The sequence below is a fragment of the Pseudoalteromonas thalassia genome, from assembly GCF_049257215.1.
Classification (GTDB): domain Bacteria; phylum Pseudomonadota; class Gammaproteobacteria; order Enterobacterales; family Alteromonadaceae; genus Pseudoalteromonas; species Pseudoalteromonas lipolytica_C.
Genome location: NZ_JBMMUE010000006.1, coordinates 115343 through 173013, shown reverse-complemented (window position 1 = coordinate 173013; position 57671 = coordinate 115343). Strand labels below are relative to the sequence as shown.

At 39.7% G+C, this 57671-nt stretch carries 42 protein-coding genes (2 of these 42 running past the window's edge); 27 read left to right on the top strand and 15 right to left on the bottom strand.

The genetic code is table 11. The annotated features are described in order from the left end of the window. Positions 1-810, bottom strand: the 5' portion of a protein-coding gene (locus AAEU31_RS09630; protein ID WP_235382469.1) for a DUF481 domain-containing protein. The gene continues 282 nt to the left of window position 1, outside the view; the window shows 810 of its 1092 coding nt (coding positions 1-810); its start codon is at positions 808-810; its stop codon lies beyond the left edge, outside the window. Positions 811-1036: 226 nt separating this feature from the next. Further along, positions 1037-2332 (bottom strand): anti-phage deoxyguanosine triphosphatase, encoded by a 1296-nt coding sequence (locus AAEU31_RS09625; RefSeq protein ID WP_421967095.1) that lies wholly within the window; start codon positions 2330-2332, stop codon positions 1037-1039. Positions 2333-2548: 216 nt separating this feature from the next. On the opposite strand from AAEU31_RS09625, the gene AAEU31_RS09620 reads away from it, so the two are divergent. The 4 genes from AAEU31_RS09620 to AAEU31_RS09605 all read left to right on the top strand — a co-directional run bounded on the left by AAEU31_RS09620 (position 2549) and on the right by AAEU31_RS09605 (position 5777). Continuing rightward, a complete protein-coding gene (locus AAEU31_RS09620) occupies positions 2549-3367 on the top strand; it encodes a glucosaminidase domain-containing protein (RefSeq protein WP_421967094.1) in 819 nt (272 codons plus the stop codon). Then, positions 3360-4028 (top strand): DUF2987 domain-containing protein, encoded by a 669-nt coding sequence (locus AAEU31_RS09615; RefSeq protein ID WP_138558903.1) that lies wholly within the window; start codon positions 3360-3362, stop codon positions 4026-4028. Before AAEU31_RS09620 ends, AAEU31_RS09615 begins: the two co-directional genes overlap by 8 nt. A 528-nt stretch (positions 4029-4556) precedes the next feature. Then, positions 4557-5447 carry a polyphosphate kinase 2 gene (ppk2, locus tag AAEU31_RS09610; protein WP_421967093.1) on the top strand — a complete coding sequence of 297 codons (891 nt, stop codon included), beginning with the start codon at positions 4557-4559 and terminating at the stop codon, positions 5445-5447. Between the two features lie 15 nt (positions 5448-5462). After that, positions 5463-5777 (top strand): hypothetical protein, encoded by a 315-nt coding sequence (locus tag AAEU31_RS09605; RefSeq protein WP_135924994.1) that lies wholly within the window; start codon positions 5463-5465, stop codon positions 5775-5777. A gap of 371 nt (positions 5778-6148) precedes the next feature. On the opposite strand, the gene AAEU31_RS09600 is transcribed toward AAEU31_RS09605, so the two are convergent. Then, positions 6149-8371, bottom strand: a complete 2223-nt coding sequence (locus AAEU31_RS09600; protein ID WP_421967092.1) for an NADP-dependent isocitrate dehydrogenase — start codon at positions 8369-8371, stop codon at positions 6149-6151. Positions 8372-8858: 487 nt separating this feature from the next. Beyond that, the gene (gene cspD, locus AAEU31_RS09595; RefSeq protein WP_036968098.1) at positions 8859-9074 is read right to left on the bottom strand and encodes a cold shock domain-containing protein CspD; all 216 of its coding nucleotides are present in this window, start codon (positions 9072-9074) and stop codon (positions 8859-8861) included. Between the two features lie 208 nt (positions 9075-9282). On the opposite strand from cspD, the gene clpS reads away from it, so the two are divergent. Continuing rightward, positions 9283-9591, top strand: a complete 309-nt coding sequence (clpS, locus tag AAEU31_RS09590) for an ATP-dependent Clp protease adapter ClpS (protein ID WP_171040478.1) — start codon at positions 9283-9285, stop codon at positions 9589-9591. Positions 9592-9663: 72 nt separating this feature from the next. Continuing rightward, positions 9664-11928, top strand: coding sequence for an ATP-dependent Clp protease ATP-binding subunit ClpA (gene clpA / locus AAEU31_RS09585; protein ID WP_421967091.1), 2265 nt, complete (start codon positions 9664-9666; stop codon positions 11926-11928). A gap of 175 nt (positions 11929-12103) precedes the next feature. On the opposite strand, the gene infA is transcribed toward clpA, so the two are convergent. From infA to trxB, 4 genes are all read right to left on the bottom strand, one after another. Continuing rightward, positions 12104-12322, bottom strand: a complete 219-nt coding sequence (gene infA / locus AAEU31_RS09580) for a translation initiation factor IF-1 (protein WP_002962494.1) — start codon at positions 12320-12322, stop codon at positions 12104-12106. A 90-nt stretch (positions 12323-12412) separates the two neighbouring features. Next, positions 12413-13117 carry an arginyltransferase gene (locus tag AAEU31_RS09575; protein ID WP_421967090.1) on the bottom strand — a complete coding sequence of 235 codons (705 nt, stop codon included), beginning with the start codon at positions 13115-13117 and terminating at the stop codon, positions 12413-12415. Beyond that, complete coding sequence (aat, locus tag AAEU31_RS09570; RefSeq protein WP_135924981.1) at positions 13110-13826, bottom strand: leucyl/phenylalanyl-tRNA--protein transferase; 717 nt, start codon at positions 13824-13826, stop codon at positions 13110-13112. Before aat ends, AAEU31_RS09575 begins: the two co-directional genes overlap by 8 nt. A 104-nt stretch (positions 13827-13930) precedes the next feature. Next, positions 13931-14881: a thioredoxin-disulfide reductase gene (trxB, locus tag AAEU31_RS09565; RefSeq protein WP_421967089.1), complete on the bottom strand. Its 951-nt coding sequence runs from the start codon at positions 14879-14881 to the stop codon at positions 13931-13933. Between the two features lie 288 nt (positions 14882-15169). Between trxB and pssA the strand changes: the two genes are divergently transcribed. Continuing rightward, entirely contained in the window at positions 15170-16495 is a 1326-nt protein-coding gene (pssA, locus tag AAEU31_RS09560; protein WP_421967088.1) for a CDP-diacylglycerol--serine O-phosphatidyltransferase, read from the top strand. Positions 16496-16553: 58 nt separating this feature from the next. On the opposite strand, the gene AAEU31_RS09555 is transcribed toward pssA, so the two are convergent. Beyond that, positions 16554-17297: a YciK family oxidoreductase gene (locus AAEU31_RS09555; RefSeq protein WP_135924973.1), complete on the bottom strand. Its 744-nt coding sequence runs from the start codon at positions 17295-17297 to the stop codon at positions 16554-16556. Positions 17298-17525: 228 nt separating this feature from the next. Between AAEU31_RS09555 and AAEU31_RS09550 the strand changes: the two genes are divergently transcribed. Beyond that, positions 17526-19958, top strand: coding sequence for a VolA/Pla-1 family phospholipase (locus AAEU31_RS09550; protein ID WP_135924971.1), 2433 nt, complete (start codon positions 17526-17528; stop codon positions 19956-19958). Between the two features lie 114 nt (positions 19959-20072). Then, the gene (gene sohB / locus AAEU31_RS09545; protein ID WP_235382463.1) at positions 20073-21089 is read left to right on the top strand and encodes a protease SohB; all 1017 of its coding nucleotides are present in this window, start codon (positions 20073-20075) and stop codon (positions 21087-21089) included. 81 nt (positions 21090-21170) lie between these two features. On the opposite strand, the gene AAEU31_RS09540 is transcribed toward sohB, so the two are convergent. Next, a complete protein-coding gene (locus AAEU31_RS09540) occupies positions 21171-22502 on the bottom strand; it encodes a dicarboxylate/amino acid:cation symporter (protein ID WP_135924966.1) in 1332 nt (443 codons plus the stop codon). Between the two features lie 193 nt (positions 22503-22695). Here AAEU31_RS09540 and AAEU31_RS09535 point away from each other — a divergent pair, with 193 nt between their 5' ends. Then, complete coding sequence (locus tag AAEU31_RS09535) at positions 22696-26022, top strand: hypothetical protein (RefSeq protein WP_421967087.1); 3327 nt, start codon at positions 22696-22698, stop codon at positions 26020-26022. 303 nt (positions 26023-26325) lie between these two features. Further along, positions 26326-28992, top strand: coding sequence for a type I DNA topoisomerase (topA, locus tag AAEU31_RS09530; RefSeq protein WP_421967086.1), 2667 nt, complete (start codon positions 26326-26328; stop codon positions 28990-28992). A gap of 84 nt (positions 28993-29076) precedes the next feature. On the opposite strand, the gene AAEU31_RS09525 is transcribed toward topA, so the two are convergent. Further along, positions 29077-29319: a hypothetical protein gene (locus AAEU31_RS09525; RefSeq protein ID WP_135924959.1), complete on the bottom strand. Its 243-nt coding sequence runs from the start codon at positions 29317-29319 to the stop codon at positions 29077-29079. 238 nt (positions 29320-29557) lie between these two features. Here AAEU31_RS09525 and AAEU31_RS09520 point away from each other — a divergent pair, with 238 nt between their 5' ends. Further along, a complete protein-coding gene (locus AAEU31_RS09520) occupies positions 29558-30106 on the top strand; it encodes a TIGR00645 family protein (protein WP_135924956.1) in 549 nt (182 codons plus the stop codon). Between the two features lie 60 nt (positions 30107-30166). On the opposite strand, the gene AAEU31_RS09515 is transcribed toward AAEU31_RS09520, so the two are convergent. After that, the gene (locus AAEU31_RS09515) at positions 30167-31792 is read right to left on the bottom strand and encodes an alpha-glucosidase family protein (protein WP_421967085.1); all 1626 of its coding nucleotides are present in this window, start codon (positions 31790-31792) and stop codon (positions 30167-30169) included. A gap of 675 nt (positions 31793-32467) precedes the next feature. On the opposite strand from AAEU31_RS09515, the gene AAEU31_RS09510 reads away from it, so the two are divergent. The 8 genes from AAEU31_RS09510 (at position 32468) to AAEU31_RS09475 (ending at position 45646) form a co-directional block, all read left to right on the top strand. Next, on the top strand, positions 32468-35257 hold the full coding sequence (locus tag AAEU31_RS09510; RefSeq protein ID WP_421967084.1) for a TonB-dependent receptor: 2790 nt from the start codon (positions 32468-32470) through the stop codon (positions 35255-35257). A gap of 104 nt (positions 35258-35361) precedes the next feature. Continuing rightward, complete coding sequence (locus tag AAEU31_RS09505; RefSeq protein WP_421967083.1) at positions 35362-36858, top strand: tryptophan halogenase family protein; 1497 nt, start codon at positions 35362-35364, stop codon at positions 36856-36858. Between the two features lie 2 nt (positions 36859-36860). Continuing rightward, positions 36861-38711, top strand: coding sequence for a glycoside hydrolase family 13 protein (locus AAEU31_RS09500; RefSeq protein ID WP_421967082.1), 1851 nt, complete (start codon positions 36861-36863; stop codon positions 38709-38711). Between the two features lie 94 nt (positions 38712-38805). After that, entirely contained in the window at positions 38806-40680 is a 1875-nt protein-coding gene (locus AAEU31_RS09495) for an alpha-amylase family glycosyl hydrolase (protein WP_421967126.1), read from the top strand. Further along, the gene (locus AAEU31_RS09490) at positions 40673-42157 is read left to right on the top strand and encodes an MFS transporter (RefSeq protein ID WP_421967081.1); all 1485 of its coding nucleotides are present in this window, start codon (positions 40673-40675) and stop codon (positions 42155-42157) included. The genes AAEU31_RS09495 and AAEU31_RS09490 overlap by 8 nt, the downstream gene beginning before the upstream one ends. Positions 42158-42169: 12 nt before the next feature. Next, complete coding sequence (locus tag AAEU31_RS09485; RefSeq protein WP_421967080.1) at positions 42170-44569, top strand: glucan 1,4-alpha-glucosidase; 2400 nt, start codon at positions 42170-42172, stop codon at positions 44567-44569. Positions 44570-44798: 229 nt separating this feature from the next. Beyond that, positions 44799-45200 (top strand): hypothetical protein, encoded by a 402-nt coding sequence (locus AAEU31_RS09480; protein WP_421967079.1) that lies wholly within the window; start codon positions 44799-44801, stop codon positions 45198-45200. A 17-nt stretch (positions 45201-45217) separates the two neighbouring features. Continuing rightward, entirely contained in the window at positions 45218-45646 is a 429-nt protein-coding gene (locus AAEU31_RS09475; protein WP_421967078.1) for a hypothetical protein, read from the top strand. Positions 45647-45654: 8 nt separating this feature from the next. Here AAEU31_RS09475 and AAEU31_RS09470 read toward each other — a convergent pair whose 3' ends face one another. Continuing rightward, on the bottom strand, positions 45655-46374 hold the full coding sequence (locus AAEU31_RS09470; RefSeq protein WP_421967077.1) for a transporter substrate-binding domain-containing protein: 720 nt from the start codon (positions 46372-46374) through the stop codon (positions 45655-45657). A gap of 245 nt (positions 46375-46619) precedes the next feature. Here AAEU31_RS09470 and AAEU31_RS09465 point away from each other — a divergent pair, with 245 nt between their 5' ends. Together AAEU31_RS09465 and AAEU31_RS09460 are read left to right on the top strand one after the other, a co-directional pair. Next, entirely contained in the window at positions 46620-47213 is a 594-nt protein-coding gene (locus tag AAEU31_RS09465) for a DUF1287 domain-containing protein (protein ID WP_421967076.1), read from the top strand. A 425-nt stretch (positions 47214-47638) separates the two neighbouring features. Beyond that, positions 47639-48565, top strand: coding sequence for a phytanoyl-CoA dioxygenase family protein (locus tag AAEU31_RS09460; RefSeq protein ID WP_421967075.1), 927 nt, complete (start codon positions 47639-47641; stop codon positions 48563-48565). Between the two features lie 44 nt (positions 48566-48609). On the opposite strand, the gene AAEU31_RS09455 is transcribed toward AAEU31_RS09460, so the two are convergent. Continuing rightward, a complete protein-coding gene (locus AAEU31_RS09455; RefSeq protein WP_421967074.1) occupies positions 48610-50796 on the bottom strand; it encodes an OsmC domain/YcaO domain-containing protein in 2187 nt (728 codons plus the stop codon). Between the two features lie 193 nt (positions 50797-50989). Beyond that, a complete protein-coding gene (locus tag AAEU31_RS09450; RefSeq protein ID WP_135924931.1) occupies positions 50990-52009 on the bottom strand; it encodes a LacI family DNA-binding transcriptional regulator in 1020 nt (339 codons plus the stop codon). A gap of 413 nt (positions 52010-52422) precedes the next feature. Between AAEU31_RS09450 and glk the strand changes: the two genes are divergently transcribed. The 5 genes from glk to gap all read left to right on the top strand — a co-directional run. Further along, the gene (gene glk / locus AAEU31_RS09445; RefSeq protein ID WP_421967073.1) at positions 52423-53421 is read left to right on the top strand and encodes a glucokinase; all 999 of its coding nucleotides are present in this window, start codon (positions 52423-52425) and stop codon (positions 53419-53421) included. Between the two features lie 22 nt (positions 53422-53443). Then, positions 53444-54457 (top strand): LacI family DNA-binding transcriptional regulator, encoded by a 1014-nt coding sequence (locus tag AAEU31_RS09440; RefSeq protein WP_135924926.1) that lies wholly within the window; start codon positions 53444-53446, stop codon positions 54455-54457. A 430-nt stretch (positions 54458-54887) separates the two neighbouring features. Further along, positions 54888-56738, top strand: coding sequence for a phosphogluconate dehydratase (gene edd, locus AAEU31_RS09435; protein WP_138557611.1), 1851 nt, complete (start codon positions 54888-54890; stop codon positions 56736-56738). A gap of 34 nt (positions 56739-56772) precedes the next feature. After that, the gene (locus AAEU31_RS09430; protein ID WP_063705675.1) at positions 56773-57393 is read left to right on the top strand and encodes a bifunctional 4-hydroxy-2-oxoglutarate aldolase/2-dehydro-3-deoxy-phosphogluconate aldolase; all 621 of its coding nucleotides are present in this window, start codon (positions 56773-56775) and stop codon (positions 57391-57393) included. 18 nt (positions 57394-57411) lie between these two features. After that, positions 57412-57671, top strand: partial view of a type I glyceraldehyde-3-phosphate dehydrogenase gene (gene gap, locus AAEU31_RS09425; RefSeq protein ID WP_135924922.1) — the beginning only. Its footprint extends 745 nt past the window's final position; only the first 260 of its 1005 coding nucleotides appear in the window; it begins with the start codon at positions 57412-57414; its stop codon lies off the right edge, out of view.

Here is a 57671-nt window from a genome sequence, read left to right as displayed (position 1 = left end):
TTTATCCTCACCATTTGCAACGGTATCAAACTCTGTTTTTTGATAAGCAGGACCTGTTGAAAAGTCCCACTCAATTTTGTCGGTATCCATTACGTAATAACCTACACCAGCACCTACAGTGTATTTATTGGCAATGTTTTGAAATGGGTCACGATAGTATTCAAAGAAAATAGGGCGAAAATACATTTTTTGCGTATAAAACCAGTCGAAGGTTCCATTTGCTCGTATGTTATTTTTAGTGACTTGCTCATCGCTGGTGGTGCGATACCCTAAAAATTCAGCTAAAAAGCGACTCGACGCTGTTCTGCGTTTGATATCAGCTCGGGCTGAATATTCAGTTTGATCAGTATTACCTCGAGATAGGTCGGCGCCTAATGATATTTTTACTGTCCAAGCACTAAGCTCACTATCAATTGACGGAGCGATAGAGACTAAATCACGATAACGATACTTAGCAGGAGCATCACCTACTTTTACATAACCACCCGATATATTTAGTGTGCCGCTGAGTTCTTCACCATCATTAAAACGAACTGTGTGATGACGTTCAGAAATAATCATGTAGATATCTTCGCGGTCGATCATCAGGGTATCGAGTACGTCGCTATCGAATTCGAGCTCCTTATCGTACATTGAAACGAGCTCACCTTTGAGCCATTCACCAGAGTTAAGTCGGATCCAATCAAAATGAGTGGCATCTTTTATGATTATGCCGCGTTCTTCAAGTAGTGGATCAGGAAGTGATTCTGCTGCATAGCCTGTAAATGGGCTAGCAACTAATAAACCAAGAAGCAGGTGTTTTTTGAGCATTATTTCAATCCATGTTTAATAAATCCAGCCCACGTTACTTTAGGCTCAAATTGAGCAGGAATACCTACAAAGCTCTGACAGGATGTACAAAGTTCATCAAAGTATTCGTGTCTCAAGCTGCCCATAAGGTAAGCAGATTGGCTAAAATCCATAAAGAATTAGTAGGTTATTTGCTAAAATAACCTACTTAATTTTAGAACATAATATTTAGCTGTTCAAAAAATAGTTAGGCTGATGGTAAAAATAATCGTTGATAGGTTTTATATGCATACTCGTCACTCATACCTGATAAGTAATCACAGATCACCCGCATTGCATTACCATTATTGTTGTGTGCGTTTAACCACATCTCTTGAGTTGTTTCTGGTAATAAACGCATCGGGTCGCTAGCAAAAGCGCTAAATAATTCTATAAGCAGGTTTTGCCCTTTAAATTCAACCTGTTGCATTTTAGGTTCACGAATTAAACGCTTGAATACAAATTGTTTGAGCACATTGAGTATTTTTGAAAACTCATCAGGCAGGCTAACGGTATATTGTAAAATCTCTGATTCGAATTCGTTATTTTGTACCTCTAAAGAGGCATGGATAATAAATGTATTTACTAACTCACCAATGGCGTCTTTGCGTTCATATTCATGATGTGAGAAAAGCCTTGCGGTAATTGCACTTAAATGAGTTGTTAACCAAGGTGAATTGAGTTCTTGTAATTGAATAAGTGCATGGTTTTGCCAATCAGCAAACGTTAGTACTTCAGTGGCAATCGCATCTTCTAGGTCATGAACTGCATAGGCAATATCATCTGCCAATTCCATTATTGCAGAGTCAATAGACTTATAATGAGTTTTAGACCTAAACTCATCCACCTTGTAGTGGCTAGTCAATAATGCTTTGTCGTTTTGTGAGAGCGGCGCAATAATCCAATTAAAAACATCGTTATCATCTTTGTAAAGCCCTTTAGCCGGTCGCCAGTGATCGGCTTTTATGAAACTTCGCGTATCAGATAATGGTGGGATGGTATGCCATACATCATCAATAAACGCAGGGTACTTGATAAATCCCAACAAAGTCCGGCGCGTTAGGTTCATACCATAACCGTTGCTGTAGGGTTCAAGTTTAGAAACAATGCGTAAAGTTTGCGCATTGCCTTCAAATCCACCATGCTCGCGCATCATGTAGTTTAAAGCTATTTCACCACCATGACCAAAAGGTGGATGGCCAATGTCGTGAGCAAGACATAAGGTTTCGAGCAAGCTGCCACTCGGGAAGTGTGCAAATTCAGGGTGCTGTTTTTTTAAATGGCGCAGCAAACCACTTCCGATTTGTGCAACTTCAAGAGAGTGGGTTAGGCGAGTGCGGTAAAAGTCGTTTAGGCCAATACCCATAATTTGAGTCTTTGCTTGTAAACGTCTGAAAGCAGCGGCATGGATTATTCGAGAGCGGTCAACTTGCCATGGTGAGCGGTTGTCATTGGGACGATATTTTTGTTGATCTATAATTCGTGCTTGCCAAGGTTGGCACATAATAAAAAAGCCTATGGTTTCGCGACTGAGTTAATGAAAGTATACGCAACCGCTTGAAAATTGCGAGTATATTGAATGTATTATGAGACTTTTTAAATACGATTGAGGTGAAAAAAATAGCACCGAATTCGCCAAAGATTGGCTTGTTTGATATACTCCGCCTTTGTATGTGTGTGATGTTACCGCACATGAGTAGTAGTTTACTTGAGAGAATACATGCTTAAATACGTTTTTCAAATTTTACTAGCTGCCTTTTTTACTTGGGCACTGTTGTCACCTTTTATAGATAATGAAAGTGATGTTGACGTATCTTCACAAGACCTTGCAACTAGCAAGGGCAGCCAGCAAACTATAAAAAAAGAGAAGCCATTACATAATGTTAAACTCCCTGATTTTGCTGCGTTCAGTGATGTAAAAGAGAAGAAACATGCATTTTTTGATTTTATACGCCCGCATGTTGAGGCTGAAAATAAGAAGATTTTGCAGCAAAGAGCAACATTAGAAATAGCTCGCATGATGCTGGAATATAATGAGCCTTTAACAGTTAAACAAAAATCAGACATAAAGAAAATCCTCACCAGTTATAAACTGCCGACGACGATTGATGTACTGTCACTATCTCAGGCATTACGCCGTGTTGATATTATTCCAAAAGAACTTGCTTTGATGCAGGCTGCGAATGAATCGGCTTGGGGAACATCGCGATTTGCGCGAATTGGCCTTAACTTTTTTGGTCAGTGGTGCTACAAAAAAGGTTGCGGTATGGTACCACGCCGTCGTGCTGATGAAGCTGCTCATGAAGTAACGGCTTTTAAGTCTGTAAGAGCTGCTGTAAGCTCTTACTTTAAAAACATTAATACTCATGCGGCATACAAAGATTTACGTTCAATCAGAGCAGATTTACGTCGTCAACAAAAGCCTATTGAAGCCACAGTTTTAACGCAGGGCTTGTTATCTTATTCTGAGCGACGAGAAGCTTACATTGAAGAGTTAAACACAATGATAAATCAAAACAGAGCATATTTTGATGAATAAAGTTATGTCATGTTTCAAGGCGGTAGTGTTAGCCGCTACCTTAGGTGCTTCTGTAGGAACAGCAACCGCAGGCGAGTTTGTTGTTGCATACGATGGCTTTTATGACCGCCTTAAAGTGGTTAACAAAGGTGACTTTCAGTACGCGCAAGTAAACTTTTATTTATCTGACATTGCTACAAATGATGTATGCAAAATTAAGTCAGGGAAAATAATAACAGAACAACAAGAATTTGATCTTACCTATACAGATCAAGCCCAGTTGTTGCTACCGTTTGATAAACAACTCGATACAGATAAGGCTGTAATTGTCGTACAACCTGAGAACCCACAGCATGATTGCCAATTAAAGCTACAAATTGAAGCAACCAACCTGAGTGACTTTGCACTGACAAAAGCAAACCTTTATGAGTTAAATGAAGAGTTTGATGAATTGCTATCTGATTTATCAGGATTCTTCGTCAGTAAATTAATGTGGTTTTTGTTGCCAGAGCAACAGGGAGTTGTGCTTAAATTTGCGGATGAAAATGTGGCAATATCAGAGGCAGATAATTGCAAGCAAAGCCGTTGCGCAATAATGGTGACTGATGATTGGCAAGACAATCAAACAAAACTGCAAACAAGTGCTCGGTTGATCAGCGCAACCCCATGGATTGTTAAATAACTGCATCAACAACACGCCCTGTGCGTATGTAAAGTGTGCTATATGAGGGAGCTTTTTATGCTCCCTCATTTATTTTAGCTTGCTTTTATATTTAATTAACCCTTTCATCAACAAGTATTGTTCTAATACTATCTTCCCTATTTTTATTTTCTTTACTACTCTTATTTTGTTGGTTTTAAGTTAGGTAAGATAAAAATAATGAGTAAAAAAATATAGTTTCAACTAATTTAGGTAGTCTTCTTACAATAAAAGATCTTAAGGTGTGAAATTTAATTATTATTTATTAATTACTTATGTTCTTGCCTGTTTAATGTTGGTAATTTTGTTTGCTAATTTAAAACTAACTAAAAATTATTAAATATACTCCTTGGTGTTGTTAGTAAAAAATAACTAAATTAAATATTTTTAAGAGTTTTCTATATCGATAAATAATAGATGTAGATCAATAAATAATGCTGCAACTGGCATAAAGTAAAAATATACAGTTCTTAATGAAGGTACGTAAATATTTACTAAAAAGGAGTTGCCATGCAGACAGTAAACGTCGAATCAGTATTAATTAAGCCTACAAAAGTAAGTAAGGGAAAAACTAAACAGGATGTTGTATTTGACTTAAATGTAAAGAACCCAAATTTAAAATGGAATGCTGATGGCCTATATCCATACAAGCGTAAAATGGACGTTGTAGAGTATGAGCGCCATAAACATGAACTTCAAATAGAGTTATTAAAAATGCAAGGTTGGGTGAAAGAGACTAACCAACAAATTGTTATTTTATTTGAAGGCCGTGACGCAGCAGGAAAGGGTGGAACAATAAAGCGCTTTATGGAGCACTTAAATCCGCGTGGGGCGCATGTTGTAGCGCTTGAGAAACCCACTGCCCGTGAACGTGATCAATGGTATTTTCAGCGTTATATCAATCATCTACCAGCAAAGGGAGAAATAATTCTGTTTGATCGTTCTTGGTATAATCGCGCTGGCGTAGAGAAGGTCATGGGGTTTTGTGAAGACCAAGAATACCTCGAATTTATGCGGCAAACACCCCAGCTTGAACGCATGTTGGTTAACAGTGGTATTAAATTATTTAAATATTGGTTTTCTGTGAGTAGAGAAGAGCAATTTAGACGCTTTAAATCACGCCAAAACGATCCTCTAAAGCAATGGAAACTGAGCCCGGTCGATATGGCATCATTAGCTAAATGGCATGACTACAGTGCAGCAAAAGACGCCATGATGTTTCATACCCATACTAAAGACGCACCGTGGACTCAAATTCGTTCTGATGACAAAAAACGTGGTCGTATTAACTGCATGCGTCACTTTTTAAGTTGTTTAGATTATCCAGGCAAAGACCATGAAATTGTTGATCAAGTTGACTCATTAATTGTTGGTGAACCAACAAAAATGTCTCAACGTTAAGATTAGGAGAGTGAAATGGAAATTACAGATCCAATGTATGACGAGCGCCTAGCAAAGTTAGAGAAGAGCCTCGCTAAAAGTAAAAAAGAAGTTCAAAGAACCGCTGCGATTGCAAAAGAGGCCGCTGAACAAGCCCAAGCAGCCGTTGATAAAGCAAACGAAGCTGAAAGTCTTGCTAAGAATGCTCAAAAACGTCTTAAAGCAGCTAAAAAGCAACTAAAAGAGGCCATAGTGCTCAAGATAGCGCAAAAGAAAGCATCAAAAAAATCTGCCATTAAACGCGCTAAACGTATGGCTAAAAACAAAAAGGCGAAAACAGCAAACGCTTAGTTATAAGTTAAAACTGAATCGTAGCTATTGTTATATGTTGTGGTTTATGAACAGCTGACTAGGTTGAAGGAATAATACCAGTTGGCAGTCATGCTTAATCATTTAAGAGATTAAAGCTTTTTAACAGCTTTAAAAATTACTTATTTATGACTGTATGGATATAGTAATTACAACAATGTTGAGGCAATTTTCGAGAACAAGTAGATAACGAAGTTTGTGTCTTGTTATCAGCCAGTTTATTGCATCAAAGTAGACGGTTTAATTAAGCGAATTGGTATAAAAAAGAGAGTTGCTCTTTTGCTAAGGCTCATAGAGCCTCAGCAATCGAGATAACTCTCTTATTTTTTAGAAGATTAGCGAGTTCTAACGAATTACACTAATTTTGCTAAAATATCGTTAAATGTTGTGCTTGGGCGCATTGCTTTGAATGCAAGCTCATCATTTGGTTGGAAATAACCACCCACATCCATTGCTGAACCTTGTGCATCGTTCAACTCAGTGATGATTTGCTCTTTTTGAGCTTCTAAATCAGTAGCGATTTGCGTGAATTGCGCTTTTAATTCCGCGTCATCATTTTGTGCAGCAAGTTCTTGTGCCCAGAATAATGAAAGGAAGAAGTGCGAACCACGGTTATCAATCTCTTTCACTTTACGTGAAGGTGATTTGTTTTCAGCTAAGAAAGTACCTGTAGCTTTGTCTAGTGTATCAGCAAGTACTTGAGCTTTCTTGTTACCTGTATTAACCGCTAGATGCTCTAAAGAAGCTGCAAGCGCTAAGAACTCACCTAAAGAATCCCAACGTAAGTGGTTTTCTTTTTCGAATTGTTGAACGTGCTTAGGCGCTGAACCACCTGCACCTGTTTCGAATAAACCACCACCATTCATAAGTGGTACGATTGAAAGCATTTTAGCACTTGTACCAAGCTCAAGAATCGGGAATAAATCAGTTAGGTAGTCACGTAAAACGTTACCAGTTACTGAAATTGTGTCTTTACCTTCTTTGATGCGCTCTAATGAGAATTTAGTCGCTTCAATCGGTGCTAAAATATGGATCTCAAGACCATCAGTATCATGTTGTGGCAGATACGCGTTTACTTTTTTGATTAATTCAGCATCGTGTGCACGGTTTTCGTCTAACCAGAAAACTGCCGGTGTGTTAGTTGCGCGAGCGCGGTTAACAGCAAGTTTAACCCAATCTTGAATTGGTGCGTCTTTTACCTGACACATACGCCAGATATCGCCTTGCTCAACAGCATGCTCAAGTAATGTTGTGCCAGCTGTGTCTACTACACGGATTTTACCAGCTGCTGTAACTTCAAACGTTTTGTCGTGTGAACCGTACTCTTCAGCTTTTTGCGCCATAAGACCAACGTTAGGTACGCTACCCATTGTTGTTGGATCGAATGCACCGTTTTCTTTACAGAAATCGATAGTTGCTTGGTAAACACCTGAGTAACAACGATCTGGAATTACAAAGCTTGTGTCTTGTAATTTGCCTTCGCTGTTCCACATTTGACCGCTAGAACGAATTGCAGCAGGCATTGATGCATCGATGATTACATCGCTTGGAACGTGAAGGTTTGTGATACCACGGTCAGAATCAACCATAGCAATAGCAGGGTTGTTGTCGTATACAGCTTGGATATCAGCTTCTATTTCAGCTTTTTTAGCTGCGTCTAGGCTTTCGATTTTTGAGAATACATCGCCAAAGCCGTTGTTTACGTCAACATCTAGTTCTTTGAAAAGATCAGCGTGTTTTGTAAATACGTCTTTGAAGAATACTTTTACAGCATGACCGAAGATGATTGGATCAGACACTTTCATCATGGTTGCTTTCATATGTAACGAGAACAACACGCCTTTGTCTTTCGCAGCTTGAATTTCTTTAGCAAGGAAAGCTTGAAGTTTAGTGGCACTCATACAAGAAGCATCAATAACTTCGCCAGCTAATAGTGGCGTGCTTGCTTTAAGAACCGTAATATCGCCGTTTTCAGCAACATGTTCGATACGCACGTCAGTTGCTTCAGCTACCGTTACTGATTGCTCAGAACCGAAGAAGTCACCTTCTTCCATGCTTGCAACGTAAGATTGAGAATCTTTGCTCCACGCACCCATTGAGTGAGGATTGTTGCGAGCGTATTCTTTAACTGAACCAGGTGCACGACGGTCAGAGTTACCTTCACGAAGAACCGGGTTTACAGCAGAACCTTTGATTTTGTCGTAAGTTGCTTTGATTTTCTTTTCTTCATCAGTTTTTGGCTCTGATGGATAATCAGGTAAAGCGTAGCCTTTCGCTTGCAACTCTTTGATTACAGCACGTAACTGAGGAATAGACGCACTGATGTTTGGTAGTTTGATAATGTTAGCTTCAGGTGTTTTAGCCATATCACCTAATTCAGCAAGTGCATCATCAATTCGTTGTTCTTCAGTTAAATACTCAGGGAAGTTGGCAATTACACGGCCCGCTAATGAAATATCGCGAGTTTCAACTTCAACACCTGCAGCGTTTGTGTACGCTTGGATGATTGGTAACAATGAATACGTAGCAAGAGCTGGCGCTTCATCTGTTTTAGTATAGATAATTTTTGATGTCATCATCATTCCTAGATAGTTGGCGTAATGTTTGATTGTAACTGCGCTAACAGTAACCCTTAATTAGCCATATTCAACAATGCAATTATACTGCTATGGTATATCAAGTCTTAAATATAAGTATTTCGATATAACGACAGCAAGCAGTCTGTTAGCTGTTGCAACTTAATACAGAGTATCAAAATAACCACAGCTGACAGACTGTAATACCAATTTGCAAAATAGATCTTTTAATTATGCAAAAAGGCATAAAATTCTTATAGCTCAAATAAGCTAGCTTTGAAATTAGCCAAAAGCCTTACGTCAAAATGACGAAAAAGCTAAATTTAAGCAACAAGAGTGTAACAAGCTTGGCTCTAAAGGGCTAATAACAATTAAACTATTGGGGTAAAGAAATGGAATTTCAAGTTGAAAATAAAAATCAATGGGAGATAGGGAAGTAAGCGAGGATCTTAACAAGGTCGCTCGCTTGGTACTCGAATAGGTTCACCTAAGAGATCTCATCGTTAGGCGCAATATTCGTTGCGTGTAACCCTTTAGGACCTTGTTGCAATTCGAATGTTACATCTTGACCAGCTTTAAGTGTTTTATAACCGTCCATTACAATCGTTGAGTAATGAGCGAATATATCAGTCTCGCTGCCGTCTTCTACGATAAAACCAAAACCTTTGGCATTGTTGAACCATTTGACTTTTCCACAAGCCATACTTCTACATCCTTCTATAAGTTGACTAATTTAGTTATTCTAAACCGTGTAATTTGCTAGACTGACTAATGATTAATCAATCTATCTTTGACTGTAGTTTATTTGGCCAATCAGTCAAGTGTTTTGGGCTATTTTTTAACAATTTATTTATTTTTTTATTCAAGTTTGCTTGAGTTCTAAAGACAAGACTATATTTATTATGAGTGGTATGAAAGATTCTGGTGTTATTGATACAGTTCGCGATAGTGAAAAGCAAAAATTGCAGCCGCCGCGAAAATATAAAGTCATTTTAAACAATGATGATTACACGCCTATGGACTTTGTGATAGAAGTACTTATGACGTTTTTTAATATGGATAGCGATAGAGCAACAGATGTGATGCTTCAAGTTCATCATAACGGTAAAGCAATATGCGGTGTTTACAGTGCCGATGTAGCCCATACCAAAGCTGAGCAAGTTAATCGTTACGCACGAGATAACGAGCATCCACTGCTTTGTAGTTGTGAGCAGGAATAAATACCAAGGTAGGGTGAACCGATTAACCCGTCACAACGGTATATAAAATATTATCTCAGTAAGGGGTTGCCAATGCTAAACAAAGACTTAGAACTAACTCTGAATGCGGCGTTTCGCGAAGCGAGAACGCGTCGGCATGAATTTATGACCGTCGAGCATCTTTTACTTGCGCTGCTCGATAACCCTTCTGCTGGAGAAGCGCTAAACGCCTGTGGTGTTGATATGGGCGCATTAAAAGTTGAATTATCAGAATTCATTGATGAAACCACGCCTGTGATTCCTGATCTTGAAGAAGACAGAGAAACACAGCCAACATTAGGTTTTCAGCGAGTATTACAGCGCGCTGTATTTCATGTGCAATCATCAGGCAAAAATGAAGTTACTGGCGTGAACGTGCTGGTTGCTATTTTTTCTGAGCAAGAAAGCCAAGCGGTTTATTTACTGAAAAAAGCCGACATTAACCGTTTGGATATTGTGAATTTCATTTCGCATGGTATTTCTAAAACTGATGACGATCTTGGTGGTGAAGACCATGATGATATCCATGAAGAAGTGCAAGAAGTGCAGGGTGAAGAGCCAACAAAACTCGAAAACTTTACAACGAACCTTAACCAACAAGCTATCGACGGTAACATTGACCCATTAGTAGGCCGCGATAACGAAGTTGAGAGAACGGTTCAGGTATTATGCCGTCGTAAGAAAAATAACCCACTACTGGTTGGTGAAGCAGGGGTTGGTAAAACAGCGATTGCCGAAGGCCTTGCTTATCGCATTGTCAATAAAGAAGTGCCGGAAGTTATCGCTGACGCGGTGGTTTATTCACTTGATATGGGGGCGTTGCTTGCCGGTACTAAATACCGAGGTGATTTTGAAAAACGTTTCAAATCACTATTGAAAGAGCTACAAGCAAAGCCTGGCTCAATTTTATTCATTGATGAAATCCACACTATCATTGGTGCAGGTGCTGCATCGGGTGGGGTAATGGATGCATCAAACCTTATTAAACCGCTGCTTTCAAGCGGTAAGCTTCGCTGTATGGGTTCTACAACCTATAACGAGTTTAAAAATATCTTTGAAAAAGACCGTGCTTTAGTACGTCGTTTTCAAAAGATTGATGTGCTTGAACCAAGCGTGGCTGATACCACAAAAATTCTTAACGGCTTAAAAGAACGTTACGAAGAGCATCATGGTATTCGTTACACGCAAAAAGCGCTTAAAGCGGCTGCTGAGTTAAGTGCAAAATACATTAATGAGCGTCATTTACCCGATAAGGCAATTGATGTCATCGATGAAGCTGGTGCAAATCAACGTTTGCAACCAGCATCGAAACGTAAAAAAACCATTGGTGTGGCAGATATTGAGCTGATTGTATCTAAAATGGCTCGTATTCCGCAGCAAAGTGTTTCGTCAAGTGATAAAGAAACGCTGAAAAATCTTGATCGCAACTTAAAGATGCTGGTGTTTGGTCAAGACCAATCTATCGATGCACTGACATCTGCTATTCGCCTATCTCGTTCTGGTCTGGCCAATGAAGATAAACCGATTGGCTCGTTCTTGTTTGCTGGCCCAACAGGGGTTGGTAAAACAGAGGTTACTAAGCAGCTTGCTAAGTGCATGGGCGTTGAGTTTATACGGTTTGATATGTCTGAGTATGTTGAGCGACATGCGGTGAGCCGTTTGATTGGTGCGCCTCCTGGCTATGTAGGTTTTGAACAAGGCGGCCTACTGACAGAAGCAGTGATTAAAAACCCGCATGCGGTTGTGCTTTTGGATGAAATTGAGAAAGGTCATTCCGATATTTACAACATTCTACTGCAGGTTATGGATCATGGCACATTAACCGATAACAATGGCCGTAAAGCAGACTTCAGAAATGTCGTACTAGTTATGACAACTAATGCTGGTGTGCAAGAGACTGTTCGTAAATCAATCGGGTTTACTGAGCAAGATCATTCTCATGATGCGATGAGTGAAATTAACAAGGTATTTTCGCCTGAGTTTAGAAACCGTTTAGATAATATCATTTGGTTTAACCACCTTGAGAAAGAGGTTATCTTGCAAGTGGTTGATAAATTCATTGTTGAATTACAAGCGCAACTTGATAAGAAGTCAGTTAATCTTGAGCTTACCTCCAAAGCTAGAGAGTGGTTGGCAGATAAAGGCTACGATAAGGCAATGGGGGCACGTCCGATGGCACGTGTTATCCAAGATGAGCTTAAAAAGCCCCTTGCAAATGCAATCTTATTTGGTGAATTAGCCGATGGTGGTTCGGTTAAGGTCTCGGTGAAGGATAAAAAGATTCACTTTGACTTTGAGACTAGCCTAGAAACAGCTTAAGTTGATTCTTAGCTGAAAACAAAAAGCCCAGCAATTGCTGGGCTTTTTGTTTATTAAATGGAATTAAAACTAAGTTAGTTTTAACACCATTTAACAAACGCTTTTAGCTCTTTGTAATAAACACACCTGCTCACTCAAAGCAGCAAAAAGCTAAATTTCTCGTTATCGCACTAACTTAGCGAGCACGGAATACGATGCGACCTTTCGATAAATCGTAAGGAGTCATTTCTACGGTTACTTTGTCGCCAGTTAAAATGCGGATGTAGTTTTTGCGCATTTTACCAGAGATATGAGCCACAACTACGTGACCGTTTTCTAGCTCAACTCGGAACATTGTATTTGGTAAAGTATCAAGGACCGTACCTTGCATTTCGATTACGTCTTCTTTCGCCATGTTTAGCGTAACACCTCTTTAATAGTTAAACGCTGCAGATTTTGCCGAAAATACGGCAATAAGTAAAGCTACAGGGCTCAAATTTGTCAATTAAATCGCCAACCACTGATCGCCAATATGCTTTTGTGCCGGCAAAAATTGAGTTTTATATTTCATTTTGTTGCATTCATCGATTTGATAACCCAAATAGACAAATTCTTTTGCTTGTTGTTTTGCAAACTCAATTTGTTCCATGATCATAATACTGCCGATACTGTATTGTTCATAATCTGGGTCAAAAAAAGTATAGATAGCTGAAAGTGAATTCTTCATACAATCGGTAACCGCGACTGCGACTAACCGATCTTCATCACGCAACTCAATAAAAGTCACAGGAAGCCATTTGCAAAATAAAAAGCTCGCGTATTGATTTTGCTCGGGGGGATACATAGAGCCATCTTGGTGTCTTTGCGTGATGTACTTACTGTACAGTGGGTAATACTCAGCACGTTCATGATCACTATAGCTAACAGTAAAGCGCTTGTTGGCTTTATTCATTTTACGCTTTTGCGATTTTGAAGGAGTAAATTGCTGTGCAAGTACCCGCACTGAGTTACAAGCATTACAACTTGGGCAGTGGGGACGATAAATCTGATCACCACTTCGTCTAAACCCTAAAGCAAGTAGTTCCTCAAACCTATCAGGGCCATAACAACTTGGATCAAGAATAACCAATAGTTGTTCTTGGCGATTTGGTAAATAACTACAATCAAATTGTTGGCTTAAACCTAGTCTTGCGGGTAAATGCTCAGTCATAAATATCAATCAACTCTTGCGGTTGCCACATACTTGCTGTGGGGATATAGCTATGGGCTAATTTAAGTCTAGTTAAAAATTCTCTACGTGGAATAACTTTTGCGCCTAAAGTGATCAAATAGGGGTTTTCTAATTGACAATCGATAAAATGGGCGTGGTGTTTTTTTAGCCAGTTAACTAATGCCCACATCGCAAGTTTAGAACCATTGCTGATGGTATGAAACATGGATTCACCACAAAATATACCGTTTTGCATGATGCCATACAAACCAGCAACTAGTTCGTTTTCTTGCCATATTTCTACACTGTGAGCAATATTTTGATGATGTGCTTCGATATAAGCATGCATCATTTGCTCTGTGATCCACGTTCCTTCGGCGTCGAGTCGTTGCTCACGGCAAGCATTGATAACGTGCGAAAAAGCGTGATTAACAGTGACTCGAACCGGAGCACGTTTTAAGTGCTTTTTTAAACTACGACTGACATGAAATTCATTTAACTCAATAATACCGCGCATGCTAGGTGACCACCACATAATTGGTTCGTAATCACTAAACCATGGGAAAATACCATTTTTATAAGCATGTTTAATGCGGTTAACTGATAAATCACCGCCAATAGCTAATAAACCATCTGGCTCATCGAGGGCATATTCAGGATTTGGGAAATCTACACTCTCGGGTGAGAGCTGATAAAGTTGCTTGATCATATCAGCATTATCGTTGTTATTTATTATGATTCTAGCAAAATTTTAGCCATAAAAAAGGGGCTGTTCTTCGACAACCCCTTACAAAGCTAGTATTTAGCAATAGATTATAGATTATCTAAAAAGCGCTCAGCATCTAGGGCAGCCATACAACCTGTACCTGCTGATGTGATTGCTTGACGATAAATGTGATCACACACGTCACCTGCAGCGAATACACCTGGTACGCTTGTTTGTGTCGCATTACCGTTTAAGCCTGATTCAACTACTAAGTAGCCATCTTTCATTTCTAGTTGACCTTCGAACATGTCAGTGTTTGGCTTATGGCCAATTGCGATGAATACACCTGCAAGGTCAAGGTTTTCAGTCTCTTCTGAGTCAGTTGCTTTAATGCGGATGCCAGTTACACCCATTTCATCACCAAGAACTTCATCTAAAGTACGATTGTAATGTAAAACAACATTACCGTTTGCCGCTTTTTCATTTAAACGATCAGCGAGAATCTTCTCACTACGGAAGCTATCGCGACGATGGATCACGTGTACTTCGTCGGCGATGTTAGATAAGTAAAGAGCTTCTTCTACTGCCGTATTACCACCACCAACAACAGCAACTTTTTGACCGCGATAGAAGAAACCATCACAGGTTGCACAAGCAGAGACACCACGACCTTGGAAGTTTGTTTCAGATTCTAAACCTAAGTACTTAGCAGACGCACCTGTTGCAATGATTAATGCATCACAAGTATATGTGCCTGAATCACCTGTTAAAGTGAAAGGGCGCCTAGTTACATCAACTTTGTTAATGTGATCGAAGATAATTTCAGTTTCGAAACGTTCAGCGTGCTCTTTCATACGTTCCATTAATGCAGGACCAGTTAAGCCATGCGCATCACCAGGCCAGTTTTCAACTTCGGTCGTTGTTGTTAATTGACCGCCTTGTTGAATTCCTGTGATTAGAACAGGGTTAAGGTTGGCACGTGCAGCATAAACTGCCGCCGTGTAGCCCGCAGGTCCAGAACCCAAAATTAATAGTTTACAGTGTTTAGCGTCACTCATGGTTTTTCCTAAAAACGTTTCAATACGATGTCTATGCGACCGATTCTAAGAAAAACAAGGCGGATGTAAACAAAAGGCTCGATTATTTTTTTTGGTAAATCGCAAAGCTGTCAAATAATCCTTACTCATTATGATTTAAGCTGCTCTTTTTGCTTGTTAAATGAACTATTTCTCAATTGTTATGCCTTCAAAGTACGTTTATTCATGACCAAGCAATATTTTTTTGGTATGTTTTAGCTAATTTTGATATTAGCTTTAGTTATGAGCTAAATAAATGAACAGGCAATTATGGTATTTTGGCAGGAAAAGCCCGCATTCGGGCTGACTACGGAAGACTTACAGGTCTTAACCAATGCAAAAGAGTATCGCATTGAACTATTGCGTTTAATTCGTTCAGCGACAAAAAGAATTTATATAACTGCTTTGTATCTTCAAGATGATGAAGCAGGTCGAGAAATTTTAACGACATTACACGAAGCCTCATTAGCTAATCCTGATCTAGAGGTAAAAGTACTGGTTGATTTTCATCGCGCTCAGCGAGGTTTAATTGGCGCTGCAAAATCTGATGGCAATGCAAGTATGTACTGTGACTTTCAGGAAAAGTACCAGTCTAATGTAAAGGTTTATGGTGTTCCTGTTAAAGCGAAAGAGCTTTTTGGCGTGTTACATTTAAAAGGCTTTGTGATTGACGATACTTTATTGTACAGCGGTGCAAGTCTTAACAATGTCTATTTGCAGCAGGACGATCGTTATCGTTTAGATCGCTACTTTTTAGTGCATCAAGCTGGTTTGTGTAACTCAGTGGTAGAGTTTATTGAATCACACTTATTAAGTTCTGAGGCTGTTCCTCGTATTGATAAGCGACCTCTAGTTAACTTCAACGATATTAAAAATGCGCAAAAGCAGTTAATGCGTGATCTTAAATCAGCAAGTTATGAAAGTGCAGCAGAGGCGAGTGCGGGTGAATTAGGGGTTCGGCTTTTCTTAGGCTTAGGTCGTCGTAGTAATAAACTAAATCGTTTGATTAAGTCATTATTTGATACCACGGAAGAAGAATTAGTACTTTATACGCCTTACTTTAATTTCCCAGCACCATTAATGCGCTCTTTACGTCGCTTACTAAAACAAGGTAAGCAAGTAACAATTGTAGTAGGTGATAAAACTGCGAACGATTTTTATCTGCCTCCTAGTGAGCCTTTTAGTAAGATTGGTGCACTCCCTTATTTATATGAAACAATCCTACTTAAATTTTTAAAGTCTCAGAAGCGTCACATCGCAAATGGCAATTTAAATGTTTATCTTTGGAAACATGAAAGCAACTCTTTCCATTTAAAAGGAATTTGTTCAGATAAGCGTTTACATTTGCTTAGTGGACATAATTTGAATCCGCGAGCATGGGGTTTAGATATCGAAAACGGGATTTTAATTGACGATCCGAAGCAAAATATTCTTGAGCAAATAGAAAACGAAAAACACGCTATTTTGCAGCACTGTCGTCGTTTAAATGGCCCGCAAGACTTAGAGACAATGGATGATTATCCTGCGCCTGTTAAGAAACTTTTGGGTCAGGCAAAGCGTGTGAAAGTAGATTTTATTATCAAACGCTTTATTTAGTGGGCTTAAAGATTAAAAAAAGCAGCGAAAGCTGCTTTTTTTGTGTCTAGCTATTAGCTTACTTCTGTTGAGCATCTAAAGATTGGCCGTTCACCTCTTTAGAGTCGTCGCTCATCAAGTATAAATAAGTTGGCATTAAATCTTCTGGCGTTGCTAATTTATCTCTATCTTCACCAGGGTATGCAGAAGCACGCATAGATGTGCGAGTTGCACCAGGGTTGATACAGTTCACGCGAATATTGGTTTTGCCCACTTCACAGGCCCAAGTTTGCATCATGCCTTCAACAGCAAATTTTGAGATTGCATATGCACCCCAATGCTCACGGCCTTTGCGACCAACACCAGAGGATGTAAAAATAACAGATGCACTTGGTGACTTTCGCAATAATGGAAACATAAATTTAGTGATCATGGCTTGCGCAGTCACATTCACTTTCATAATGTTTTCAAAGGTAGAAACACAGAAATGTTCAAGCGGCCCTAATGAACCCAAAATACCTGCATTGTTTAATAAACCATCTAACTTGCCAAACTGCATTTCTATAGTTGCGGCTAAATCGCGGTAGTTTTGTTTTGTTGCACCTTTTAAATCCATCGGCACGATAGCCGGCTGTGGGTAGCCTGCGTTCACGATTTCATCATAGACACATTCGAGTTTATTAGTTGTTTTACCAAGTAATATAACAGTGGCACCATGCTTGGCATAAGTTAATGCGGCTACGCGACCAATGCCATCACCCGCACCTGTTATTAGAATTACTTTGTCTTTTAGCGCATTCTCTGCGGCTTTATAAGTGTGCATAAAAGTACCATCAATTAGATTTTTTGCTATTTTAACATAGCAAAAAGCCAAGTTATCGAATTTATTGCAAATTAAGGTGGCGAAAATTGAAACTTTACGTTAACTTTAACTGGTCTAATGTCTTATTAATAATCTAATTACATTAATTTAACTTAGAATAAAGGTAGTAGAACAACTACGTTTAACTTTGAACACACAATAACAATAAGATTTGCGCGGAGCGAAATTATGAAAAAAATGCTACTCTCACTAGCCATTGCGTCAGTCATTACCGGCTGTGGTGGAGGAGAAACATTAGAAGATGTTAAAAATGACACCCCACCTGTCATCCCAACCGCGACCGTTAAATTTGACCCTGCAAATAGCGTTATCTCGGTACCTAATGACTTACTGATGAGTGGTACACTTGATGGCACTTTAAATATGCCGGGTGAATTAGACGACAACAATGTTAGTGTTGAACGCGCAGCCTATGCTGATCCTCAGCTTGCACTAGGTGCCCTTGATGGCTGGTCAACACAAACTCCGTTTAAAATCGATTTAGCATTCCCTGCGGGTATCTCACTTGATATGGCTTCTGCCGGTTCACCTGGTGCAGTTCGTATTTTTGAAGTAGTTATGGGCGCAAGTCAAACAGATGAAACCTGTTCGCAAGTACCTGCAGGCATTGCCTGTAAGTTGGTTTCTGAGCTTACCTTTGGTGTTGACTTCATTACACAAGGTTCTGGTGATGCGGTTGCTGTGATCCCACTTAAACCTTTTAAAGCGGGTAGCACTTACATAAACGTTTTAACAACGTCTTTAATGGACTCAGAAGGGCGTTCAATAGAACCATCTTCTACTTATGCACTTGTTAGTGAAGAAACACCGCTAATTACTGATTCACAAAAATCTCTGCAAGCGGTGATTAATAGCTACGAAAATGCAGTCACCTCAGGTGGCGCAATCACAAAAGATGAAATTATTTACTCTGCTGCGATGACAATGCAATCAGCAGGTCAAGTACTAGGTACTGTTAAGCAGCTTTTAGCAGCTAGCCTTTCGCAACCTGCCTTACCAACACCAATGGTTCAAATTCCAGAGCAACCCGTAATTACAGTTGAGCAAGTATTCGCATCACAAGGTATTACAGGTGTTTCACCAGTATTTGGTGGTGTGCAATATCAAAAGGGTAGCGTGATGTTACCTATGTATTTAGCAACACCTACAGGCAAAACGGTTGATGATTTATCAGCAACTTATTGGCAAGGGCTATGCGACAGTGGTGTTGCTGTACTTGGCTATGCATCTACTGCAGGTGACTCATTCCCAACAGACCCAATCAGCGAAACTGATGGTTTATGTATGGCGTTAAGTGGTGGAAAACTTCGTGATTTAGGTTTAGATCAAACTAAACACTTAACCAAATACAACACGATTCCAAAAACACAAAGCATTGCTAACGTCCCAGTACAAGTTACTAAACCAATTTTACCTGTGATCAACGCAATACGTGGTCAGTTAGGGTTGGATCCTCTGGTAATGCCTGAAGGTGGTTGGCCAGTAGTGATTCTTCAGCACGGTATTACTTCTAAAAAAGAAGATATGCTAGCAATTACAGCACAATTAACAATGCAAGGTTTTGCAACGGCTGCAATCGACCACCCAATGCACGGTGAGCGTGGTGTAGATGTAGACGGCGATGGTACTGATGACTTTAATGCTTCTACAGGTTCAGTTTTAAGCTACATGAACTTACAGTCATTATTAGTTGCGCGTGATAGCTTACGTCAATCAGTTGCTGATTTACTGGGGTTACGTTTAGGTCTTAACTTTACTGGTGCTGCTGATTTAAATGCCCAAGATGTTTCATTCTTAGGCCATTCATTAGGCTCTGTAGTTGCTCCAGCATTTGTTGCTGTGACTAATGCACCGCTAGCTGAGCAAGTTGATCCAATGTTCAACGTGAAGAGTGTTGCACTTGCCAGTGGTGGCGGTGGTATCGCCAGTTTCTTAATTGAGTCAAATACATTTGGTCCTTTTGTGCAAGGCTCTGTTTTACTTGCAGCAGGCACAGCTGAATCTGCAGAGTTTGGTGCTTATGCACAAAATGAAGCGCTGTCTAACTGTGGTTCACTTGCTTCTAACCAAACAGCTTTTGTTACATGTGCGTATAAAGAGTACATTGGTTCGCTAACTATGGCTGGTGAAACTGTCAAACTTGCTAATATTCAAAGCATAATTACTCAGTTTGCTTTTGCTGCACAAACGGCGCTTGATAGTGGAGACCCTTCAAACTACGCCGCATCAGTTGCAGCGCTTGGCACACCAGTCTACATGAGTGTTGTCGTGGGTGACGGTGAAAATAACAATGCTGATATGGTTATCCCACCAATGGTGGCGAGTAATCCAATTGCTGGTAGTTTACCTCTTGCCAACTTAATGGGCTTATCAACGGTTGCTGAGACACAAGGTCCAACTGCTGATGCGATGAGTTATGTGGTTAAATTCACTAAAGGTCATCACAGCTCAGTGTTAACGCCTGTAGCTACTGCTGATTCAGGTGCTACAGCGCAAGAAAGTGCAGCTGCTACAGCTGAGATGCAACTGCAAATTGCGACTTTCTTAGCAAGCCGTGGTCAGTATCTTCAGGTTACAAACTCAGATGTTGTCACTGAATAACTGAAACCTATTAATTAAGTAATAACCAATTAAGTAAAAAGCCACATCATGTGGCTTTTTTTTGCTTTAAAGCATGGTAAATTGTGGCGAATAAATAATAAGTGGAGAGTTTGATTGGAATTTTTATATGAGTACGGGTTATTTTTCGCAAAAACCCTCACATTTGTCATCGCTATTGCTGTCATTGTTGCCATTATCATGGGAGCTGCGGTAAAACCTAAAGCGAAGAAGGGCGAGATAACCATTGATGATTTAAGTGAACAGCTTGATGATTTAAAACAAAGCTTTATCGAAAACACACTTTCAAAGAAAGAGTTAAAAGCTCACCAGAAACAACAAAAAGCAGACGCAAAAAAACAACACAGTGAAGACCCTAAGTCACGTTTATATGTAATTGACTTTAATGGCAGTGTAGATGCGCACGAAGTAGAAAGCTTACGTGAAGAGATCACAGCTATTTTAACTATTGCAGATAAAGAAAAAGACCGTGTTCTTGTTCGTCTAGAAAGTGGCGGAGGTGTAGTGCATGGTTACGGACTTGCAGCGTCTCAACTACAACGCTTACGTAATGCCGGAGTGCATTTGACTGTAGCCATTGATAAAGTAGCGGCGAGTGGTGGCTATATGATGGCATGTGTTGCTGATGAAATCGTAGCTGCACCATTTGCAATTGTTGGCTCAATTGGGGTTATTGCGCAGATTCCTAATTTTAATAAAATTTTGAAAAAGAATGATGTGGACTTTGAGCAAATTACTGCAGGCGAATACAAGCGAACATTAACCTTATTTGGTGAAAATACAGACAAAGGTCGCGAAAAGTTCAAACAGGAAATAGAAGAAACGCATGGCTTATTCAAAACATTTGTTAGTGAACAACGCCCTTCACTTGATATAGATATGGTTGCAACAGGTGAGCACTGGTTTGCTACTCAAGCCTTTGATAAAGGCTTAGTTGATAAAATTGACACAAGCGATGATATTTTATTGAGCCAAGCAAAAGAGCGTCAAATCTTCAAAGTGAAATACCGTATTAAGAAGAATTTGAGCGATAAATTAGCGGTGGGCTTAAGCTCTGGTTTGAGTAAAGCAGGTGTGAGTTTAATGTCGCGTTTTAAAGGCTTAAACCCTTAAGCTTCAGTTTTAAAAAGTATATAGGCAATAAAAAACCCGCTATTTAAGCGGGTTTTTTATGAGTCGTTCATAAGTAGATTATTACTTAATCGACTTATGATAGTCTTCTAAATCTTTAGCGGCATTTGGATCGTTAAATACGTCCTCATCAAATTCACCTTCAGATTTTGCAACCACACAGGTCACCATACAATCACCTGTAACATTTACAGCGGTACGTGTCATATCAAGTAAACGGTCAACACCAATGATGATAGCAATCCCCTCTACAGGTAAGCCTACTTGGTTTAACACCATCGCTAACATGATAAGACCAACACCTGGCACACCGGCAGTACCAACAGATGCTAGTGTCGCGGTCAAGATAACCATTAAATAATCAGAAATTGTTAAATCAACTGAAAAGACCTGTGCAATGAACACGGTAGCAACACCTTGCATAATTGCTGTACCGTCCATGTTAATAGTTGCGCCTAAAGGTACCGTAAATGAAGCAACTGAGTTGTGAGCACCAAGTTTTTTGCTAGCAGTTTCAAGGGTAATAGGCATTGTTGCACTTGAACTTGAAGTACTAAACGCAAACAAACAGGCGTTTTTCATTTTCTTTAAAAACGTCACTGGATTTAAACCAGTTAATACTTTTAATAAGATACTATAGTTTACAAAGCCATGAATTAAGAGCGCGAAGACCACCACGCCAAAGTATAAGGCAAGGCTAGTGATGAGTTTAAAGTCTATAGTTGTGAATAACTTAGCCATTAAAAAGAATACACCGTAAGGGGCGATATTCATCAGTAGGGTAACAAGTTTTAAAATAACGGTGTTTAAGTCTTCGAACACGGTTGCAACACGTTTACCTGCTTTACCGCTTAAAGCCATCGCCACACCAAATAACAAAGCAAAAACAATAACTTGCAGCATATTGCCATTTGCCATTGCATCAATTGGGTTGGTAGGAAACATTCCAATAATGACTTGTGCAAGGGTAGGTGCTTCTTTAGCACTGTAGGTCGCATCTGATGGTAGGTTAATACCTTCACCAGGATTAACTAATAGCGCTAGTGTAATAGCAACGGTGATCGCTATTGCTGTTGTTACTAGATAGAGTAAGATTGATTTTCCACCCAATCGACCTAGTTTTTTAGGGTCACTTAAGCTACATGTACCACACACCAGCGATACAAAAACCAATGGAACAACCAGCATCTTTAAACTTGCGATAAATATTTGCCCACCTACATGGAAGATACCATCCACAAAAAATGCTTTAATTGGTAAAGAGAATAATCCTAGTGGAATTAGGAAATCGTCTTCACCCGCTAAAATCGCTTGAAAGATAAAACCAACAAGCACACCCAGTACCATACCTACCATGATACGAGACGTAAGGCTTAAAGATCGTACTTTTGACATATACCTAGTCTATATTTTTATAAATTTCGCCATAGCCTACCAGCCTGAAGATTTTTATACAGGAAAATTCGACAAATATTTTAAATTAATTCGCTGTAAATCTGATAAAAAAATTATGATATTCGTCCAATTTTTAGGTTAATATTAGGTAAATATATAAATAAATTTAAAATAGCTAACTAGGGAGAGGTCAATGCCTTTATTGCGATGGCTAAGTATTATAGTTTTCAGCTCATTGTTAGTTGCCTGTGGCGGCGGTGGGTCGTTAGAGAACGATAGCGGTTCACTTGATGGAGGGGATGGTGGTACGACTGATACCCCAAGTTACTCTGTATCTGTGAAAGGTTATACAGCGGGCACAAATGAAGAGTCGAGTTCTGTAACGGTCGAATCACCATTAACTATTTCAGCAACTCTGACCAATCAGGGCGTTGCTGTATCTGGTGAAGTGATAACTTTTAGTCTTGATGGTAGTATTGGCTTGATAACACCTGCTTCTGGTACGAGCTTGACCGATTCAAATGGTGTTGCATCAATTACTGTCACTGCAGGTGATACGGCAGGAGCTGGTATCATTACTGCATCCTACATAGTTGGTGAAGAGACTTTTAGTGATACTTTTGGTTTCACATCCGATGGTTCACAAACGGGTGATAGCAGTGGCACAGTTTCATTAGGACTTTCGATAGTTGACAGTTCTGGTCTACCTTTCTCTTCAGACAACCCGGTTAGTAAAAACAACAAAGGAACGGTTACAGCTACTTTACTTGATGAAAGCACTCCAATTGCTGGCCAATTGATCTCGTTTACTACAAACTTCACAGGTAAAATTACACCCGTACTAGGTACTGCGCTAACAGATGAAAATGGCCAAGCAAATGTCACTTTAAGTAGTGGCGATTCAAAAGGCGCTGGTCAAGTTATCGCAACATATACAGATGAAAATGATAACACCATTACGAAAACGGTAGGTTTTATATCAAATGGTGATGATGCTTCTTCTGATGCTGCCCAATACTCAGTGTCTGTTCTAATGCTAACAGGCTGCAACCCATCGTGGGATCAAAATCGAAATAATGTGAAGCTTGATCCAACTTCGCAAGCTTCTGGCTGTACTATTACTAATTCAATTTCATCAACCGAGTTAGGTGATTTATTTGTAGAAGTAATAAATGACCAAGGCGGTGATGGTGTTGCTAACTCATTGGTTGATGTAACAACTGATCTTGGCTCTGTATTACCTTCTTCAGGTCGAGCTCTGACTGATAACTTTGGTGTTGCACTTTTAAAATTACAGCCAGGAAATACAGGCGGTGCTGGTACTATTTCGGTGTCATCGTTAGGTGAAAGTGCAGATCTTAACTTTGCTGTTGGTATCGCTGATCTAGTGTTAGAAGTTGATAATGGACTAAACACAGATAGTGAAGGCAATACAATTCCTTTGAAAGCGGGTGGTAGTACTATTATTGAAGTTACCCTTCGCGACGAGCAAGGTAATTTATTTACCACGCCTACAGAAGTAGAATTTAACTCTACGTGTGTTTCAAATAATGACTCGACAATTGATGCATCAGTACAATCGTCAGCAGGTATTGCAAGCTCAACATACCGTGCTAACGGCTGTTCAATCAATGATGTGGTTAATATTACAGTTGAAACGGGCGGCAAAAATTTTACGGCGTCTACTGTTATACCTGTTGAAGTATCGGCTGTTCAATCAATACAATTTCTTGATGTTTCGGAGCCAGTGATTGCGCTTCCACCTGGTGAAGGTGGCTTACCAACACAATCAGTCGTTCGTTTCAGATTACTTGATGCGGATGGTATTGTTTCTGCACAGCAACGTATTGATTTTAAATTGACGGATTCAGTAGGTTTAGCAAAATTAACGCAAAGAACTGCTAATACAGACAACAATGGTGTTGTACAAACAACAGTGACTTCAGGCATCGTTCCTGGACCACTTGTCGTTAAAGCATGTTTTGTTTCTAAAGAAGATGTTGCTGCCTTGCCTGAAGGTGATGATTTATCTTGTTGGACAGATGAAGTTGAACTATGCGAAGCTGAACCAAGCAATGAAATTTGCCCTGCAGGGACACTTCACTTAGTGCCTTTAACTGAGCAAATTAACGCAGTGTCATCTCAACTTGCTTTATACTCTGGTGTTACAGATCAAAACAGTTTTGACTTAAGCCCAGAAGTCTTAAATCCAAATGCATTAAATTATAATGGCGTCACTAATAACCTGACAGTTTATTTTGGTGACCAATTTAATCAATTCAATAGTGATGGTGTTGAATCAACCGTTTTAACTGAGTCAGGTGTTATAGGTTCACAAAGTAATGAAGCAGTATGTCGTACTACTGATGCATCATGTGTTGTTACATGGCGCTCGCAGGGTGAACGACCTTTCTATGACTACAAATGGGGTAATAGAATTGGTGAAATTGATGGTAATACTGCAACTACTGAAGGAATAAACCCTAAAACTGGTGAAATAAACTGCGACCCTTATTTTGGTATTGCAGCCCCATGTATTGGCACCTTAGTTCGCGCTAAAAATGATCCAAATGGTGTAATTCGAGGTGGACGAACAAGCATACTTGCGGTAGCGAAAGGTCAAGAGAGCTACGAGGATGAGGAGTCATCAGATGGCGTTACTCGTCGAAACGGGTTATTTGATGTTGGTGAATATTATACGTTATATGATTTACCTGAAGCATTTAATGACCACAATGAAAATAATACCTTTGACAAAGCTAACTGTAGCGATGCAACCAGAGATTCTTACGATGCTGATTCAGACCCATGCTCGGAGAAAAATTCACGAGGCGGTCATAATGAAACATGGCGAGATCTTGATAATGATGGTGTATATGACGGCCCTGATGGTAAATATAACGGATTGTTATGTAGTGAAGCTGCCTTTAATGCAGGGCAATGTACGCGTGATTTAATTGAAGTTCGTAAGCAGATTGAAGTAGTTATGTCTGGTGATGAACCTTATGTACGATTCGCAGTATTAAAATCAGATGAAGTAGTGACTGCTCCTTACGAAGTAGTTGTGCCAGCTGATTGTAGTTCGACATTTGCAGGTGGCTTTGAAGAATCAGATAATGCAAGCTGGTGTGATGTTCAATCAATTGATTTGTCGAGTGTTATACGCCCTAACCCGAATTACGATGAGGATGATCCTAATTCAGGCCCAGAAAATATTGATATAGGTTTATCGGGTATCAATATCCAAATTTTCTACAGTGATGAATTTGGTAATCCATTACCTGCAGGTACAGAGGTAACAATTACTGCAGACAATGGTGATTTTTCTATACTGCAACATCAAGATATTATCGGAAGCACAAATAGAGACTCAACAATGTCTTCAAGTGTACGTATAGCTCGAGAGGTTGACGGTAACCAAGACGCAGATGGTGTGCTGACCATTACATTTAATTTCGAGAATCAATTTGGTACTACAAAAACAGTAAGTAAATCAATTGCTATACTTGATGATAAATAAATTTAAGCACAATTAAATTTAAAAAATGCCAACCAGAAGGTTGGCATTTTTGTTGCTGTTCTATATATTCCCCTTGAAATTACCGCAAAACACCACATTGACTAAATTAGCAACAAAAATTGTTTAATTATTCAGTCAATGAAGAAAAGTTTCGATTAAAAGCTTGTAACAATTGGTGTTTGTAGATATACCTATAAATATTCGTGCTCCAATGTTAAAAAATCATACTTATTTGTTTAATGTGATGGATATACATTTATAAGGGCAAAAAACTTTAAAACTTTCGGTCAGAAATAGGCAACTATGGGCAAATCACTAGTAATTGTAGAGTCTCCGGCAAAGGCAAAAACAATTAACAAATACTTAGGAAAGGATTTTATCGTCAAGTCCAGTGTTGGGCATGTGCGTGATCTTCCAACTTCAGGTTCAGGCAAAACGAAAACAGCGGCGACCAAAACGCCTGCTGAAGTTCGCAAAATGTCACCAGAAGAAAAAGCTGCCTATAAAAAGCAACGAGATTATAAGAATCTTGTTGCCCGCATGGGGATAGACCCTGAAAAAGGTTGGGAACCACATTACGAAATACTGCCAGGCAAAGAAAAAGTTGTTCAAGAATTAAAAAAGCTTGCTGAAAACGCCGATAAAATCTATCTCGCAACCGATTTGGATAGAGAAGGGGAAGCAATTGCATGGCACCTCGAACAGATTATTGGTGGCGAGCCTGAAAAGTATAAGCGAGTTGTTTTTAACGAAATTACTAAAAATGCAATTCAACAAGCATTCGAAACACCGGGTGAACTAAACACTGATATGGTTTACGCACAACAAGCGCGTCGTTTTCTTGACCGTGTAGTGGGCTTTATGGTGTCACCATTACTTTGGGCTAAAGTTGCTCGTGGTTTATCAGCCGGTCGTGTGCAATCTGTTGCGGTGCGTTTACTAGTTGAGCGTGAGCGTGAAATCAAAGCGTTTATCCCTGAAGAGTTTTGGGATGTACACGCTGATGTTAAAAATAGTGAAGCTGCATTACGTTTAGAAGTTACGAAACACGCTGACAAAGCATTTAAGCCTGTTAATGAGGCTCAGGCAATGGCTACGGTTACTGACCTAGAGAAAGCTCAGTACAAGGTTGTTAGCGTTGAAGAAAAGCCAAGCAAGAGTAAGCCTAGTGCACCATTCATTACCTCAACCATGCAACAGGCTGCTAGTACACGTTTAGGCTATGGTGTTAAAAAGACTATGATGCTGGCTCAACGCTTATATGAAGCGGGTCACATTACTTATATGCGTACCGACTCAACCAACTTATCAAAAGATGCGGTTGAAATGTGTCGTGATTACGTAACCGAGCAATTTGGTGAAAAGTATTTACCAAAAGCACCGATCAGTTACAGCTCTAAAGGCAATGCACAAGAGGCGCACGAGGCGATACGTCCATCAAGTGTCTCGGTATTATCAGGCCATTTAGATGGTGTTGAAGCCGATGCGAAAAAGCTCTACGAATTAATTTGGCGTCAGTTTGTAGCTTGTCAAATGGTACCTGCTGAATATGACCTAACAACTTTAACCGTAGGTGCGGGTGATTATCAGCTAAAAGCAAAAGGCCGTGTACTTCGTTTTGATGGTTGGACAAAAGTTCAGCCAGCTGTTCGTAAAAAGAATGAAGAAGATCAATCATTACCAGCAGTAAAAGAGGGTGATGTACTAACGCTTGTTGAGTTAGATCCTAAGCAACACTTTACTAAGCCACCTGCGCGCTTTAGTGAAGCAAGCTTAGTTAAAGAGCTTGAAAAGCGTGGTATTGGTCGCCCTTCAACTTATGCATCAATTATCTCAACGATTCAGGACCGTGGTTATGTGCGCGTTGAAAACCGCCGTTTCTTCGCTGAAAAAATGGGTGAGATAGTTACTGACCGCTTAGTGGAAAACTTTGAAGATCTGATGAACTTTGATTTTACCGCTAAAATGGAAGGTCGTCTGGATGATATCGCAGAAGGTGAGCGCGTTTGGACACAAGTACTAGACAAGTTTTACGCAGACTTTTCAACTCAGCTTGAAATTGCTTCAGGTGATGAAGAGCAAGGCGGTATGCGCCAAAATCAAATGGTTGAAACAGACATAGATTGTCCAACCTGTGGCCGTAAAATGGGGATTCGTACTGCGTCAACTGGTGTATTCTTAGGCTGTACAGGTTACAACCTGCCACCTAAAGAGCGTTGTACAACAACCATGAATTTGGTGCCTGGTGATGAAGCGATTGCCGCAGATGTTGAAGATGTTGAAACAGAATCACTAATGCAAATGAAGCGTTGCCCAATCTGTGAAACGGCAATGGATTCATACTTGATAGACGAAACACGTAAACTGCATGTCTGTGGTAATAACCCAGCCTGTAAGGGTTATATCGTTGAACAAGGTACCTTTAAAATTAAAGGCTACGATGGCCCAATTATCGAATGTGATAAATGTGGCTCAGATATGCAGTTAAAATCAGGCCGTTTTGGCAAGTATTTTGGCTGTAGTAATGAAGAGTGTAAGAATACGCGTAAATTACTCAAAAACGGTGAAGCTGCGCCACCGAAAGAAGATCCGGTTCATTTACCAGAACTAGAATGTGAAAAATCAGAAGCTTACTTTGTACTTCGTGATGGTGCTTCAGGTATTTTCTTGGCGGCGAATACTTTTCCTAAGTCTCGTGAAACTCGTGCACCTAAAGTTGAAGAGTTAAAACGTTTTAGAGATCGTATTTCTGAGAAGTTTTATTATTTAGCTGATGCGCCTACGCAAGACCCAGATGGCAACCCTGCAATTGTTCGTTATAGCCGTAAAAATAAAGAACAATATGTGATGAGTGAAGTCGATGGTAAAGCGACAGGTTGGACTGCTCACTACCAAAATGGCAAGTGGGTTGAAGAAAGTAAAAAGAAAGCGTCTGAAAAAAAGAAAACATCGACAAAAGCTAAGGAATAATTCCTTAGCTTTTCAAGACAATAAAAAACCGGAGCGCACGTCTTTGTGTCATTCCGGTTTTTTTATATCTGGTTTAACGACAAATTAAATTTGTACGTCTTTTACTTTCTTAAAGCCTTCAGCTTCAAGCTCATCGTTCACACATTTTAGTACGTATGGCTTTAATTCTTCGTTGCTGATGTCATCATCTTTAGCCCAGTTTAAACACATCTCAGTGTATTCTTTGATCATTTCAGCTGATGCTTCAGGTGCTTCGTTAGCGATTGCGTTAGACGCTGACACGCTTAATACAGGTGCCAAAATTAGTGCTAGCAATGCTTTGTTCATTTAATTATTCCTAATCAACATAATTAATAATTACTGGCTTAAAGTGCTCAGTAAAGGTGCGCAAAGGGCATACCGCTTTGCTTAAGTGAATTTATAAACGAAATCTGTAAAAAAGATAACGAAATATTTTTATCGTAAAGATAAACAAAAAATAGTCACAGTAGTGCGCTGCAAATATAGAAATTACTAATAAAAACCGCGTATTATCAAACTAATATTTATGAGAGTGATTTTAGAAATGTCAGAACAGATTAATCAAACTAAAAACAAGAAAGTGCCTTCTACATTAGAGAGAGTCGTCGAAAAATTTATTTTTCGTTCTCGATGGCTGTTAGCGCCATTTTTTATAGGTTTATTAGTCGCTGTAGTCTTATTGTTGTTAAAGTTTTTTAAATATCTTTACAGCATGGCCTTAAATACGTTTTCGGCAACTAATCAAGAGTTATTGGTGGGAATATTAACTTTGGTTGATACCGCGCTTTTAGCTGGGCTTTTGCTTATCATTATTTTTAGTGGTTACGAAAACTTTGTTTCAAAGTTGAATATAGACAATCACGAAGACAGACCTGTATGGATGGGAAAGGTTGGTTTTTCAGGGCTTAAGATGAAATTAATAAGCGCCATTGTCGCTATCTCTGCTGTAGAGCTTTTAAAGGTGTTTATCAGCTCAAACAACCATTCAACGGATGAGTTACTTTGGAAGGTGTTAATTCATGTTACGTTTGTGGTGTCGGGAGTGTTATTTGCACTAACTGACTACATTAATAGTAAAACCATGAATCACTAATCGTGTTATTAGTAATAAAAAAGCCCTGCATTGCAGGGCTTGGTGTTTAACAACTGATAATTAATTCAGGGTTGCATAAAAGCAACCGAACCCGGGCAGAGTGACTGTATTATTGTTTAACTCAGCTGTGTGATGCGATAGCTCCGTATGCAGTGAAGACACTGTATCAGAGATTGTTAACTCGCTACTTTGTGCGCCTAGGTTGAATGCACACAGCATTTTGACGCCTTCAAAGGTTCTATAAAAAGCAAGTACAGGCTCTTGAGTGTTTAAAAACTCAATGTCGCCTTCTAACAGAACACTTTTATCTTTACGCCATGCCATAAATTCACGGTAGGCATTCAAAATCGAATTTTTGTCTTGATCTTGTGCATTAACAGCAACGGCTTTGTGAGCATTGCCTACAGGTAGCCATGGTTTAGCTGTTGAGAAGCCCGCCTGTTCAGCATCGCTTGCGTCCCATGGCATTGGAGTACGGCATCCATCACGGCCTTTAAAGTTTGGCCAGAAAGTAATGCCGTATGGGTCTTGTAAGTCTTCAAAAGCGACTTCAGCTTCACCTAAACCAAGCTCTTCACCTTGATACATACATACGCTGCCGCGTAATGAAGCAAGCAGGGCGGTCAGCATTTTACATTGTTGCGGATTGATCGTGTTATCTTTACTCCAGCGACTAGCAACACGTTCAACATCGTGGTTACTAAATGCCCAACATGGCCAGCCTTCAGTCATACGCTCTTCTAATGTACTCACAGTATTACGAATATATTCTGCACTGTAATCATTAGTAAGTAATTCAAAGCTATAACCCATGTGGAGTTTATCACCACCTGATGTGTACTCAGCCATAGTAGCTAATGAGTCTTCTGATGAGATTTCACCTAAAGCAACCGTGCCAGGGTATTTATTTAATAGGGCACGAATGTCTTGCATAAAGCTTAAGTTTTCTGGTTGCGTATTATTGTAGTAGTGATACTGGAACGCATACGGGTTATCTTCGCTAAAGCCACGACCCTGACGCTTTTCAGGCGGCTTAGCAGGATTATCACGTAATTGTGCATCGTGATAACAGAAATTGATCGCATCTAAGCGGAAACCATCAACACCTTTTTTAAGCCAAAACTCCACATTATCTAATACGGCTTTGCGAACTTCAGGATTATGGAAGTTTAAATCAGGCTGTTCCGCAAAGAAGTTATGCAAGTAATATTGACCACGGCGCGGTTCCCATTGCCATGCTGGACCACCAAAAATAGATAACCAGTTATTTGGTTGTGTGCCATCCGGCTTCGCATCTGCCCATACGTACCAGTCAGCTTTATCGTTGGTTTTATCTTCACGACTATCGAGGAACCACTGATGTTGATCTGAGGTATGGCTCAATACCTGATCAATAATAATTTTAATATCACGTTGGTGAGCTTGTGCAATTAAATCATCAAAATCAGCAAGGTTACCAAAAATAGGGTCGATATCACGATAATCACTTATGTCATAACCAAAATCTTTCATTGGTGATTTAAAGAAAGGTGAAATCCAAATAGCATCAACACCCAAGCTCTTAATATAATCGATGCGATCAATGATACCTTTGATATCACCAATGCCATCGCCATTGGTGTCTTGGAAACTGCGCGGATAAACTTGATAGATAACCGCACCTTTATACCACTGCTTTTGAGCCATGTTTTTCTCCATCGTGACACTCAGTGTTTGTAAACTGTTGGGCAACTAACCAGATGTTGCCGGAATGTCAAAAGCATACGTGAAGGCTGGGATAGTGTAAAAACTCTGCATACGTATGCACGCTAAATTCATATTTTAATTACTGAAAAAATATCCGTCGTTGCACCAGTTCAATTGGCTATTTCATCTATGAAAAAATTTACCAATTGGCTTTGCTTGTTATTTGTAAAAACAATAAACCCCAGCTTGGTGCATAAAACAGTTGCTTCTGGCCAAAGTAGTGCAAATAAAATTTGGTAAGACCAATTTCCAGTTTGTCGAACTTTTTCTGTTTATTAACATTACTTCTTTTGCTAACACCCTGTTGAGGAGGCTTTTGTGTTTCTATTGGAGAGTTAAGGTTCAAAATTATGGCGAAAATGTTTCATTCTTATTAAATTGTGCTGGTATCATACTAAAGTTAATAATTACAATAGGTTAAGTCTTAATCGTGTAAATGTGTTGTTAATTTTTGAGTGGTTGAACTACGCTGAATACGTATGCATAAATTTGTTAAGGAAATAATCTCGGCGTTAATATTCATTCCGACAACAAAATCAGTCAACGACTTCAGCTATTAGATAATAAATATCTGCATCGCGTTGGCATTACAATTTGGGTAATGGGAAAAGCATCATGTCTATGTTCAAACCAAGTATATTAACTCTGGCTTTAACAGCCGCAGGTTTAAATAGCTTTGTAGCGTATGCTGCAGAAGAAGACCAAAAAGCAAAAAACGATAACGTTGAAGTTATCGAAGTAAAAGGTTTTCGTGGCAGTGTTGTAGAATCTATTAATACTAAACGCTTCACTCCTGAAGTTGTTGAGTCAATCTCAGCAGAAGATATCGGTAAGCTACCAGATTCATCAATTGCAGAATCAATTGCACGCCTTCCTGGTTTAACTGCTCAACGTCTAGATGGTCGAGCTAGCCGCGTAAGTGTTCGTGGTTTCAGTGAAAACGAAAGTGCTACTACTTTTAATGGCCGTGAGCAAGTATCAATCGGTGACAACCGTGGCGTAGAATTTGACCTTTACCCATCAGAAATTATGAGTGGCGTAACGGTATATAAAACACCAAGCGCTGGTATTGAAGCAGAGGGTATTGCTGGCGTAATCGACATGCAAACTGTTAAACCTTTAAGCAAAGGTGAGCAAGTTATCATGTTCAATGGCCAATATGAGCAAACAGGTTTTGATAAATTAAACCCAGACGGAGACGATAAAGGTTTCCGCGGTACTGTTTCATACATTGATCAGTTTGCAGATGACACAATTGGTGTTGCATTTGCTTACAATACAATGAGCTCACCGAACCAAGAAAAACGTTGGAATTCATGGGGCTACCCTGAGTTTACTGGTGAAGATGGTAACACGTATTCAATTTTAGGTGGTGCTAAACCATTCGTACGTTCATCGACTCTTGAGCGTGACACAGCGATGCTTGTTATTGAAGCTGCGCCGACAGATCGTCTTAACATGACATTCGATGCCTTATACGTTGATTTTTCGGATGAAAAAATCTTACGTGGTATTGAAGTGCCATTTGCTTGGGGCCAAGGTTCAATCGACCCAAGCTCAGCTGTAATTGATGCTGACTCTGGTTTTATCACAAGTGCAGTAACTGAAGGTCAACGTGTTGTTGTTCGTAACGACTACGAAGAGCGTAACGCTGAGCTAACTCAGTTTGGTTTTAATGCAAAATACGACATCAGTGATGACTGGTCAGTAGAATTTGACGTAAGCCGTTCTGAAGTTGAACGTCAGATCTGGAGTATCGAAAGCTACTCAGGTACAGGTCGTGGTGACGCAAATGGTGTTGCTGATACGATTGGTTACGAGTTTGACGGTGGTAACACTGGCGCGCAATTCAGCCACAACCTTGATTACAGCGATTACGACTTAATCCAACTTGGTGGCCCATTATCTTGGGGTGCAAGTGCTGCACTTAACGATAAGTATGGTTTAACAGGTACTGAATACCAAAATACAGCGCAAGATGGCTTTATCAACGCGCCAGAAATCAATGATGAATTAAGCACATTAAAACTTGCTGCAAGCAAAGTACTTGATAACGCTTACATTAGCCGTGTGTCATTTGGTATGTCTTACCGTGACCGTGAAAAGAGCAAAGTGTCTGAAGGTTACTTCATGACATTAAAAGATTTCTCTTTATCAAATCCAGGTATGTTATCAATCCCTGAGCAATACCGTTTAGGTACAGCGAGCCTTGATTTCATTGGTATGGGCAACATGGTTGCATACGATACCAACGGTTTAGTAAACGACGGTTATTATAACCTTCTTCAAGAAAGCTTAACTGATTCAAAACACAAGACACAATCTTGGACTGTACAAGAAGAAGTAACAGCGTTTTTTGCTCAAGCTGACATTAATGCTGAAATTGGTTCAATCCCTGTAACAGGTAACGTTGGTGTGCGTTATGTGAAAACTGAACAGTCTTCACAAGGCTTTGCCGCTAACACAGTGAATGGTTTAGTTGTTGTCTCACCAACTGATGTAAGCCACGATTACAGCCACTTCTTACCAAGCATCAATTTATCGTTTGCAATTGATGAAGAGCAAACTGTACGTTTTGGTGCGGCGAAAACGATTTCTCGTGCTCGCTTAGATGAAATGAACTCATCAGTTAATGCTTCTTACAATCAACAACCAGATGAAAATGGTAACTACTGGAGTGTATCAGGTGGTAACCCTGAACTTGAACCAAAAGAAGCAACAGGTTTTGATGTAAGCTACGAAAACTACTTCCATGAAGAAGGTTACTTTGCAGCTGCTGTATTCTATAAAGATATCACTCAGTGGATTTTCGATGGTACTTATGAAATCGACATGAGCGGTGTAGCTGACCCGTCAACCGGTGAAATCCCTGCAACTTCAACAGGTACTGGTTCTGGTAAAGTAAATGGTGGTTCTGGTGACCTATGGGGTTATGAGCTTTCATTAACACTACCGTTCACTATGTTCAGTGAATCTCTAGACGGTTTTGGTTTAATCGCAAGCCATACAGGTGTTGAGCAAGACTTAACTGACCAAAATGGTAACGAATATGAGCTACCTGGTTTATCTGACCAAATCGATAGCTTAACAGTTTACTTTGAGCGTAACGGTTTCCAAGCACGTACTAGCATGCGTAAACGTAGTGACTTTAAAGGTGACGTATACGGTTTAGGTTTTGCTACTACACAAGTTGATATTAAAGGCGAAACAATTTGGGATGCACAAATTGGTTATGACTTTAGTGAAGGCGGTGTAGAGAGTCTTGAGGGTTTATCTGTAACTTTCCAAGTTCAGAACATCACAGAAGAGCCGTTCACATCACTACAAGGTGATAACTCACTTCAAGTACGTGATTATCAAGACTACGGTCGTACATTCCTGTTAGGCTTCAGCTACAAGCTGTAATGAGTTAAACAGAGATATAAAATTGCCCTTGTGATTTGTTTTACAAGGGCTTTTTTATATCAGTGAGCTACACTCAATGAATTGAAATTGGCGTTAGGTGTACTATGGAATCAAAAAAAATAACCAAAGTAGTGATCGCTGGCGGTGGTACTGCAGGGTGGATAACTGCAGCATTACTCAATAAAGTGCTGGGTAAAGTGCTTGATATAACCCTGATAGAGTCAGCAGAAATTGGCACTGTCGGTGTAGGCGAAGCCAGTATTCCACCTATTTTGCATCTAAATGGTGCGCTAGGTATAACCGAAAAAGAATTTATTAAGGCCACTGGCGCAACGATTAAACTGGGTATTGAGTTTGAAAATTGGCGCAGTCAAGGTCACAGCTATATGCACGCCTTTGGTGAGATAGGTAAAGACTTCCCGTTTTGTGAGTTTTACCACTTTTGGTTAAAAGCAAATCAAGCTAATAATGCACCTGATTTTTGGGATTTTTCACTTAACTACCAAGCTGCCAAAGCACATAAATTTGCCCACCTTAAACAAATTCCAAATACTCAGTTAGCGGGCTTACATTATGCCTATCATTTTGATGCCACTCGATACGGCGAATTCTTAAAAGAATTAGCACAATCACGGGGCGTAAAACGGATTGAAGGCAAAATTGAATCGGTTAATCAATGTCACCAAAGCGGGCATATTACCTCTTTATTGCTTACAAATGGCGAGCAAATAGACGGCGACTTATTTATTGATTGCACAGGTTTACGTGCATTATTAATAGAGCAAACACTTAATGCAGGTTTTGAGGATTGGTCACATTGGTTACCTTGTGATAGTGCTGTTGCAGTGCAAAGTGAATCAGCTAACGATGCAATTCCATATACACGTTCAATTGCAAGAGACTCGGGTTGGCAGTGGCAAATCCCATTACAGCATCGTGTAGGCAACGGCCTTGTCTATTCTTCTCGTTTCTTATCAGACGAAGCGGCAAAGCAACAGCTCTTGGATAACTTACCTGCTAAAGTACTGACAGAGCCCCGCGTTATTAAATTTAAAACAGGCCGCCGTTTAAAGCAGTGGCATAAAAATGTGGTATCGGTTGGCTTATCGAGCGGATTTTTAGAGCCATTAGAATCGACCAGTATTCATTTAATTCAAAGTGCAGCCATTCGTTTAATTAAGTTTTTTCCGCATCAAGGTATTAAACAAAGCCTTGTGGATGAATTTAATCAACAAAGTAAAACAGAATTTGAGCGAATTCGTGACTTTATTATTCTTCATTACAAGATTACTGAGCGTGATGACAGTGCGTTTTGGCGTTTTTGTAAAGGCATGGATATTCCAAGTAGTCTTAAAAAGAAAATTGAGCTATTTAAAACCAGTGGCAAGCTCGTAAGAGAAGACGATGAGCTATTTGCCGAAGTTGCATGGCAACAAGTGATGATAGGGCAAGGGCTTATAGCAGAGGATCACCATCCATTAACTGATGCGTTATCAGATGAGCAGTTAAATGAGCTATTTAGTAATTTAAAAACCCTGATTAATAGCACTGTAGAGCAACTGCCAAGCCACAGTCAATTCTTAGAAAAAGTACAAAATTAACTATGAAAACAACACGAACATTTTTAGCGTTAACGACCGCATTTACGCTTTTCAACTCGACAGCCAGCTTTGCTATTACAGCGTCACCAGAAAACTGGTGGGTAGGAATGCAAAATGACTCGTTACAAGTCATGCTTTACGATAACAATATTGCTAGCAAAACGTGGCAAATGATGCCATATAAAGGTGTTGAGTTTAAAGGGGTGACAACAACGAATAACCCTAACTACGCGTTTTTAGATTTAACCATTAGCGATAATGCAAAGGCGGGAACACTAACCTTTAAAGCTGAAGATGGCACAGAATTTACTTACCCGTTAAATGCCCGTGATAAACAAAGTGCCAATCGTCATGGCTTTACAAATAAAGATACGCTTTATTTAATCAATCCTGATCGCTTTGTAAATGGTGATCCAAGCAATGACACCGTTGCTGGTATGAAGGAGGCTGCAAACCCAAGCTTTAAAGGTGGCCGACATGGCGGTGATATTCAAGGTGTTATTAATAGCCTAGATTATCTTGAGGACTTAGGTGTGACTCAACTTTGGTTAACACCGGTTCTTGAAAATGACATGCCAAGTTACTCTTATCATGGTTATGCCATTACTGACTTTTACAAAGTTGATCCGCGTATGGGCAGTAATGCACTTTACAAAACCTTATCAGCAGAGGCGAAAGAGCATGGCATCGGCTTAGTGATGGACATGGTACTTAACCACTTTGGTTCATCGCATCAGTGGATGGCTGATATGCCAGCAGCAGATTGGGTTAACTTTGATGGCAAGTTTGAAAACGGCAAAAATGCCACAAGTCACGCAAGACAAACAATTCAAGACCCACATGCGAGCCAATACGATAAACGTCAATTTAATGATGGTTGGTTTGTTGAGTCTATGCCTGATTTAAATCAGCGCCAGCCGTTACTGTCTACTTATTTGATTCAAAATGCCATTTGGTGGATTGAATACGCCAACTTAAGCGGCATTCGTGTTGATACCTATTCATACTCAGATAAAGCATTTTTAGCCGATTGGACTAAAGCCATTATGACCGAGTATCCGAACTTTAATATTGTAGGTGAAGAGTGGACAACCAACCCGGCAATTGCTTCTTATTGGCAGCGCGGCAAAGTAAATCAAGATGGTTATACCTCTGACTTACCGAGTGTGATGGACTTTTCATTACAAGAAGCGCTGATTCAAGCACTCAACGAAGAAGAAAGCTGGAATACAGGTTGGGTAAAAGTGTATCAATCGCTAGCGAATGACTTTTTATATGCTGATACAGATAACATTTTAGTATTTGCTGATAATCATGACATGAGCCGTGTTTACACTGAGCTTGGTCAAGACCTAGCAAAAACAAAATTAGCCATGACGCTACTGTTAACGACTCGCGGTATTCCACAAATTTATTACGGCACAGAACTGTTGCTTGATAACACGCCAAGTAATGACCACGGTGATATTCGCATTGACTTCCCGGGTGGGTTTCATGGTCAAAAAGCGAATGCCTTCACAGTCGAAGGACTTTCAGCTGATCAGCAAGAGATGTTAACTAGCATTAAAAAGCTGCTTCAACTGCGTCAAGAAAAACCAGCGCTAAGCGAAGGCCGTTTAATGCATTTTTCACCCAAGCAAGGCGTGTATAGCTATGTGAGAGAACACCATGGGCAAACTGTATTAGTTATTCTTAACAAAAACCAACAAGCCATTGATTGGGACTTAAGCTACATGCAAGAAGTGCTGAAAGGTAACAATAAAGGACGTGATTTAATCAGCGAAAAACCTGTTGATCTTGCAGCGCCAATCCGCTTAAAAGCTATGCAAGCACGCTTAATCGAGCTTGAATAATTGCAACTAATAGGCTGAATACGTATGCATTTACTGTCCGTATGCAGCCCTTAACATTAGTATGAACTGATATTTACAGAAAAATGAAGTAATGATGACAACATACAAACTAACTGCGCTAGTAGTGGCTTCGGTTTTAGGTTTAACTGCCTGTGGTAACGATGCGCCAGTACAGCAGAACACGCAAAAGCAACAATCAGAATCTAGCCAAGCAGCTATCTCTAAGCCTGTGGTTTATCAAGTATTCACTCGATTATTTGGTAACACAAACACCACGAATAAACCGTGGGGCACATTAGAAGAAAATGGGGTAGGCAAATTCGCTGATTTTAATGATGCAGCATTACAAGGTATTAAAGAGCTAGGCACGACACATGTTTGGTATACCGGTGTGCCGCGTCATGCATTAGTAACTGATTATACTGAATACGGTTTGTCTCAAGATGACCCTGATGTTGTAAAAGGGCGTGCAGGCTCGCCTTATGCGGTGAAAGATTATTACGATGTTAATCCTGATTTAGCAATTAACCCTGAGCGCCGCTTAGAGGAGTTTGTTGAGCTTATCAATCGTACTCATGAGCACGGTATGAAAGTTGTTATTGATATTGTGCCAAATCATGTAGCGCGTAACTACGAGTCGGTTGCCAAGCCTGAAGGTGTTAAAGATTTCGGCGCTGATGATGACACGACGAAAACCTATGCTCGCGATAATAATTTTTATTATGTAACAGGGCAGTCATTTCAAGTGCCAACAAGCGATAGCTACCAAGTATTAGGTGGTAACCCGCATCCACTTGCAGATAATCAGTTTGATGAAACACCAGCAAAATGGACGGGCAATGGGGCACGCGCTGCTAAACCCGACATCAATGATTGGTACGAAACAGTTAAAATCAATTACGGTGTGAAACCAGACGGCAGCTACGATTTCCCAACGCTACCAGCTGATTACGCTGAAAAAGATTACCGTGCGCACTATGCCTTTTGGCAGGATAAAGACCTACCAAATAGCTGGTATAAATTCCGCGATATCGCACTATATTGGTTAGATAAAGGTGTTGATGGTTTCCGTTATGACATGGCAGAAATGGTGCCTGTTGAGTTTTGGAGCTTTTTAAACTCATCAATCAAAATGCAAAAAAGTGATGCCTTTATTCTGGCAGAGGTTTATAACCCAACACTTTATCGCCCTTATATTCAGCAGGGTAAGATGGATTATCTGTACGACAAAGTCGGTTTTTACGACACAGTTAAAGCTGTGATGCAAGGCAAGCAATCAGCAGAAACTATTTTTGAAATCCAAAGCCAAGTGGCTGATATTGAAGAGCACATGCTGCACTTTTTAGAAAACCATGATGAGCAACGCATTGCTAGCCCGGATTTCGCTGGTAGCAGTGAAAAAGGTAAGCCAGCTATGGTGGTTTCTACATTAATGTCGCGTTCGCCAACCTTACTTTATTTTGGTCAAGCTGTTGGTGAAGATGGCTCTGAGGACGGAGGTTTTGGAGACCCAACGCGTACAAGTATCTTCGACTACATGGGTGTACCTGCACATCAAGCGTGGATGAATAATGGTAAATTCGATGGCGGTGCGCTTTCAAAGCAGCAAGCTGATCTTCGCGCTTACTACACGAAGTTAATGTCATTAAACACACTGCCTGCCATTGTTGGTGGTGACATGCAAGCGGTTGAATTGACAGGCTCAGAGCAAGTCATTGCTTTTACGCGCAAGCTAGGTCAACAACTAGTGCTTGTAGTAAGTAACTTTTCAGAAAACCCACAAAATGTTGAGCTTACTCTTAACCAAGCGTTGTTACCTAAGCTTAACCACAGTGGTTTAACGTTTACTGATAACCTAGAAAATCATGCCGACATTGTGATTTCTGAGGCAGCAACGAAGGCGCCAATTCAATTACAACTGAACGGCTTAAGCAGTGCAGTATTTACCTTAAAGGCTGACTATGAATAATAACAAACCAACGCTAAGCTTTTGGCAAATATGGAATATGTGTTTTGGATTCCTAGGCATCCAATTTGGCTTTGCATTACAAAACGGTAATGTGAGTCGTATATTTCAAACTTTAGGTGCCAATGTTGATGACATTCCAATCCTTTGGGTTGCAGCGCCGCTTACAGGTCTTATCGTACAACCTATCATTGGTTACTGGAGCGATAAAACATGGAATAAGTTAGGTCGCCGTCGTCCGTTCTTTTTCTATGGGGCTATTTTAACGACGTTATCGTTATTCATTATGCCTAACTCACCAAGCCTGTGGATTGCGGCGGGTATGTTATGGATCATGGATGCGTCAATTAACGTGACTATGGAACCTTTCCGTGCACTTGTCAGTGATAATCTGCCGAAAAAACAACGTGCAACTGGTTATGCAATGCAAAGCTTCTTCATTGGTATCGGTGCGGTTGTCGCGTCTGCTTTACCTTGGATGATGACTAACTGGTTCGATATTGCCAATACAGCACCTGCTGGGCAAATCCCGGATTCTGTAAAATTCTCGTTTTATTTTGGTGCTGTTGTTTTAATTATTGCTGTGTTTTGGACCGTCTTTACAACTAAAGAATATTCACCAGAAGAGCTTGAAAGCTTTCATGAACAAGAGCAAAGCGATGACTCGGCTGATGTTCAAAGTGATGTCAACTTTAACAAAGGCGCTGCAATCTTTACGGTGCTTGGCCTTGTGGTACTTGGTATCGTTACCGGTCTTTCTCTTGAGAAAGAGCTGTATTTGCTTGCAGGTGGTTTGATTAGCTTTGGTGTTATTCAATTTATTGCCGGTGCTTTAAAAGCTAAAAACACAACCAGTGGTGGCTTTTATCAGGTTGTGAATGATGTATTCACTATGCCAGAAACGATGAAACAATTGGCTTGGGTACAATTTTTTAGCTGGTTCTCATTGTTTGCAATGTGGATATATACCACCTCGGCAGTAACTAGCTTCCACTACGGCAGCAGTGATACAAGCTCTCTTGCTTACAACAACGGTGCTGACTGGGTTGGTGTATTATTTGCCGCTTATAACGGTTTTGCGGCTATTGCAGCACTGTGTATTCCAATTATCGTTAAAAAAGTAGGGCTAAAAATGGCTCACGCTATCAACCTAGTGTTAGGTGCATTGGGCTTGGTCAGCTTTATTATTATCAAAGATCCAAGCTTACTAATCTGGCCAATGATTGGGGTTGGTTTTGCTTGGGCTTCAATTCTATCTTTACCATACGCAATGTTAAGTACCTCAGTACCAAGTAAGAAAATGGGTGTGTACATGGGTATCTTTAACTTCTTTATTGTTATTCCGCAGCTTTTAGCGGCAAGCGTATTAGGCCTAATTTTACGTCACTTTTTTGATAATCAACCGATTTATGCGTTAGTGCTAGGTGCAGTGTCATTTGTACTAGCAGCGGTCGCTGTACTGCGCGTTAAGCAACAATAATAAGGACACACCATGAAAAAATTTAATCTTATTACCGCAAGTTTTTTAGCGTTAGGTTTAACAGCTTGTAGTTCAGAGCAATCAGTTAATACATCAGTTGAGCAGGTGTCTGCGCCAGGAGCTCCGGGTGTTGAACCTTTTTGGGCATACTCAGGTAAAACAGGTATTGGTACATCTTACGAGCAATACCAAGACGGCCACTATAGCGATGCAGCTGCTACAGGGAAAGTATCAAAAGTCTGGTTTTCAATCGCTAAAGGCATGATCACAGAAACCATGTTTGGTTTAATTCACCAAGCACAAATCAAAGATATGCAGTTTGTTGTAGTTGGTAAAGACTTTACCGTAACAGAAAACGATGATCTGGATGTTAGCATTGATTATTTATATAAAGACGACGCGGGTCGCCCATTATCGCTTGCGTACAAAGTGGTAAGTAAAGATAAACAAGGCCGTTTCACCCTAGAAAAACACATCTTTACAGATCCTAACGGGCAAACATTGTTTGTTCGTAGCGTATTTAATACCGATCTTGAAGGTGTAAAAGCCTACGTTAATGTAAATCCTTACATTGATAACAACGGTTTAGACGATTTCGCAAAAGTGACTGACAAGGGTCTAGTTGCTTGGCAAGATGATAACTTTTTATCTTTACAAGCCGCTCAACCATTTAAAAAGGCAAGTGTTGGCTTTACAGGTGTGAGTGATGGCTTAAAAGAGTTAAAAACATCTCAATCATTATCAACGACTTACCAAAATACCGGTGATAAGTCGGGTAATGTAAGCTTACTTGCAGAGCTTGGCGAAGTATCTAAAAACACCACCTTTGATTTAGCTTTAAGCTTTGGTAATTCTGAAGCTGCAAGCTTAAAAGAAGGCCAAACAAGTTTAAACCAAGGTTATGAAAAAGTGCTTGCTGCTTTTAACGGCGAAGGTGTGGCAATTGGTTGGCAAGATTACTTAGCAAGCCTTGAACCTTTGAGCACATTAACTAACAGCACTGCTGATAATGGTAAATTGCTATATACCAGCGCCATGGTATTAAAAGCGCAAGAAGATAAAACTCATGCAGGTGCTTTAATTGCGTCACTTTCTAACCCTTGGGGTGAAACGGTTTCGGCTAAAACAGGTTCTACTGGTTATAAAGCCGTTTGGGTGCGTGATTTCTATCAAGTTGCTATGGCATTTATGGCTATGGGTGATACACGTACAGCTAAAACGGCGTTTGAATATCTAGAAAAAGTACAAGTGACGGACAGCACGCCAGGCAATGGTGGTGACACGGGTTGGTTCTTACAAAAAACACATGTTGATGGTGAGCTTGAGTGGGTAGCTGTTCAGCTTGACCAAACAGCAATGCCGATTATGTTAGCGTGGAAACTACACCAAGCTGGCGTACTAAGCGATCAAGAGCTGACAGATTGGTATGGCAAAATGTTAAAACCAGCGGCTGATTTCTTAGTTGATGGTGGCGTTGCGAAAATTCTTTGGAACGACACACAAATTACACCACCAGCAACGCAACAAGAGCGCTGGGAAGAGCAAAATGGTTTTTCTCCTTCAACAACAGCTGCGGTAGTTGCAGGCCTAGTAACGGCTGCTGATATTGCTAAAAAAGCAGGTGACACTAAAAATGCAGAGCGTTACCTAGCAACGGCTAAAAACTACAACAGTGAAATTGAAAGCACGATGTTTACGACTCAAGGCAACCTTAAGTCTGAAAACAGTGATGGCGAATATTTTATCCGTATCGGTCAAGACAAAGATCCAAACTCATCAACCACACTTAATGCTAATAACGGTCGTAAAGGCTTTGATAAAAAGCAAATCCTTGATGGTGGTTTCTTAGAGCTTGTTCGCTATGGTGTGCGTGATGCACTTGCTCCAAGCATTGTAAAAACTTTACCAGAGTATGATGACGAAACCTTAGTTGATAACCTGCAAGTGCGCTACACCTTTAACTTTGCTGATGGTTCGGGTTCATTCCCAGGCTACCGTCGCTATGGTAACGATGGTTACGGTGAAGATGAAGTGACAGGTAACAACTATGCTGAAGGTGGCAATAACACTCCAGGTCAACGTGGTCGTGTTTGGCCGTTTTTCACCGGTGAGCGTGGTCACTATGAAATCGCAGCGGCAAACGCAACCAATAGCCTTGATGCGATGAAGCAACAAGCGATTAAAGACACCTATGTAAAAGGCATGGAAGCATTTGCTAATGAAGGCATGATGTTACCTGAGCAAGTTTGGGATGGCGTTGGTAATAATAAAGCAGGCTATCAGTTAGGTGAGGGGACAAACTCAGCGACACCACTGGCTTGGACTCACGCTGAATATATCAAGTTACTTCGCTCAGTGAGCGATAAACATGTGTGGGACCATTACCCAGTTGTTGAAGACGCATTGAAATAATTCAGCTTCAGATGATGAAACCGCCGATTAACACTTGGCGGTTTTTTTGTTTTGTACTTTTTTACATTAATTTTCAAATAGTGTGATATTTTAGCATTATGTAAATATAATTTCTGAGACAAACTCCTATTTAAGTAAAAGCAAAAATTGCACTTTTTTTAAAAAATAGAGGTTTTTCTCAGGTTAAGTAGCTTTGTTTAAATTAAAAAGTAAAGGGAGTTTAATTAATATGCTAAAAAGAATTTCACTTATAATATTACTGATTTTACAATGTTCTTGCTCTATTAACTCTAACTTCGGGAATTATATTATTGCTGACGCCGAAAATAGAGGAAGAGGTGAACAAGTCCAGGTTTATAACGATCGAGAAATTTTCAATTTTAGATCAACCTATTTAGGTAATGTAGAATCCAACTTTTGTCACGAAAAAAATGACTCTCTTATCCCTGAAGATGCTTATTATTACAATCCTTCCAATATAAAAGATACTTTACAAGATTCTTTAAAAGTTAAAGCACATAAAATGGGTGGTAATGGTATAGTTTTTTCTCAATGTTATACTACGTCAAATACATATCAGTGCTATAAATCAATGCGTTGTGAAGGCTCTGTTTATAATATTGAAAATTAACTGTGAGCTCTAAAACAATGAAACACATGCTTCGCTTTGTTTTTCTAATGCTACTTACTTACCCTTTCTTAAGTGTTGCTAATGCAAAATTAAAACCCTTCAGCAGTGATGGTTGCAGCTCTTTTCCTGATGGAACTATAGAACATAAAAACTTGTGGTTGGCTTGCTGTACAGCCCATGATCTCGCATATTGGCAAGGCGGTACTTTCAAGCAATGTGAGCAAGCTGATGTCGATTTAAAAGAGTGTGTTGCAAAAGTAGGTGAGAAAGAGATTGCGGTATTGATGCTTGCTGGTGTCAGAGTGGGTGGTACGCCTTTTTTACCAACCAGCTTTCGCTGGGGTTATGGCTGGCCATATCCTAAGTTCTATGGCGAACTAACAGAGCAAGAGCGGATGCAAGTTGAAAGCCGTTTAGTCGAACTTAATACTGAGAAAAATAACTAATTAATCGTCTATCTAAGTTCTTTACAGGTTTTAGATGCATCATTGATTATAGTTGCTTCAGCGCTTTTGGCAAAACGTGTTGACATATAGAGGCCTAATTGGTGGTCTGGCATTTTTATGCGTGTAACGCCATCAAAGTGGTGAGGCTCGATATCTTTTGCAATTACAGTCGGTAGGGCTGTAATACCGGCTCTGTTTTTAGCTACAAACTCAACAGCTTGTTGCCATGTATTAACTTGTTGCTCATGGCTTAGTATTTCATTTTCATCAATGTCTAAATATTTAAGTATTAAGGTGCGCGCACCAGTACCGCGCTTATATGCTATGCCTTGTAATAATGCCTGCTTGCGTAAATTTTTAATACTTAAATCTGTTTCATTTGCCTGGATTATGAGCTGGTAACCAACTTGATAAATTGTTGTTGAACGAGTCGCAAATAGATCTCTTTGAGGAAGCAGCAATAATGGCATAGCGATATCTACTTCATTATTTTTTAACATTTTAATTAAACGAGCTTGCGGTACTGTAATAACGTCAAAGTCGGATTCGAGATGATTAATAACACAGCTATATGCTGACTTTAATTCACCATGAAATTGTTTACGGTAGTACTTTAAAGATTCGCCATTTTCACTTGATACACCTATCAGCAATTTAGCTGAAATTGAATGGCTGAATGAAGCAATAAATAAAGCACATAAGGTGATAAAAAAACGTATAAAGTCCATTTATAAGCTTGTCTTGTTTTAATTAATTATTAATTTATCAATGACTAGCTATAAAAACAATATCAAGGTCACAACCTGAAATAACATCGTTGTATGTATTTAGCTTGAGTTATTCATTTATATATTTTAAAACAGTGCGTTAGAATTTTTTACTTGAGGGAAAAGCTGGAAACTGCAATGTTGAAATCGTGTAGCATTTTGTAGCCTGTGAAGTACTGTATTATTTTTCCAAATGGAGTTTGTAAATGATAAAAACAGCCTTAATTTTATTTTCTTTGATTGCGTTTGATACGCAAGCACAAAGCTTTCAATCAAAATTAGTCAAAGCTGCGAAAGAGCGTACTGAACACGTTGTAATTTATAACGGCAGTTATCGAAAAATTGACTACCCCAATGGCGATGTACCAAAAAATATAGGTGTGTGTACCGATGTGATAATTCGCACCTATAGAGCTTTAGGAATTGATTTACAGGCGCTTGTACATGAAGATATGCGCGACAACTTTACCTTATACCCTTCAAAGCGAATTTGGGGCTTGACCAAACCAGATACCAACATTGACCACCGAAGGGTACCTAACCTGCAAGTGTTTTTTGAAAAATTTGGCACAAGAAAAGTTATTAGCAAAACAGCTGCTGATTACCAAGCAGGTGATATTGTGACTTGGGTTTTACCTAATAATAGGCCTCATATCGGCATTGTTACAGATGAACTATCTGAAGATAAATTAAGACCTCTCATTGTTCATAACATTGGCAGGGGGCCGAAAATGGAAGATATGTTATTTAACTATAAAATTACAGGTCACTATCGATTTGAACCAAATCTTAGCAAATAGTTTTTCTCAAGTATCTCAGAGTTAAGCCATAAGCAATTGCTATCGTCTTGCATTTTATAACCTCGTGTTTTTGCTATAACAGCGTGCATTGTTCGTTATTTGTTAAAGTTTATAGCTCTGTGTATTAAGAACATGGAATAAATTTTGTTTTTATAATAATTTAAGGTATTTTGTACCTATAACTTATGCTGAGCAGTTTTATAAAAAGCTTCAAGTAAAATTGTCAGTTTCAATTTTTAAGTGCAAAAAAGGAACAATTCGATAAGTGAAGGGAATTATGAAAAAACGAATCAAAGAGAGCTTTGGTGTAATAGCCTTAGTATTAACATTAATAACATCATTAATAGGCATATATTCGTTGAGTGAATTTATTACTATTTATGGTTCTATATTTCTTGTCTGTTTGATTTTTGGAATGTATAGATATGCTTAGTAAGTTTACAGTTAAATCAACATTAGCTGAAAAGCTTACTAAAAATTCTTTTGTCGCAATTGAACCAATCTATTCAGATGAAACCATAGAGTATTTGAATACGAAATTTGATCAATTATTCTTACAGCAGAATCAATCTAGACGCTATGTAGATGCTTTAGATATGCTTAATTTAGGGGTTCTTTACGATGTTTTTAACCCAAGCTTAATATCATTAATTTATAAGCTAATGCCCAATCCAATTCTTTATCATTGTCATTCATATGAAATTGATGGTAAGTCTCAAAAATCTCATATAGCAGGGGACAACTTTTTAGACGGTTGGCATAGAGACATAGACTGTATTCATGATTTTGAAAAGGGAGGTATTCAGCATATAAGCCTTTTTGTATATCTAACTGATGTAGGTGCCAATGATGGAGCATTTGAAGTTTGCACAAAAAAGTTAGGTTATCTTCCTAGATTGTTTAAGAGCTCAAAATTTTACAGTTTAACAGGTAAAAGAGGACATTCTTTTTTATTTAATAGAACTGCATTTCACAGAGCTAGTCCGAATAAAAATAATAATTACCGAAGAGTATTGAAAATTTCATTCCAAGATAAAAATACTAGCTCAATAAAACTGAATGAAAAAATAAAAAGTCATAAAAAAAGATTTAACCTACAAAAAGTACGTGATTCTGTACCAAAAGAAAATGTTATCATCAGGTCGTTATTTGGTGACGGAAAAGTAAATAATGAAGAATTGAGAAGGGCAATAGAAAGTAAAAATCTATCCAGCATAAACTATGCCTTTATCCCCGAGTCTACATTTGAAATTAAATATAGTATGTCATTATTAAAAGAATTTCGGGGGGCTGCGAGAGACTTAATGTATCTAAAGAAAATGATGTACTCAAAAAAAATTAAATGTAGATAGTATTCTTCCCCCCTCAAAGTGAGAATTTGAGGGGGGAATGGATTTTATAACCCGGCTTTTTTAGCGCGAGCAGTATGTAGTTTTTTATAGCTTTCGATTAAACGAAGGTGTCTATCTAATCCCTCAAGCTTCATGCTGGTCTCTGTTAGACCATAAAACATCACATCGCCGTTGATTGAGCCAACCACGGCATCCATTGTTTCTTGGCTAAACATACGGGTAAAGCTGTGGATGTAATCTTCAATTTCAAGGTCATCACTAAGAGCAACTTCTAACGTTGCGTGCATTGCTTGGTAGAATAGACCACGTTCTACAATAGTATTGTCGTTATATTGTAAGAAAGCTTCAACAAGCTCCATTGCTGCTTCTAAATCACCAAGTGCTAAGTAAATAAGTAGTTTAAGCTCAAGAATCGTTAACTGACCCCACACTGTGTTTTCATCAAACTCAATGCCGATTAAGGTGATGATATCAATGTAGTTATCAAGTTCGCTTTGTTCTAAGCGCTCAACTAAATCAGCAAGTTGATCTTCTGATAAACGGTGCAGATTTAAGATATCTTCGCGGAAATTAAGTGCTTTATTGGTATTGTCCCAGATTAAGTCTTCTACTGGATACACTTCTGAGTAATCAGGCACCAAAATACGACATGCAGTACCAAGATCTGAGAACTCAGCAATGTAAGCTTCTTTACCTAAGCTTTCTAAAATACCGAATAAGCTCGCTGTTTCTTCTTCATTGCTGCCAGAGAAATCCCACTCAACAAACTCATAATCGTGTTTAGCGCTGAAGAAACGCCATGAAATCACGCCAGTTGAGTCAATAAAGTGTTCTACAAAGTTTTCTGGCTCAGACACAGCCATGCTATTAAATGTTGGCTTAGGCACATCGTTTAAACCTTCGAAGCTTCTGCCTTGTAATAGCTCAGTTAAGCTGCGCTCTAACGCAACTTCAAAGCTTGGGTGTGCACCAAAAGATGCAAATACACCGCCAGTTTTAGGGTTCATGAGTGTTACGCACATGACAGGGAACTGACCGCCTAGTGAGGCATCTTTTACTACAACTGGAAAGCCTTGTTCTTCAAGGCCATTAATACCTTCAACAATCCCTGGGTATTTGTTTAAAACCTCTTGAGGTACGTCTGGTAAAACAATTTCTTGCTCAATGATCTGGCGCTTAACAGCACGTTCAAAAATTTCAGATAAACATTGTACTTTTGCTTCGGCAAAGTTGTTACCTGCGCTCATACCATTACTTAAGAATAAGTTTTCGATTAGGTTTGATGGGAAGTAAACAGTTTCACCGTCAGAGTGGCGTACATAAGGAATAGAACAGATACCACGTTCTTTATTGCCAGAGTTCGTATCAATTAGGTGTGAGCCACATAGCTCACCATCTGGATTATAAATTTCACGGGTATAGTCATCTAAAATGCCCTCTGGTAGAGAGTCATCGTCAGGCAGAGCAAACCACTTTTCATTTGGATAATGAACAAACTCGCTATTAGCAATGTCTTCGCCTAAGAACTGATCGTTATAGAAGAAGTTACAGTTTAAGCGCTCAATAAATTCACCCAAAGCTGAGCAAAGCGCGCTTTCTTTAGTTGCACCTTTACCATTAGTAAAACACATAGGTGAGGCTGCATCACGAATATGTAGTGACCATACATTAGGTACAATGTTGCGCCAAGAAGAGATCTCGATTTTCATCCCTAATTCTTCAAGGATGGCCGTCATATTTGCGATGGTTTCTTCAAGCGGTAAATCTTTACCTAAAATAAACGTGTTGCTGTCATCACCTGGTTTTGCCATCAGCATTGCTTGTGCGTCAGCTTCGATACTTTCTACAGTATCGATTTTAAACTCTGGCCCAGTTTGAATAACACGTTTTACCGTACAACGTTCAACAGAACGTAAAATACCCGTGCGGTCTTTTTCAGATAAGCTTTCAGGTAATTCAACCTGAATTTGGAAAATTTGGTTATAGCGGTCTTCTGGGTCAACGATATTGTTTTGCGCCACACGAATACCATCAGTCGGGATATCGCGTGAATTACAATACACTTTAATAAAGTAAGCCGCACACAATGCAGAAGACGCTAAGAAATAATCGAATGGACTTGGTGCAGTGCCATCACCCTTATAGCGAATAGGTTGGTCTGCAATGACAGAGAAATCATCAAACTTGGCTTCAAGTCTAAGGTTGTCGAGAAAATTAACTTTAATTTCCATTAAAAAATTCCACCTTTGTGCGCATTGCTATCTGAAGCTCTATACAGCCAGATAAGCATTTTCATCATAATAGGTGTAATTATCTGCTTTTTCGAAGTAATAGTCTTGGGTAAATCGAAAAAAAAGCGATTTTAATAAATAAAAGCCTAGTTTGTAGAGTTGATAGCGATAACTGTGGCGTTATCGCTAAGGGTTAAACACTCGAACCGCGAATAATTAAACGAGGCGGTAAAAGCGTATTTTCTACTTGTTCACCACGAATAAGCTTAAGTAGATTATCAACTAACATTTGCCCCGCAAGAGTGGTGTCTTGCTGAACAGTGGTAAGAGGCGGATTAACAAAGCTGGCAACAGCAATGTTATCAAAACCGACAACGTGAACATCGTCAGGAACTTTTATTTTTGCTTCTTTTAGGGCGCGAATAGCACCAATAGCAATAAGGTCACTGGCTGCAAATAAAGAGTTAAAACGAATATTATTGGCAATCAATGATCGAGTAGCATGATAGCCTGACTCTTCTGTAGATATAGCATTAGCCATTTTACGTTCGTTAAGGGTCACACCTTTGGCTAAAAATGCATCTTTAAAGCCTTGGTAACGGGCAAAAAACTCAGGGCTATGCTCAGAGGCATCACCAATAAAAGCACAATCCGTTCTACCTGTTGCTAATAAATGCTCTGCCGCTAACTTACCACCACCATAATTATCACAGCTCACTGTTAAGTCAGGGCGGTTATCGACGCTTGCACCCCAGCAGACAAACTTAGTGTGTTGGTCAATTAAGGTTTTAAATTTGGGTTGATAATCGAGGTAATCCCCATAACCCAATAAGATTAAGCCATCGGCACGGTGACTATCTTCATAATCAGCTTGCCAATCTGAGCTGCTTGATTGAAACGAAACAAGCAAGTCATAGCCTTCTTTCGCACACGCTCTGGTAATACTACCAAGCATCGCTAAAAAGAAAGGGTTTATTTGTGATTCATCTGAGGTTGGATCTTCAAATAACAAAAGGGCGAGGGTGCTACTTTGTTGTGTTCTTAGGTTACTGGCATTTTTATCAACTTTATAGTTGAGCTGTTTTGCTACCTCATGAACACGTCTACGCGTTTCTTCGTTGACCAAAGGGCTGTTTCTTAATGCGCGAGACACGGTTGACTGTGACACACCCGCATAATGTGCAATGTCAAAAGATGTCGCCTTACCTTTCATATTGTTACCAAATAACATAAGTAGTAATTACCATTTTCGGCTATTTAATATTTTTTTCAAGCTATTTGTGACGAGTGGTTAATTACAAGCAAAACTCAGAGCTAATAGGTGTTATTTCTGTGCATTTTGTTGATTTTTAGCACTTAAGGCGTGAGTTTTTTAATAAAATACGTATGCATTCACAAATAATGAAAATTTTTATTGATTCGAATCTGACACCGGTGTCATAATGTCACTGTTTTATCATTTTGTTGTCAAAACGTATTTGGCTGCCCATTCATTTGGGCAGCATTTTTTTAATACAAAAGATAGCTTCTTTGAGGCAACGACCCAAAGTTTAGCAGACACAGTGGCTTTGCCATTGAAAACTAGAAAAATAAGCGGCAATAGCTTAGACAAATAGAGAAAACAACATGAACACACAGACAACTACAGAATTCGCTCCTATTCTTGTTGCCGATATCGGCGGCACTAACGCTCGTTTCGCTTTAATCACAGACTTTAATACGCAAACAAATCAGTTTGTTATAAAGCATAATTTAACATTCCCAAGTGCTGATTTTGGTTCTTTAGAAAGTGCAATTAATCAGTATTTCAGTCAAATATCGTTTCCTAAGCCTAAGCGTGCATGTTTAGCGGTAGCGGGCCCTATAAAAGCAGGCCAAGTTCACTTAACAAACCTTGGCTGGCACTTTAACGTTGCAGATTTAAAAGCTGAGTTTTCATTTGAGCAACTTGAAGTTATCAACGACTTTGCCGCATTTGCTTATGCAGCACCATATTTAGACGATTCGCAAAATATGGCCGTTAAGGCCGGTCAAGCAGATGAAAATGCAAATATTGCAGTAATGGGTCCAGGCACTGGTTTTGGTGCAGCGTGCTTAGTGCGTACCTCTCAAGGCAGCGCAGTACTTAGCTGCGAAGCGGGTCATATTACCCTTGCCGCAGTAACAGAGTTAGACCGCCTTTTAATCACTGAGCTTAAAAAACAATTAAATCATGTGTCAGTAGAGACAGTGTTCTCAGGCCCTGGTATTGCGCATTTGTATCGTGCTATGGCTGCGGTAAAAGGTGTTGAAGCTAAAAATTTAGATGCAGCGCAAATTAGTGAATTAGCCACTACAGGCCAATGCGAAGTGTGTGATGCGACATTAAATCAGTTTTGTGATTGGATTGGCAGCGTAACCGGCGATTTAGCACTTACATTTGGTGCATTAGGTGGTGTATTTATTGGTGGTGGTATTTTACCACGCATGCAACAACGTCTATTATCGAGTCGATTTATTGAGCGTTTTGCAGACAAAGGCATTATGTCGCAATATACTTCACAGATCCCTGTTACACTAGTAACACAAGACAACATTCCATTCATTGGTGCTGCTGCGTGTTTACATGTAAACAGTAACGCGTAATTTGCAGTTGGATTAAGAGCGGATGAAAAAAGTTACCATCAACAGTGTTGCCAGCCATGCTGGTGTTTCTAAGAAAACAGTCTCTCGCGTGCTGAATAATGAGCCAAACGTGAGTGATGCAACGCGCGAAAAGGTACTAAAAGTATTTAAAGAGTTAGATTACACGCCTAATCCTATTGCCCGTGGTTTAGCACAAAATCGCAGTTTCATAATTGGTTGCTTATACGACAACCCAAGTAAAAGTTACATTACCCGCGTGCAAACAGGTGCTTTAGCTGCGTGTCATGAACTTAATTACAACTTATTGATCCATCCTTGTGAGTTACGTGGCGAAGAGTTAATTAGTAACATTGAGCAGTTAATTCAAACCTCTCGTTTAGATGGTATCGTTTTAACTCCACCTTTTTCGGACTTTCCTCAATTAGTGAGTTTTTTAAAGTCGAAAAAGATCCCGTATGCTCGTGTAGCCTCAGCGACCCTTGAAGATGATTCTATTTCTGTACGAAGTAATGACGAGCAGGGCGCTTTTGAAATAACTGAGCATCTAATTAAGCTTGGTCATAAAGAAATTGCGTTTATTAAAGGTCACCCAGATCATAGTGCTACAGAACAACGTTTTAAAGGCTACCGCCGTGCACTTGCCTCAAATGGCATTGAATTTGATGAGCGTTTAGTCGAAGAAGGTAACTTTAGTTATCACTCTGGTGTTGATAGTGCCCGTACTATTTTAGATTTAAATCCTAGGCCAACGGCAGTCTTTGCTTCAAATGACTACATGGCAGCAGCGGTATTAAAGTTAGCTACGCAAATGCAATTGAAAGTACCAGACGATATTTCTATTGCAGGTTTTGATAACGCACCTATTGCCCGTCATATTTGGCCAGGCTTAACCACCATCGCACAGCCAGTTGAAGAAATGACACAACAAGCAGTCAAGCAATTAATTACGCATATTAGTGAACCACAAGAGTCACCTTATCAAGTGACACTTGAAGCAAAGCTAATTACTCGCGAATCAACAGCAGCAATTAAATAAATTTCATCATATTTTTTCACAGTAGCCCGAGAATGAGTGACGCGTTCTCGGGCTTTTTTATTTTGAAACTAGAAAAGAGTGAATTTTAATTTAAGTTACTGTTTATAATTAATAAGTTTGGCAATGTGCAAGCTTTATCTAAGTCGTTATAAGTAGGTATAAACATGAAATATCCTCATATTCTACTAAAATTAAATTGTTCATTATTTGGTCATTTAAAAAAATTAAACTAAATTTAACAGATAGGGTTGACACCGGTGTCACAGTCATGAGTTAATACAGTGACACCGGTGTCAGGTTGGTTGTGAGAGACAGCCTGATAGCGTACCTTTGAACGGGTAAATCAAAGATGCTCAGTACAGTTATATTCGTGGAGTCTGTAATTGTTACTGAGCCTTTATCCTCTAACTATAGAGATGAGTCGAATTTTATGTTGCATCCTCGTATCCAAGAAGTCACCGACCGCGTTATTGAACGTAGTAAAGAGACCCGCCAAGCTTATTTAGAGCGAATCGCGCACGCAAAAAAACAAACAAGAGTTCGTGCAGGTTTAGGCTGTGGTAATATTGCACACGTTATGGCTGCTTGCAGCAGCGATGACAAAGCTCGTTTAAAAGCTGACGAGCAACCAAACCTAGCTATCATCAACGCTTATAACGACATGCTTTCAGCGCATGTACCTTACAAAGATTATCCAGAAATCATTAAAAGCCTTGCAACCAAGTACGATGCAACAGCACAAGTTGCTGGTGGTGTACCTGCAATGTGTGACGGTGTAACACAAGGCCGTGATGGTATGGAGCTGTCATTGTTTTCACGTGATGTGATTGCAATGTCGACTGCGGTTTCTTTATCGCACGACGTGTTTGACGGTGTTTTCTGTTTAGGTGTATGTGACAAGATTGTCCCAGGACTTTTAATTGGTGCCTTATCATTTGGTCATTTACCAACGTATTTCTTACCAGCAGGTCCAATGCAATCGGGTATCCCTAATAAAGAAAAAGCCCGTGTACGTCAAAAATTTGCACAAGGCCTAGTAAGTCGCGAAGAGCTGTTAGAAGCAGAAAGCGCGTCGTATCACAGTGCCGGTACTTGTACTTTCTACGGTACTGCAAACTCGAATCAAATGTTAATGGAAATCATGGGTCTACATTTACCTGGTAGCTCTTTCATTAACCCATACACAGAACTACGTGATGGTTTAACAGGTCATGCTGTAGAAACCATGTTAAAGCAGTTAATCGAAACAAAAGATGCTAACTGCCTTGCAGACGTAGTGAGTGAAAAAACAATTATTAATGGTTTAGTTGGCTTGTTATCAACAGGCGGTTCAACAAACCACGCAATCCACCTAGTAGCAATCGCTAAAGCAGCGGGTGTGATCCTTACGTGGAAAGACATGGCTGACCTATCTGAAGTTGTGCCACTTCTTACGCGCATCTACCCGAATGGTTCAGCAGATGTGAACCACTTCCAAGCTGCTGGTGGTATGGGCTTCCTAATGAAGCAACTACTTAGCAAAGGTTACCTACACAACGACGTGAAAACGATTGTTGGTGATGGCCTTGAAGCTTACACCACAGAGCCAATGTTAGATAAAGATTCATCAGTGATCATGACTAACAGCACAGGCCCAAGCAAAGTTAAATGGGTAGCGTGTCCTGAAAAGTCACACGACGAAGAAGTACTGCGTCCGATTGATAATCCGTTTAGCAAGCAGGGTGGTTTACAGCTTCTTACAGGTAACCTTGGTAAAGCAGTTATTAAAGTATCTGCAGTGGCTGAGTCACATCAGGTTGTTTCTGCGCCAGCTAAAGTATTTAGCTCACAAGGCGAGTTACAAGAAGCGTATAGCCGTGGTGAATTAAACACCGACTTTATTGCTGTAATTAAAGAGCAAGGTCCGAAAGCGAAAGGCATGCCTGAGCTTCATAAATTAACGCCAGTAATGGCAACACTCCAAGATCAAGGCTACAAAGTAGCGATTGTGACAGATGGTCGTATGTCGGGCGCATCAGGTAAAGTTCCTGCAGCAATCCACTTAGCACCTGAAGCTGTTGAAGGTGGTGTAATCGCAAAAATTCACGAAGGTGATTTAGTGACACTTGATGCACCTGCGGGTGTATTAAAAGTACACGTAAGCGATGAAGAATTAGCAAAACGTGAATTACAACTTAGCCAACCAAGCCAAACATATGGTACAGGCCGAGAATTATTCGCAGGTTTCAGAAATATAGTAAGTAGTGCAGACCTTGGCGCTAGCGCCTTCGGTTTAGAATAATAATACGCCGTTACTGGGCTATGAGGAACATACAATGAGCATTGAGAAAATTTTATCATCGGCACCTGTGGTACCGGTTGTTGTTATCGAAAAACTTGAAGATGCAGCACCCCTTGCACGTGCGCTTTATAACGGTGGCTTAAAAGCATTAGAAATTACTTTGCGAACGCCGATTGCGGCAGAAGCAGTAAAGCTTATGAAAGAAGCTGTACCTGAAGCATACGTAGGCACAGGCACTGTTATTGATAAAGCGACATTTAATGCATCTGTAGAAGCTGGTGCTGATTTTATGGTTAGCCCAGGTGTAAACGACGAATTATTAGCACTGGCTAAAGAGTCTGATATTCCATTTTTACCCGGTGCAGCAACACCAAGTGAAGTAATGAAATTAGCAAGCCAAGGCTTTAAGTTCTTAAAGTTCTTCCCTGCAGAAGCGGCAGGTGGTACAGCAATGCTTAAATCAATTGGTGGCCCTTTACCGCAAGTGACTTTCTGCCCAACTGGCGGCATTAGCCTTGAAACAGCACCTAACTACCTAGCACTTAAAAACGTAATCTGCGTAGGTGGTACTTGGATGTTAGATAAACAACTTATTGAAAACAAAGACTGGCAAGCCATTGAAGCGCTTGCTCGCCAAGCAAGTGAAGTAAAATAATTAACGGGAGATATTAGAATGATTAATGTTGCAATTAATGGCTATGGACGTATCGGTCGTAACGTATTACGTGCTCTTTATGAATCAGCTCAAAACAACGAAATCAAAATTGTTGCTATCAACGATTTAGCACCAGCAAATGTTAACGCGCATTTAACTCAATTTGACTCAGTACACGGTCAATTTTCTCAAAAAGTAACACTTGCTGAAAACACCATGCTAATTGGTAATGATGAAATTACCCTTACGCAAGAGCGTGATCCTGCAAACCTTCCTTG

Bases quoted from the DNA above. Each gene is read 5' to 3' on its own strand.
- AAEU31_RS09490 (WP_421967081.1), top strand. From the start codon at position 40,673: ATGAATAATAACAAACCAACGCTAAGCTTTTGGCAAATATGGAATATG.
- AAEU31_RS09480 (WP_421967079.1), top strand. From the start codon at position 44,799: ATGCTAAAAAGAATTTCACTTATAATATTACTGATTTTACAATGTTCT.
- infA (WP_002962494.1), bottom strand. From the start codon at position 12,322: ATGGCGAAAGAAGACGTAATCGAAATGCAAGGTACGGTCCTTGATACT.
- AAEU31_RS09470 (WP_421967077.1), bottom strand. From the start codon at position 46,374: ATGGACTTTATACGTTTTTTTATCACCTTATGTGCTTTATTTATTGCT.
- AAEU31_RS09455 (WP_421967074.1), bottom strand. From the start codon at position 50,796: ATGGAAATTAAAGTTAATTTTCTCGACAACCTTAGACTTGAAGCCAAG.
- AAEU31_RS09625 (WP_421967095.1), bottom strand. From the start codon at position 2,332: ATGTGCCAACCTTGGCAAGCACGAATTATAGATCAACAAAAATATCGT.
- pssA (WP_421967088.1), top strand. From the start codon at position 15,170: ATGGTATTTTGGCAGGAAAAGCCCGCATTCGGGCTGACTACGGAAGAC.
- AAEU31_RS09440 (WP_135924926.1), top strand. From the start codon at position 53,444: ATGAAAAAAGTTACCATCAACAGTGTTGCCAGCCATGCTGGTGTTTCT.
- AAEU31_RS09505 (WP_421967083.1), top strand. From the start codon at position 35,362: ATGGAATCAAAAAAAATAACCAAAGTAGTGATCGCTGGCGGTGGTACT.
- AAEU31_RS09485 (WP_421967080.1), top strand. From the start codon at position 42,170: ATGAAAAAATTTAATCTTATTACCGCAAGTTTTTTAGCGTTAGGTTTA.
- AAEU31_RS09555 (WP_135924973.1), bottom strand. From the start codon at position 17,297: ATGCACACTTATAAAGCCGCAGAGAATGCGCTAAAAGACAAAGTAATT.
- AAEU31_RS09460 (WP_421967075.1), top strand. From the start codon at position 47,639: ATGCTTAGTAAGTTTACAGTTAAATCAACATTAGCTGAAAAGCTTACT.
- AAEU31_RS09550 (WP_135924971.1), top strand. From the start codon at position 17,526: ATGAAAAAAATGCTACTCTCACTAGCCATTGCGTCAGTCATTACCGGC.
- AAEU31_RS09520 (WP_135924956.1), top strand. From the start codon at position 29,558: ATGTCAGAACAGATTAATCAAACTAAAAACAAGAAAGTGCCTTCTACA.
- AAEU31_RS09605 (WP_135924994.1), top strand. From the start codon at position 5,463: ATGGAAATTACAGATCCAATGTATGACGAGCGCCTAGCAAAGTTAGAG.
- AAEU31_RS09615 (WP_138558903.1), top strand. From the start codon at position 3,360: ATGAATAAAGTTATGTCATGTTTCAAGGCGGTAGTGTTAGCCGCTACC.
- AAEU31_RS09575 (WP_421967090.1), bottom strand. From the start codon at position 13,117: ATGACTGAGCATTTACCCGCAAGACTAGGTTTAAGCCAACAATTTGAT.
- AAEU31_RS09525 (WP_135924959.1), bottom strand. From the start codon at position 29,319: ATGAACAAAGCATTGCTAGCACTAATTTTGGCACCTGTATTAAGCGTG.
- AAEU31_RS09510 (WP_421967084.1), top strand. From the start codon at position 32,468: ATGTCTATGTTCAAACCAAGTATATTAACTCTGGCTTTAACAGCCGCA.
- trxB (WP_421967089.1), bottom strand. From the start codon at position 14,881: ATGAGTGACGCTAAACACTGTAAACTATTAATTTTGGGTTCTGGACCT.
- AAEU31_RS09495 (WP_421967126.1), top strand. From the start codon at position 38,806: ATGACAACATACAAACTAACTGCGCTAGTAGTGGCTTCGGTTTTAGGT.
- AAEU31_RS09515 (WP_421967085.1), bottom strand. From the start codon at position 31,792: ATGGCTCAAAAGCAGTGGTATAAAGGTGCGGTTATCTATCAAGTTTAT.
- AAEU31_RS09535 (WP_421967087.1), top strand. From the start codon at position 22,696: ATGCCTTTATTGCGATGGCTAAGTATTATAGTTTTCAGCTCATTGTTA.
- aat (WP_135924981.1), bottom strand. From the start codon at position 13,826: ATGATCAAGCAACTTTATCAGCTCTCACCCGAGAGTGTAGATTTCCCA.
- glk (WP_421967073.1), top strand. From the start codon at position 52,423: ATGAACACACAGACAACTACAGAATTCGCTCCTATTCTTGTTGCCGAT.
- topA (WP_421967086.1), top strand. From the start codon at position 26,326: ATGGGCAAATCACTAGTAATTGTAGAGTCTCCGGCAAAGGCAAAAACA.
- AAEU31_RS09475 (WP_421967078.1), top strand. From the start codon at position 45,218: ATGAAACACATGCTTCGCTTTGTTTTTCTAATGCTACTTACTTACCCT.
- edd (WP_138557611.1), top strand. From the start codon at position 54,888: ATGTTGCATCCTCGTATCCAAGAAGTCACCGACCGCGTTATTGAACGT.
- cspD (WP_036968098.1), bottom strand. From the start codon at position 9,074: ATGGCTTGTGGAAAAGTCAAATGGTTCAACAATGCCAAAGGTTTTGGT.
- AAEU31_RS09500 (WP_421967082.1), top strand. From the start codon at position 36,861: ATGAAAACAACACGAACATTTTTAGCGTTAACGACCGCATTTACGCTT.
- AAEU31_RS09430 (WP_063705675.1), top strand. From the start codon at position 56,773: ATGAGCATTGAGAAAATTTTATCATCGGCACCTGTGGTACCGGTTGTT.
- clpA (WP_421967091.1), top strand. From the start codon at position 9,664: ATGCTAAACAAAGACTTAGAACTAACTCTGAATGCGGCGTTTCGCGAA.
- AAEU31_RS09450 (WP_135924931.1), bottom strand. From the start codon at position 52,009: ATGAAAGGTAAGGCGACATCTTTTGACATTGCACATTATGCGGGTGTG.
- ppk2 (WP_421967093.1), top strand. From the start codon at position 4,557: ATGCAGACAGTAAACGTCGAATCAGTATTAATTAAGCCTACAAAAGTA.
- AAEU31_RS09620 (WP_421967094.1), top strand. From the start codon at position 2,549: ATGCTTAAATACGTTTTTCAAATTTTACTAGCTGCCTTTTTTACTTGG.
- AAEU31_RS09600 (WP_421967092.1), bottom strand. From the start codon at position 8,371: ATGACATCAAAAATTATCTATACTAAAACAGATGAAGCGCCAGCTCTT.
- AAEU31_RS09540 (WP_135924966.1), bottom strand. From the start codon at position 22,502: ATGTCAAAAGTACGATCTTTAAGCCTTACGTCTCGTATCATGGTAGGT.
- AAEU31_RS09465 (WP_421967076.1), top strand. From the start codon at position 46,620: ATGATAAAAACAGCCTTAATTTTATTTTCTTTGATTGCGTTTGATACG.
- clpS (WP_171040478.1), top strand. From the start codon at position 9,283: ATGAAAGATTCTGGTGTTATTGATACAGTTCGCGATAGTGAAAAGCAA.